This window comes from Rhodovibrio salinarum DSM 9154, assembly GCF_000515255.1.
Lineage (GTDB): Bacteria > Pseudomonadota > Alphaproteobacteria > Kiloniellales > Rhodovibrionaceae > Rhodovibrio > Rhodovibrio salinarum.
The window spans coordinates 56,123-113,793 of record NZ_KI911559.1; the positions used below are offsets into that span (position 1 = coordinate 56,123).

At 65.1% G+C, this 57,671-nt stretch carries 49 protein-coding genes (2 of these 49 running past the window's edge); 10 read left to right on the top strand and 39 right to left on the bottom strand.

What is annotated here, in order from left to right:
- The 3 genes in view from RHOSA_RS0100265 to fabG are tightly spaced (at most 10 nt apart) and all read left to right on the top strand, a layout consistent with a single transcriptional unit that may run on beyond the window.
- Nucleotides 1-685, top strand: the 3' portion of a protein-coding gene (locus RHOSA_RS0100265; RefSeq protein WP_027287104.1) for a beta-ketoacyl synthase chain length factor. The gene continues 113 nt to the left of window position 1, outside the view; the window shows 685 of its 798 coding nt (coding positions 114-798); its start codon lies off the left edge, out of view; the stop codon is at nucleotides 683-685.
- A complete protein-coding gene (locus RHOSA_RS0100270; protein WP_200372098.1) occupies nucleotides 679-1,116 on the top strand; it encodes a hotdog family protein in 438 nt (145 codons plus the stop codon). The genes RHOSA_RS0100265 and RHOSA_RS0100270 overlap by 7 nt, the downstream gene beginning before the upstream one ends.
- Nucleotides 1,117-1,126: 10 nt before the next feature.
- Nucleotides 1,127-1,861 carry a 3-oxoacyl-ACP reductase FabG gene (gene fabG, locus RHOSA_RS0100275; RefSeq protein WP_027287106.1) on the top strand — a complete coding sequence of 245 codons (735 nt, stop codon included), beginning with the start codon at nucleotides 1,127-1,129 and terminating at the stop codon, nucleotides 1,859-1,861.
- Between the two features lie 40 nt (nucleotides 1,862-1,901).
- Here the strand turns inward: fabG and RHOSA_RS0100280 are convergent, their stop codons facing one another.
- From RHOSA_RS0100280 to RHOSA_RS0100345, 14 genes are all read right to left on the bottom strand, one after another.
- The gene (locus RHOSA_RS0100280; RefSeq protein ID WP_051431648.1) at nucleotides 1,902-2,369 is read right to left on the bottom strand and encodes a hypothetical protein; all 468 of its coding nucleotides are present in this window, start codon (nucleotides 2,367-2,369) and stop codon (nucleotides 1,902-1,904) included.
- A 43-nt stretch (nucleotides 2,370-2,412) separates the two neighbouring features.
- A complete protein-coding gene (locus tag RHOSA_RS0100285) occupies nucleotides 2,413-3,273 on the bottom strand; it encodes a glycosyltransferase family 2 protein (RefSeq protein WP_200372099.1) in 861 nt (286 codons plus the stop codon).
- Nucleotides 3,270-4,574 (bottom strand): NAD(P)/FAD-dependent oxidoreductase, encoded by a 1,305-nt coding sequence (locus RHOSA_RS19445; protein WP_051431649.1) that lies wholly within the window; start codon nucleotides 4,572-4,574, stop codon nucleotides 3,270-3,272. Before RHOSA_RS19445 ends, RHOSA_RS0100285 begins: the two co-directional genes overlap by 4 nt.
- A gap of 126 nt (nucleotides 4,575-4,700) precedes the next feature.
- Nucleotides 4,701-4,859, bottom strand: a complete 159-nt coding sequence (locus RHOSA_RS24550; RefSeq protein ID WP_027287109.1) for a DUF1328 domain-containing protein — start codon at nucleotides 4,857-4,859, stop codon at nucleotides 4,701-4,703.
- Between the two features lie 284 nt (nucleotides 4,860-5,143).
- Nucleotides 5,144-6,751 (bottom strand): cyclic peptide export ABC transporter, encoded by a 1,608-nt coding sequence (locus RHOSA_RS0100300; RefSeq protein WP_027287110.1) that lies wholly within the window; start codon nucleotides 6,749-6,751, stop codon nucleotides 5,144-5,146.
- Nucleotides 6,748-7,500: a siderophore-iron reductase FhuF gene (fhuF, locus tag RHOSA_RS23880; protein ID WP_027287111.1), complete on the bottom strand. Its 753-nt coding sequence runs from the start codon at nucleotides 7,498-7,500 to the stop codon at nucleotides 6,748-6,750. Before fhuF ends, RHOSA_RS0100300 begins: the two co-directional genes overlap by 4 nt.
- Complete coding sequence (fhuB, locus tag RHOSA_RS0100310; RefSeq protein ID WP_027287112.1) at nucleotides 7,497-9,449, bottom strand: Fe(3+)-hydroxamate ABC transporter permease FhuB; 1,953 nt, start codon at nucleotides 9,447-9,449, stop codon at nucleotides 7,497-7,499. The genes fhuF and fhuB overlap by 4 nt, the downstream gene beginning before the upstream one ends.
- Nucleotides 9,446-10,294 carry an ABC transporter substrate-binding protein gene (locus RHOSA_RS19455; protein WP_200372100.1) on the bottom strand — a complete coding sequence of 283 codons (849 nt, stop codon included), beginning with the start codon at nucleotides 10,292-10,294 and terminating at the stop codon, nucleotides 9,446-9,448. Before RHOSA_RS19455 ends, fhuB begins: the two co-directional genes overlap by 4 nt.
- Before the next feature lie 98 nt (nucleotides 10,295-10,392).
- Nucleotides 10,393-12,834, bottom strand: a complete 2,442-nt coding sequence (locus RHOSA_RS0100320) for a TonB-dependent siderophore receptor (protein WP_027287113.1) — start codon at nucleotides 12,832-12,834, stop codon at nucleotides 10,393-10,395.
- 291 nt (nucleotides 12,835-13,125) lie between these two features.
- Nucleotides 13,126-14,133, bottom strand: coding sequence for a FecR family protein (locus tag RHOSA_RS19460; protein ID WP_051431650.1), 1,008 nt, complete (start codon nucleotides 14,131-14,133; stop codon nucleotides 13,126-13,128).
- 91 nt (nucleotides 14,134-14,224) lie between these two features.
- A complete protein-coding gene (locus RHOSA_RS0100330; protein ID WP_200372101.1) occupies nucleotides 14,225-14,833 on the bottom strand; it encodes a sigma-70 family RNA polymerase sigma factor in 609 nt (202 codons plus the stop codon).
- Between the two features lie 168 nt (nucleotides 14,834-15,001).
- Nucleotides 15,002-15,844: a fumarylacetoacetate hydrolase family protein gene (locus tag RHOSA_RS0100335; protein WP_027287115.1), complete on the bottom strand. Its 843-nt coding sequence runs from the start codon at nucleotides 15,842-15,844 to the stop codon at nucleotides 15,002-15,004.
- 47 nt (nucleotides 15,845-15,891) lie between these two features.
- A complete protein-coding gene (locus tag RHOSA_RS0100340) occupies nucleotides 15,892-16,638 on the bottom strand; it encodes an SDR family oxidoreductase (protein ID WP_027287116.1) in 747 nt (248 codons plus the stop codon).
- A 65-nt stretch (nucleotides 16,639-16,703) separates the two neighbouring features.
- The gene (locus RHOSA_RS0100345) at nucleotides 16,704-18,284 is read right to left on the bottom strand and encodes a UxaA family hydrolase (RefSeq protein ID WP_051431652.1); all 1,581 of its coding nucleotides are present in this window, start codon (nucleotides 18,282-18,284) and stop codon (nucleotides 16,704-16,706) included.
- Nucleotides 18,285-18,657: 373 nt separating this feature from the next.
- Here RHOSA_RS0100345 and RHOSA_RS0100350 point away from each other — a divergent pair, with 373 nt between their 5' ends.
- The 4 genes from RHOSA_RS0100350 (at nucleotide 18,658) to RHOSA_RS0100365 (ending at nucleotide 22,632) form a co-directional block, all read left to right on the top strand.
- Nucleotides 18,658-19,644, top strand: a complete 987-nt coding sequence (locus RHOSA_RS0100350) for a sialic acid TRAP transporter substrate-binding protein SiaP (RefSeq protein ID WP_027287118.1) — start codon at nucleotides 18,658-18,660, stop codon at nucleotides 19,642-19,644.
- Nucleotides 19,645-19,734: 90 nt separating this feature from the next.
- A complete protein-coding gene (locus tag RHOSA_RS19465) occupies nucleotides 19,735-20,313 on the top strand; it encodes a TRAP transporter small permease (protein ID WP_081728333.1) in 579 nt (192 codons plus the stop codon).
- Entirely contained in the window at nucleotides 20,310-21,689 is a 1,380-nt protein-coding gene (locus tag RHOSA_RS0100360) for a TRAP transporter large permease (protein ID WP_037255404.1), read from the top strand. The genes RHOSA_RS19465 and RHOSA_RS0100360 overlap by 4 nt, the downstream gene beginning before the upstream one ends.
- Nucleotides 21,690-21,900: 211 nt before the next feature.
- Nucleotides 21,901-22,632, top strand: coding sequence for an FCD domain-containing protein (locus RHOSA_RS0100365; protein ID WP_027287120.1), 732 nt, complete (start codon nucleotides 21,901-21,903; stop codon nucleotides 22,630-22,632).
- Between the two features lie 109 nt (nucleotides 22,633-22,741).
- On the opposite strand, the gene RHOSA_RS0100370 is transcribed toward RHOSA_RS0100365, so the two are convergent.
- The 18 genes from RHOSA_RS0100370 to RHOSA_RS0100455 all read right to left on the bottom strand — a co-directional run bounded on the left by RHOSA_RS0100370 (nucleotide 22,742) and on the right by RHOSA_RS0100455 (nucleotide 46,461).
- Nucleotides 22,742-23,695, bottom strand: a complete 954-nt coding sequence (locus RHOSA_RS0100370) for a 2-hydroxyacid dehydrogenase (RefSeq protein WP_037255407.1) — start codon at nucleotides 23,693-23,695, stop codon at nucleotides 22,742-22,744.
- Between the two features lie 27 nt (nucleotides 23,696-23,722).
- Nucleotides 23,723-24,613, bottom strand: a complete 891-nt coding sequence (locus RHOSA_RS0100375; protein WP_027287122.1) for an NAD(P)-dependent oxidoreductase — start codon at nucleotides 24,611-24,613, stop codon at nucleotides 23,723-23,725.
- 116 nt (nucleotides 24,614-24,729) lie between these two features.
- On the bottom strand, nucleotides 24,730-25,638 hold the full coding sequence (locus RHOSA_RS0100380) for an SMP-30/gluconolactonase/LRE family protein (protein ID WP_027287123.1): 909 nt from the start codon (nucleotides 25,636-25,638) through the stop codon (nucleotides 24,730-24,732).
- A gap of 29 nt (nucleotides 25,639-25,667) precedes the next feature.
- Complete coding sequence (locus tag RHOSA_RS0100385) at nucleotides 25,668-26,651, bottom strand: ABC transporter permease (RefSeq protein ID WP_437123659.1); 984 nt, start codon at nucleotides 26,649-26,651, stop codon at nucleotides 25,668-25,670.
- Complete coding sequence (locus RHOSA_RS0100390) at nucleotides 26,648-27,604, bottom strand: ABC transporter permease (protein ID WP_027287125.1); 957 nt, start codon at nucleotides 27,602-27,604, stop codon at nucleotides 26,648-26,650. Before RHOSA_RS0100390 ends, RHOSA_RS0100385 begins: the two co-directional genes overlap by 4 nt.
- 3 nt (nucleotides 27,605-27,607) lie before the next feature.
- Nucleotides 27,608-29,098 (bottom strand): sugar ABC transporter ATP-binding protein, encoded by a 1,491-nt coding sequence (locus RHOSA_RS0100395; protein ID WP_027287126.1) that lies wholly within the window; start codon nucleotides 29,096-29,098, stop codon nucleotides 27,608-27,610.
- Between the two features lie 38 nt (nucleotides 29,099-29,136).
- Nucleotides 29,137-30,168, bottom strand: coding sequence for an ABC transporter substrate-binding protein (locus RHOSA_RS0100400; RefSeq protein ID WP_027287127.1), 1,032 nt, complete (start codon nucleotides 30,166-30,168; stop codon nucleotides 29,137-29,139).
- Nucleotides 30,169-30,795: 627 nt separating this feature from the next.
- On the bottom strand, nucleotides 30,796-31,728 hold the full coding sequence (gene kce, locus RHOSA_RS0100405) for a 3,5-dioxohexanoate:acetyl-CoA acetone transferase (RefSeq protein ID WP_027287128.1): 933 nt from the start codon (nucleotides 31,726-31,728) through the stop codon (nucleotides 30,796-30,798).
- Between the two features lie 19 nt (nucleotides 31,729-31,747).
- Nucleotides 31,748-32,710 carry a 3-hydroxyacyl-CoA dehydrogenase gene (locus RHOSA_RS0100410; protein ID WP_027287129.1) on the bottom strand — a complete coding sequence of 321 codons (963 nt, stop codon included), beginning with the start codon at nucleotides 32,708-32,710 and terminating at the stop codon, nucleotides 31,748-31,750.
- A gap of 2 nt (nucleotides 32,711-32,712) precedes the next feature.
- Nucleotides 32,713-33,501, bottom strand: a complete 789-nt coding sequence (locus RHOSA_RS0100415; protein ID WP_037255410.1) for an SDR family oxidoreductase — start codon at nucleotides 33,499-33,501, stop codon at nucleotides 32,713-32,715.
- Nucleotides 33,502-33,538: 37 nt separating this feature from the next.
- The gene (locus tag RHOSA_RS19470) at nucleotides 33,539-35,599 is read right to left on the bottom strand and encodes an ABC transporter permease (protein WP_051431653.1); all 2,061 of its coding nucleotides are present in this window, start codon (nucleotides 35,597-35,599) and stop codon (nucleotides 33,539-33,541) included.
- Nucleotides 35,599-37,149: a sugar ABC transporter ATP-binding protein gene (locus RHOSA_RS0100425; protein WP_027287131.1), complete on the bottom strand. Its 1,551-nt coding sequence runs from the start codon at nucleotides 37,147-37,149 to the stop codon at nucleotides 35,599-35,601. Before RHOSA_RS0100425 ends, RHOSA_RS19470 begins: the two co-directional genes overlap by 1 nt.
- A gap of 88 nt (nucleotides 37,150-37,237) precedes the next feature.
- Nucleotides 37,238-38,410 (bottom strand): sugar ABC transporter substrate-binding protein, encoded by a 1,173-nt coding sequence (locus tag RHOSA_RS19475; RefSeq protein ID WP_051431654.1) that lies wholly within the window; start codon nucleotides 38,408-38,410, stop codon nucleotides 37,238-37,240.
- A gap of 81 nt (nucleotides 38,411-38,491) precedes the next feature.
- Nucleotides 38,492-39,367 carry an SMP-30/gluconolactonase/LRE family protein gene (locus tag RHOSA_RS0100435; protein ID WP_027287132.1) on the bottom strand — a complete coding sequence of 292 codons (876 nt, stop codon included), beginning with the start codon at nucleotides 39,365-39,367 and terminating at the stop codon, nucleotides 38,492-38,494.
- A gap of 41 nt (nucleotides 39,368-39,408) precedes the next feature.
- A complete protein-coding gene (locus tag RHOSA_RS0100440; protein WP_027287133.1) occupies nucleotides 39,409-40,434 on the bottom strand; it encodes a LacI family DNA-binding transcriptional regulator in 1,026 nt (341 codons plus the stop codon).
- Between the two features lie 299 nt (nucleotides 40,435-40,733).
- A complete protein-coding gene (locus RHOSA_RS0100445) occupies nucleotides 40,734-43,622 on the bottom strand; it encodes a WG repeat-containing protein (protein WP_027287134.1) in 2,889 nt (962 codons plus the stop codon).
- The gene (locus RHOSA_RS0100450) at nucleotides 43,619-45,121 is read right to left on the bottom strand and encodes a WG repeat-containing protein (RefSeq protein WP_027287135.1); all 1,503 of its coding nucleotides are present in this window, start codon (nucleotides 45,119-45,121) and stop codon (nucleotides 43,619-43,621) included. Before RHOSA_RS0100450 ends, RHOSA_RS0100445 begins: the two co-directional genes overlap by 4 nt.
- Complete coding sequence (locus RHOSA_RS0100455) at nucleotides 45,118-46,461, bottom strand: WG repeat-containing protein (protein WP_081728336.1); 1,344 nt, start codon at nucleotides 46,459-46,461, stop codon at nucleotides 45,118-45,120. Before RHOSA_RS0100455 ends, RHOSA_RS0100450 begins: the two co-directional genes overlap by 4 nt.
- A 457-nt stretch (nucleotides 46,462-46,918) precedes the next feature.
- Between RHOSA_RS0100455 and RHOSA_RS0100460 the strand changes: the two genes are divergently transcribed.
- Nucleotides 46,919-47,527, top strand: a complete 609-nt coding sequence (locus RHOSA_RS0100460) for a hypothetical protein (RefSeq protein WP_156092441.1) — start codon at nucleotides 46,919-46,921, stop codon at nucleotides 47,525-47,527.
- 132 nt (nucleotides 47,528-47,659) lie between these two features.
- On the opposite strand, the gene RHOSA_RS0100465 is transcribed toward RHOSA_RS0100460, so the two are convergent.
- The 5 genes from RHOSA_RS0100465 to RHOSA_RS0100485 all read right to left on the bottom strand — a co-directional run bounded on the left by RHOSA_RS0100465 (nucleotide 47,660) and on the right by RHOSA_RS0100485 (nucleotide 52,311).
- Entirely contained in the window at nucleotides 47,660-48,697 is a 1,038-nt protein-coding gene (locus RHOSA_RS0100465; RefSeq protein WP_027287138.1) for an L-idonate 5-dehydrogenase, read from the bottom strand.
- Nucleotides 48,698-48,706: 9 nt separating this feature from the next.
- Nucleotides 48,707-49,984 (bottom strand): TRAP transporter large permease, encoded by a 1,278-nt coding sequence (locus RHOSA_RS0100470; RefSeq protein WP_027287139.1) that lies wholly within the window; start codon nucleotides 49,982-49,984, stop codon nucleotides 48,707-48,709.
- 2 nt (nucleotides 49,985-49,986) lie between these two features.
- Nucleotides 49,987-50,490, bottom strand: a complete 504-nt coding sequence (locus RHOSA_RS0100475) for a TRAP transporter small permease (RefSeq protein WP_051431655.1) — start codon at nucleotides 50,488-50,490, stop codon at nucleotides 49,987-49,989.
- A 112-nt stretch (nucleotides 50,491-50,602) separates the two neighbouring features.
- Nucleotides 50,603-51,577, bottom strand: a complete 975-nt coding sequence (locus RHOSA_RS0100480) for a TRAP transporter substrate-binding protein (protein WP_051432372.1) — start codon at nucleotides 51,575-51,577, stop codon at nucleotides 50,603-50,605.
- 23 nt (nucleotides 51,578-51,600) lie between these two features.
- Nucleotides 51,601-52,311, bottom strand: a complete 711-nt coding sequence (locus RHOSA_RS0100485; RefSeq protein ID WP_051431656.1) for a GntR family transcriptional regulator — start codon at nucleotides 52,309-52,311, stop codon at nucleotides 51,601-51,603.
- Between the two features lie 123 nt (nucleotides 52,312-52,434).
- Here RHOSA_RS0100485 and uxuA point away from each other — a divergent pair, with 123 nt between their 5' ends.
- Entirely contained in the window at nucleotides 52,435-53,649 is a 1,215-nt protein-coding gene (gene uxuA / locus RHOSA_RS0100490) for a mannonate dehydratase (RefSeq protein ID WP_027287143.1), read from the top strand.
- A 1-nt stretch (nucleotide 53,650) separates the two neighbouring features.
- Complete coding sequence (locus RHOSA_RS0100495) at nucleotides 53,651-55,147, top strand: mannitol dehydrogenase family protein (RefSeq protein ID WP_027287144.1); 1,497 nt, start codon at nucleotides 53,651-53,653, stop codon at nucleotides 55,145-55,147.
- A 53-nt stretch (nucleotides 55,148-55,200) separates the two neighbouring features.
- Here the strand turns inward: RHOSA_RS0100495 and RHOSA_RS19480 are convergent, their stop codons facing one another.
- Both RHOSA_RS19480 and RHOSA_RS19485 read right to left on the bottom strand, forming a co-directional pair.
- Complete coding sequence (locus RHOSA_RS19480; RefSeq protein WP_051431657.1) at nucleotides 55,201-56,589, bottom strand: PepSY-associated TM helix domain-containing protein; 1,389 nt, start codon at nucleotides 56,587-56,589, stop codon at nucleotides 55,201-55,203.
- A 43-nt stretch (nucleotides 56,590-56,632) separates the two neighbouring features.
- Nucleotides 56,633-57,671, bottom strand: partial view of a TonB-dependent siderophore receptor gene (locus RHOSA_RS19485; RefSeq protein WP_081728337.1) — the 3' end only. 1,415 nt of this gene lie beyond the right edge of the window; the window shows 1,039 of its 2,454 coding nt (coding positions 1,416-2,454); its start codon lies off the right edge, out of view; it ends in the stop codon at nucleotides 56,633-56,635.

The following is a 57,671-nucleotide window of genomic DNA, read 5'->3' on the forward strand; positions in this document are numbered from 1 at the left end:
GCCGCCGCAACCCGAGAACCTGAGCCCGCGGGAACGTCGGCGGGTGTCCCAGGCGGTGCGCCTGGCACTGGCCGTGGGACAGGAATCCGTGCGCCATGCCCGTGTCGACCCAGGCGAGCTGCCGTCGGTGTTCGGCTGGGCGCATGGCGATGGCGCAACCGTCCAGCGCATCCTGATGGAGCTGTCGACCGACGAGCGCCACGTCTCGCCCAAGGACTTCCACCACTCGGTGCACAACGTCGCGGTCGGCTATTGGGCGATCGCGACCGGCTGCCACCGGGCCTGCACCAGCGTATCGGCCGGCGCCGATACCTTCCCCGCTGCGCTATTGAAGGCGATGGCACAGATCCGGGCCGATGGCGACCCGGTCCTGCTCGTGCTGTGCGATACGCCGTTTCCAGAGCCGCTCAACACCGTCTGCCCGGTCGGGGCGCCACTCGGCCTCGCCTTGGTGCTGGGGCCGCCCAGGCAACCCGGGGCGAAGGCGATCCTGCGCGCTGACTTCACCGCCGGAGGGACGGAGCCAACACCGCCCGAGATCCCGGCGCTGCGCGAACTGTGGCAGTATAACGCCGCTGCGCGTGCCCTGCCCGTCCTCACCGCCCTGGCACGCGGCGAGGCCATGCGGGAGGGCCTCCCCTACGGCGCCCACGCTCACCTAGACCTAGAGCTGACGCCGTGCTGAACGGCGGACTGCTGGACCGCGCGGGCATCGCCGCGCGCATTCCGCACGCCGGGGCGATGGTGCTGCTGGACACGGTGGTCGCCAGCGACGGCACGACGATCCATGCCCGCACCGACAGCCATCGGCGCCCCGATAACCCGCTACGCCGAGACGGTCGGCTGCACGCGATCGCCGGCAGCGAATACGGTGCGCAGGCGGCCGCCGTACATGGCCCCCTGCAAGCCGGCGCGCACGCCGTTGCCCAACCGGGCATGGTCGTCTCGGTACGCGAACTGAACTGGACGCGGGCGCGGCTGGACGATATCGACGGCCCGCTCGACGTGCACGCGACCTGCCTGCTGGCGACCCGGCAGCAGCTCGCCTATGCCTTTACCCTGGCGCACGCGGGCACGACGCTGGTCGAAGGAGAGGTCGGAATCATCCTGTCATGAGCGAGGGCGCATGAGCGAACAACCGCCGCGCCGGGCGCTGGTGACCGGCGGCAGCGGGGCGATCGGCGGGGCCATCTGCCGGACCCTGGCCGCCCAGGGCACTGAGGTCATCGTCCACGCCAACACCAACCTTGCCGGTGCCGAAACGGTTGTAGAGGCGATCCGCGCCGAGGGCGGCCGGGCGCAAGCGGTCGCCTTCGATGTCACCGACGCGGACGCGACGCAGGCCGCGCTCGAACGGCTCGGCGCGGACGGGACGATCCGGATCGCGGTGCACGCCGCCGGCATCCACGCCGACGCCACGATGGCCGGCATGGACCGGGCGAGCTGGAACCGGGTCGTCGACGTCTCGCTGAACGGCTTCTACAACGTCGTGCAGCCGCTCTTGCTGCCGATGACGCGAGGGCGCTGGGGCCGGGTGATCGCGGTTTCCTCGATCTCCGGCATCCTGGGCAACCGTGGGCAGACCAACTACGCCGCCGCCAAGGCCGGCCAGCACGGCGCGATCAAGTCGCTCGCCCAGGAAGTCGCCAGCCGCGGCATCACCGCCAACGCAGTCGCGCCGGGCGTGATCGCCACGCCGGACACCGAAGCCAGTTTCGACCCGGCGCGGATCAAGGAGCTGGTCCCGATGCGCCGCGCCGGCCAGCCGGAAGAGGTCGCCGAGCTGGTCGGCTTCCTCGCCTCCGACAAGGCCTCCTACATCACCGGTCAGGTGATCGCGGTCGCCGGGGGACTGGCTTAGCGCCGGCTGTCGCCGCCCCAGTCATCAGACACCTAAACGCTTAGGTGTCCGTGCCGTTTGCCGGGCGGATGCTCGACGCTTCGCGGACGATCTCCGTACGGAGGTTCTGGACCCAGCCGTTGTAGTTGGAGTGGATCTTCCCTTCCGCCGCATCATACTTGAGGTTCGTGCTGTCCTTATAGGTGATCGAGAAAGTCTGGGTGTTGTGCATGATGTCGACGACAGCGACATGGCTGCGGATCGGCAAGCGGCCGATCAAATGGCCAGGCTGATCCGGGTCGGCGCGCTGGATCTGCCAACCAAGCCTGCCACCCGCGCGCTTAATGGCGTTTTCGACCTCCATCATCTCCGTCGACGGCGGTGCGGAGAGGGAGGCCTCCTGAACGTTGTAGATATCGGAGGTGCGGCAGCCGGCCAGCGCGGCGACGAGCAGCACCGCCGCGACAAGGCGGAGCGCCCAGGCGCGCGGATCCAGGCCGGCAGTGGTCGAAGAGATAGTCCCCGTCATGATCGTCCCCCAGTAACGTACAAGCTTGACGCGCGGCCGGCCTCTATGGCCGGTGCTCCGCATCTACGGTCCCATGCCGGCGGTCGGCGCGCAATACGCGCACCAAGCCCGCAGGATCGAAACCGCGGGCCAAGAGCTTGCCCGTCACCATCGCGGTGATCGCCAGGGTATCGGCAAGCGGCCGGTAATAGCTGTGGCGCGGCGGCCGGGCGGGATAAACGGCGGGCACCGGCACCTCGACGATCCGCCAGCCGCGGCGGGCGGCCTCGATCAGCACCTCGCTCTCGAATACGAAGCCGCTCCGGCGTGCCGGCAAATCCAGCCGGTCGACCAAGCCGCCCGGATAGACGCGCAGGCCGCACTGCGTGTCCCCGATCCGCTGCCCAGCAGCCCAGGAAATAAAAAAGCCCGCGATCCGATTGGCGATCCGACGCGCGCGCGGCATTTCAGCCGTATCGTGCACCCGGCTGCCCAGCACTAGCATGTCCGGCGCCGCCCAGCTCAACAGCCGGGGAATATCGCGGGTACGGTGCTGGCCATCGGCGTCCAGCGTCACGACGGCGTCGAAGCCGGCCGTGCGTGCGGCTGCAAGCCCATCGATCAGGCTCGTCCCCTTGCCGGCGTTCTCGGCATGGCGGATCAGCTGAACGTCGAGCCGACCCGCTTCCGCCGCCGTGGCGTCGTGGGAGCCGTCGTCCACCACGATCACCTCGGCCAGCTGGGCCCGCACCCGCCGGATCAGATCGGCAATCGTGGCCGCTTCGTTGTAAGCCGGGATCAGGGCGACACAGCGACCCACCGACGGGCGCTCACGCACCAACGCGCCGGGCTCCCCAGCCGGGGCCATCCGGTCGGCTTCCTGCGCGTCCTCCCCCGAATCGAGACTGACGTCGCAGGCGCTCATTCCGCCGGCTCCGGCGGCGCGATGGCCGCGGGGCTCTGCTCCGGATCGCGGCGTTGCTCCAGCCAATAGAACAAACGGAAGGCCGCCAACCGCAGGTCCAGGTTGAGACCGTGGCGGGTGTCGCCGGCCAGCACCGACAGGACCGCCCGGCGCACGCCCAGAAGGTTGCGCGGGTTCATGAACATACGCTGCAACGCCGGCGTGTTGAACCGGCGGATGAACCAGGAAATCCGCTTCAGATCGCCTTCCACCAGCTTCTGGTGGCGGCGCAACAGGCGCGCCCCGCGCGCGGGATGATCGAGCAGGCGATCAATCGCCGCGGCAGCCGACTGCGCCCCGATCATCGCCAGGTGCACGCCACTGGAGAACACGGGATCGAGGAAGCAATAGCTATCGCCCAGCAGGAGATATCCGTCGCCGTACATCCGGTCGGCGCAGTAGCTGTAATTGCCGGTCCCGCGCACCGGGCTCACGCGCTCGGCGTGCTGGACCATCTCCCAGACCTCGGCACTGCGTTGCAGGGTCTCGGTATAGAAGTCCTCCAGGCTGCCCCGCCGGCGCTTGAAGTGCTCGGGCCCGCAGACAGCGCCGACCGAAACGCGTCCGTCCGGCAGCGGGATCATCCAGATCCACCCCTGGTCGAACCAGCACACCGCGATGTCGCCGTCGAGCCCCCAGTTGTCCCGTGAGACCCCACGCAAATGGGCGAAGATCGCAGCGGTGTTGTGCATGCGGTCGGGCTGCCGGTTGGTGAGCTTGCGCGCCAGCAGGCCATCACGCCCGGAGGCGTCGATCACGAAGCGCGCGCGGTCGGTGCGCCGGCCGATACCGTCGTCCACCGTCAGGACGCTGTCGCCCAGCCTCGGCGCGGCGCTGACCACCTCGGTGCGCTGATGCACGGTCACCCCGTTGGCTGCGGCATTGTTCAGCAGCAGGGCATCGAACGACGCGCGCTCGACATGGTAGGCATGTCCCGGGTTGGGATCGAGTGCCTGATCGAAGCGGAATACCTGGCGGCGGCCATGCTTGGGTGCGACGAACTCCGCCCCCGGCTTGAAGGTGCCCATCGCGCGCACCTGATCGTGCACGCCCAGATCCTCCAGCAACGGCACCGTCTTGGGCAGCAGCGATTCACCGACGTGGAATCGGGGATGCTGCGCCTTCTCGTACAGCACAACGGAACGCCCGCGCCGCGCCAGCAAGGTGGCCACGGTGGCCCCGCCCGGCCCCCCGCCGATGACGGCAACGTCGGCGGGTCCGCTGGGGTCGGGCGCGCCTGAGTCATCGGGCGGTTGGGTCACGTCGGCATCTCCCCTGCCTCAGACCGGGCGACCGGCCGGTAAGCCGCTCGCCTGACCGGTCCGAGACCGAAGGTGGGCCGAAACACGCCGGACCGCAACCGCCGCCCGCCCCGTAGCCGCCGCGGATCAGCGCAACAGGCCGCGGATCAACGACACCGCGAACAACACCAGGAAGATAACAAACAGGACCTTCGCGATCCCGGCAGCCGTACCGGCAACACCGCCGAAGCCCAGCCCGGCGGCGATCAGTGCGATCACGAGAAACGTCAGAGACCAACCCAACATGTAAACCTCACCTTTGTCATGAAACGTATTGGCGGCGCCACGTGACGCCGTCATGCATAGACCTGATGGCCAATACCCCGCGGCAAAACACCGGTCATCGGCAAATCACGCTGGGCTCACAAGCCGCGAACCTATACTACCGCAACTGTTCAAGCTAATCGCCTCATAATCCTACCTAATGCGCGACCGGTTTGTTGACGACACCGGCTGCGGAACGACACAAGCTCGGGTGTTCAAAACCACCGGGATATGCGTCCCGCAACTACGCGATCAAATCAGGTTTCTCACACCACCCGGCCGTCGCGCAGCCGCACCACGCGGTCGGCGACATCGAAATAGCGCTCGTCGTGCGAGATCACGATCAGCGTTTTGCCCTGCCGTTGCAGGTCCGGCAGCAGTTCCCGGTAGAAGATCTGACGGAACGCGGGGTCCTGGTCGGCCGCCCATTCGTCGAACACCATGATCGGCCGGCGTTCCAGATATCCCTGAACCAACGCCAGCCGCCGGCGCTGTCCGCTCGACAGGTCGAGCGTCGAGAAACGACCTTCGTTCAGGCGGACCTTGTGCGCCAGCTCCAGACGTTCGAGGTAGGCCTGCGCGTCGGCCGCCAGCTCCGGGTCGTTCTCCGGCAGCTGTTCGAACAGGTGATGGTCGCTGAAGACCGTCGTAAACAGTTGACGGTAATGGTCCCGGTCGGAAGCGGACACGGGCGCGCCGTCCCACAGCACCTGCCCTTCCGAAGGGGGGTAGAGGGCCATCAGCAGCTTCAGGAGCGTGGTCTTGCCCGACCCGTTCTCCCCCACCACGAACAATATCTCGCCGGCCCGCACCGTAAGATCAATCGGTCCCAGAACGAACGGGTCCGTGCCTTCGGTTTTGGGAAAACGATAGCTGACGCCCACCAGGCGAATCACCTCGGGCACGGCAGGCTCGGCGTCCGCTGCGCGCGCGGCCAGATGCGGCTCGGGCGAGGCGAAGCGCGCCGAGAGATCGGCGATCTTCTCGAACGCGACCTTGGCCCGCGTGACGTTCGCGAGCGACTGCAGCACCTGGTCGACCGGCCCCTTCATATAAAGCAGGACCAGCACGTAACCGCTGAGCACTTCCGCCGGGATCGGCTCGATCCAGGCGGCCCAGCCGAACAGCGCGCCGATGACCAGGAAGAACAGGGCCGAGCCGACCGCGTTGCCGATCACGAAGGTGTTGATCGCGCGCTGATTGACGTCACGGATCCGGGCGATCGTCGGCTCAATCTGCCCGTCCAATAGCTGCGCCCGACGGGTCAGGTTGAGCCGCAGCTCCTTCGCGCCGTCGCTCAACACCCGGTAGGCCTTGTGCAGTTCGTCCTCGTGCTGTCGCGCCGTCCAGAAGCCGCGGATGCCGCGACGGGTGATCCGGTATTGGACCGCCGTTCCCATCGCGAGCAGACACAGCGTCAGAACGAACAGCGGCACCGAGAGAACCGCCATGTAGACGAGACAGCCGAGCACCACCGCGAGCGAGATCACGAAACCGGCAAACACGAAGGCCACGTCGCTGATCATATCGACATCGTGCGTCAGTACCGGCATCAGCCGATGGCTCCGGAAACGCTCCAAGGCGTCGATCGGCGCGGACAGGATCTGGCGGGCCAACTGCCCGCGCACCCGCGCTACCAGCCGCTGCCCGACGATGTTGATGCAGATGTCGGAAGCCACCCGCCCCGCCAGCGTCACCAGGCACAACCCGGCGAATCCCAGGGCCAATTGGCGCGGCCACGCGCCCGCGGTGTGGAGCGTCTGGTTGATCACCGACAGCAGGGCGACCGTCCCGATGCTAGCGCACGCACCGCAGACGACCGCCAGCAGCAAGATGCCCGCAAAGGGCCGCAGCAGGCCGACAATCCCTTTCATCGCCCCGCCTGCCGGACCTTGGGGAGCGGACACAGGCTGCCGCAGGTGTCCACCCCGGCCAGCCGGTAGCGCAGGCAACAGACCTTGCGCCGGCGCACCGGCGTACCGGCGTCGTCGAGATAGCGGATGTGGCCGGCGAACGGGCTGGCATCCGCGGCCTCCGGCGCCTGCGGATCGATCCAGCGCCTGGCCGCCGCCAGCGCGGCGCGGTCGGCCTCCGGCCGGGCGGCGGCGACGCGGACCGCCCATTCGTAATAGTGCGCGGCGTTCCCCCAGAGCAGCCGCGGCGACACACGGCTCCAGCCCGCGAGCGCGGCCACCAGGGGACCGAGGTGCCCCGCCATCAGACCTTCCGACAGCAGGTCGTCGGGGGTGCCGGGCGCGGTCGCGCCGGCGTACCGGATCGCCTCGGGTTCGCCGTCCGCGGACAGCAGAATCTCCGTCTCCGCGAGGCGCATCGGAAGATGCTGGCCCGCGAGCACGACGAGGGCCACTGTGGGCGGGATCACCGTGCCGAAGTATTTGAGCGTCCAGAACGAGACCGCAGCCACGCGCGCGTCCGTCGGCCAGCGCGCGGCGAACGGTGTCACTACCCGGTCCAACATGGTGGGGGTCATCAGGTCCGCCGACTGCACGGCCGGGCGCGGATCGTCCGGGCCAGCCACCTTGCCTTGCAGGACCGCAAGGTCGCCGGTCAGCAGGGCCCCCAGATCCAGGCCCGGCGCGCGGGCTGTGCGTCCCACGCTCATCCCCGGCGCGCCAAAAGCCACAGAAAATACGGCGCGCCGACGAAGGTCGCCAGAATCCCGGCAGGGATCTCGTAGGGGAAGTGCAGCGACCGGCCGAGCCAATCCGCCGCCACCATGATCGCCGCCCCGATCAGCATCGCGGCCAGAAGTTGGTGGCGGGCCCGCACGAACCCGGCCATGCGCGCCATGTGCGGCGCCATCAGACCGACGAAGGTCAAGGGACCGGTCAGCAGGGTGGCACCAGCGGTCAGCACGGCCGAGATCGACAGCAGCAGCAGCCGGCTCCGGCCGACGCGTACGCCCAGGGCTTGGCTCGTCGTCGCGCCGAGCGGCAAGAGACCCAGCCACCGCACAGTCAACAGGCTCAGCCCCAGGCCGAGCGCGAGCAGCAGCGCCCCGGCCAGCGCCGGCAGCGCGCCGGCCCGGAAGGTCGGACCGGTGATCCAGACCAGGACGTAGCTGGCACGCGGATCGCCGCTGGCGACCACCAACGAGACCACGCTGGTGAACAGCGTTCCGAGCGCGACACCGCACAGCAGCACGTGATTCGGCGCGAAGCGCACCGACCGGGCCAACAGCAGCAACAGCGGAAACACCAGCAGCGCCCCCAAGGTGGCCGCGACGAGCTGCGTGACGGGCGACATCCCGGCCCCCAGGAACAGCGCGGCGATCACCCCGAGCGCGGCGCCGGAACTGACCCCCAACACCTCCGGGCTGGCCAGCGCATTGCCGGTCGTGCGCTGCACGATCGTCCCGGCGAGCGCCAGCATGCCGCCCGCCGTCAGGGAGGCCAGCACCCGCGGCCAGCGGCCGCCGATCAATTCCATGAGTGGAAGCTGCCCCACCTGAACGTGTTCGCTCAACGACAGGGCGACGACGATGGTCAGTCCGACAGCTGTCAGCCCAAGCGCCAGACGGGGAATCCGGAGCCGTCGCGCCGCCGTGCCGACGAGCTGGTCGGCCGTGTCGGCGAGCGGCATCGACTTGATCAAGACGAGCAGCAACGGCGCCCCCAACATCGCGGTCGCGATTCCGGTCGGTACCTGGGCGATCCAGCGGGCCGCGAGTTGCACGACCCCGTCGGCCAGCAGCAGCAGCGCCGCACCGAGCAGCGGGGCCCAGACGAGCCGCGCGCGGAACGTCCGCGCCCCCGCGACGCGCGCCAGATGCGGCGCGGCCAAGCCGATGAACCCGACCACGCCCACGGCGCTGGCAACCGCCGCAGCCAGAGCCGTCGCGACCGCGAGCGCCAACAGACGCACCCGCCGCAAGGGCACACCCAGGCTGGTGGCGCTAGTGTCGTCGAGCCCGGCGACCGTCAGCGGCCGGAGCAGCGGCACCAGCAGCAGTATTCCCAACGCCAGACGCCAGGCCAGCGCCTGCGCCTGTCCCCAGTCGTTCTGCAGCAGCGAACCGCTGGACCAGATGAACACGCTCCGCAGGAACTCGTACTGGAAGATTCCGAGCAGCGCCGTCGCCGAACCGGCAACCAGGCTGATGATCAAGCCGGCCAGGATCAGCGTGATCGGCGACAGGCTGCGCCGCCAGGCGATCGCGAAAACCAGCGCCATCGCGCCCGCGGCCCCGCAGAACGCGGCCAGATCGCGGGTCACGCCCAGGAACAGGCCCGGGGTCACGAGCGCCCCGATCGTCACGCCAAGCTGCGCGCCGGAGAGGATGCCAAGCGTCGAGGGCTCGGCCAGGGGATTGCGGAGCACCTGCTGGAACACCGTCCCCGACAGGCCGAGCGCCACGCCGACCAGCACCGCCACCACCGCGCGCGGCAGCAGGGCGTGATGCACGAAAACGTCCGCGAAGCGCGTCGGATCGGGGGCGACCGCCACGTCGGCCAGGCGGTCCAGCGCAACGTGCTGTGCCAATCCCGCCAGCAGCAGGCCCAGCGCGGGCACGACGAGGGCGAGCAGCAGTTGTGCCGGCGACAGCCTCACGACGACGCCCCGGGCTGTAAAACGCGCGAGATCTGCTCGGCGAACCGCATCGCCGACGGCAATGCTCCGAACACCCAGGTCGGCGGAATCTGCACGACCCGCCCTTCGCGCACCGGCGGCAGGCTGCGCCACAGGGCGCTGGTCTTCAGACTGTCGGGCGGCCCGGGCGCGATCACCACCAGACGGGCGTCGGGCACGCGCGCAACCGCATCCAGGCCGGCCATGCCGAAGCCCCAGATGTTGGTCTCTTCCGTCCACGCGTTGGCAAGGCCCAGGTGCTGCAGAACGGCGTCGAACAGGCTGCCATCGCCGTAAACATCGACGTGGCGGGCATCGCTGAACTTGAAGATCAGCACCGGCCGCCCGTCATAGCCGGCCAGACGCTGACGGGCGCGTTCCAACGTCTCCGACAGGCGCTGGCGGAAGGCGGCCGCCTGCGCTTGCCGCCCGGTGCGGTCGGCGATCGCTTGCAGCGCCGCGTCCGCGAGACGATAGGGCGCCCGCTGCTGGCTGTAGATCTCGAGCGGCAAGGTCGGCGCGATCGACTTGAGACGTGCGGTCGGCACACCGTAGCCCGCCAGCGAAACGATCAGGTCGGGCGACAGGGCCCGCAAGCGCTCCAGATTCGGCCAGGTGCGCAGACCGAGATCGACCACCTCCGGCGGCAACTCGGGCGTGACCACCCGCCGCCGATAGAGCGGCGCTTCCGCAACGGCCAGCGGGGTCAATTGAAGGGCCAGCACGGTTTCGGCCAGCCCCCAATCCAGCACCGCCAACCGGGGCCCGGCGGCAGCGGCCGACACCGGAAGGACGGGCAAAAACGCGGCGAGCGGCAGTCCGGTCACGAACTGCCGCCGCGTCATCGAGGGTAAAGGGGAGACCGGGGAGCCTACGCCCCCCGGCCTCCCGCCCGGCGTCGAGCGATCGAACGTCACGCGCGGCGCTACCAGTTGTATTTCAGCGTCGCGTAGACCGTGCGTCCGACACCGTAGTAGCAGCCGGTCGCCGACAGGCAGGTGGCGACGTACTTCTCGTCCAACACGTTGTTGACATCGAGCGAGACCTGCAGTCCCGCAAAGTCATTGCTGAGCGCGCCCAGGTCATAACGCACACCGGCATCGAACAGGGTGTAGGAATCGATGTCGTAGGTATTCCCGGTATCGCCGTAAGTCTGGCCGACGTAGCGGGCACCGCCACCGAGCCCCAGCCCCCGCAACGGGCCGTCCTGGAACTCGTAGTCGACCCAGCCGGATGCCTGGTGCTTCGGCACGAACTGCAGGCGATTACCTTCGTCGCTGTTGCCCGAGCTATCCGGGTTGTCTTTCGTAATCTCGCTTTCGGTATAGGCATAGGAACCGACAAGCGACAGCCCTTCGGTCAACTGGGCCTTGCCTTCGAGTTCCAGCCCCCGGACCTCCACTTCGCCGGTCTGCACGTTGAAGCTGGTGTTCACCGGGTCCGGCGTCAGCACGTTGGTGCGCGTGAGCTGGTAGGCCGAGACCGTCACGAAGCTGTTCCAGTTGGCCGGCTGGAACTTGACGCCGGCCTCGATCTGCTCACCCTCCGTCGGATCGAACGGCTCGCCGTTGCGGTTCGTACCGCCCTCCGGATCGAACGAGGTCGAGTAGCTGGCGTAAGGCGCCAGACCGTTATCGAACAGATAGGTCAAGCCGACGCGGCCGGTGAACGCGCCGTCGTCCTGATCGCTGCTCGACGTGCCACTGCCCAGCCGCCAGGTGTCGGTTTCCGTCTCCGCCCAGTCATAGCGGCCGCCGAGCGTCAGGGTGAAGCCGTGGAAGCCGATCTGGTCCTGCGCATAAAGGCCGAGCTGCGACTGCGTCTGGTCGATCTGCAACCCCGGATCGGGCCGTGTCACCGACGCGCCGTACTGCGGATCGTAAGCGTTGAACGTCCCCGGCAGGATCGTCAGCTGGGTTTCGGTGAACGAGCTGTCCTCGAAGGAATAGTCGACCCCGACCAACGTCGTGTGATCCAGCGGCCCGGTCGCATAGTCGGCGATCACCTGATTGTCGACCGTGAAGAGCTGCGAGGTTTCCGGGAACCCCCAGGCATACCGCATCAGCGCAGACGGGTCGCAGGTGCCATTACAGAACGCCTGAACGCGCTGCGTATCGACGTCGACGTCGGCATAGCGCAGGTTCTGACGCAGCGTGAAGGTCTCGTCCAACTCGTGCTCGGCCTCGTAGCCGACGAACCACTGCTGATTCTCGAACAGATCGTAGTCTGGCTCGCCGACGAAGGTCTCGCGCGGCAGTTCGCCGTAGCCATCGGTGTAGAGGGTGCCATTGGCCGGCAGCGCCGGAGCGCCGCCACCGCCTTCCGAGCGCACCTCTTGATACTCGGCGAACAGTGTCAAGCTGGTCCCGTCGCTCGGCACCCACTTGAGCGAGGGCGCGACGTAGGCCTTCTGCTCGTCAACGTGGTCGAACTCCGTGTCGCTGTCGCGGCCGAGCAGGACCAGCCGCCCCTGCAACTCGCCGCTGTCGATCAGGCTGCCGCTCAGGTCGGCGGCGGCCTGCTTGCGGGCGTGGCTGCCGGTCTGCAGCAGCACCTCCCGGATCGGCTCCTCCGTCGGCCGTTTCTTGACCATGTTGACGGTGCCGCCCGGCGCCCCCTGCCCGTAGAGGATCGATGCAGGCCCCTTCAGAACCTCGACACGCTCCAGGCCATAGGTCTCGATCCGCGGCTGGGAATAGCCCCGCGCGCCATAGGGCAGGCGAAGGCCGTCCAGATAACGGCCCGGCGTGAAGCCCCGTACCGTTAGCCAGTCGTGGCGCAGGTCGTTGTCGCCGTACTGCGCGACGACACCGGGGGTATAGCCCAGGCTCTGCGCGACACTCTGCACCCCCTGATCTTCCATCTGATCGCGGGTGACCACGTTCACCGCCTGCGGCGTCTCGATCAGCGGCGTGTCGGTCTTGGTCCCCGTGGCGCTGCGGGAAGCGACATAGCCATCGACCGGGCCGCGCGCTTCCTCGCCGTCGCCTTCCACGACGATCGGCCCGAGCGCGGCTTCATCGTCCCCGCCAGAAGACTCCAACACGACCGTGCCATCCTCGCTGAAGCTCCAGACGATCCCGGTGCCGGTCAGCATGATGTCCAACGCCTCGGCCAGCGTGTAGCGGCCCGAGAGTTCCGGCGCGCTCTGGCGCGCGACCAGCTCCGACGGGAAGAGGATTCGAGCATTCGCCGCATCCGCCAAGCGGGTCAGCGCCTGCCCCAAGTCCATCGCCGGCATGTCGAGCTGCACCGTGCTGGCCGCAAGCTGCGTGGCAGCCGCGCGGTCTGCGGTCGTGGGTGCGTTGCCTGTGGCATCAGCTGCAACGGCATCCGTGAGCGGCAGCGACAGCGCGGCCAGTGTCATGGCCCCAAACATGCCCGCAGAGCACAACAACTCCGTGCGCCCGCGACGCGGCGCGCCGAGCGGCCGTAAAGTCCGTGTCATTCCCCATCCCCCTTAAGCGAAGCCGAGACAACGGCCCAAATGCAAATGCGACCAATTCGCATTCCCAGGGATGACGAAACGGCGGACAGAAGTTTGCAGCAGTCGTGCGAAAAAATTTTCCGCGGCCGCGTGCGACACGCCACGCGCGGGCACGCCAGACCTCAGCTGGCCCGCCAATTCTGCAGGGATATCAGGCAGATAATGCGCGCCCTAGCGGATCACCGTCAGGAACGGCAGCCGGTGAACCTGGACCGGAAGGGTCCGGTCGATCGCGTTCAGAAGGCTCTCGGTGTCGGCGAGCTCGAAGACGCCCGTGACCCGCAAATCCGCCGCGGCGCTGTCGAGAATGACGATCGGCGCACGCCGGTAACGCGCGGCAATCGCCACGACATCGCCCAACCGCTCGCGGTCAACGATCAGCTTGCCGCGATGCCACGCCGCCAATACCGCCGGATCGCCAACATGCCGAACATCGAAATGCCCGGCATCGTCGTAGTGCGCCCGGTCCCCGGCCAGCAGGCGGCGCGGCGCGGTGGCCTGCGCACTGTGCCGGGGCGGCCGAACGTCGACCTGCCCTTCCAGGACCGTTACGCGAGCACCGTGCGCGGCCCGGGTGACCTGGAAAATCGTTCCGACAGCCCGCGCCCGTCCATCGGCCGCCACGACGTCGAACGGGCGGTTAGGCTCCTTCTGAACATCGAAAATCGCGCGACCCGTGTGCAGGTGCACGGTCCGGGACTCGGCCGTGAAATCGATCGAGGCGCTGCTGGCCGCATCCAGTTGCAGTATGGACCCATCGGGCAAGGTGATATCCCGGCGCTCGCCAACGCCAGTGACATAGTCGCTATACAACCCGCTGAGCGGACCTAAAGCCCCGCTTCCTCCCAGCACGGTCAACGCCACCCCCGCCGCCAACGCGCCGCCAAGCAGCTTACGGCGTGTGAGACTGCCGGAACTTCCAGTCGCAGGCTCCGGAGCCGCCGGCCGCACCGGAACCTCCGGAACGCTCGCCGGCCGTGGCAACGCGTCGAAATCGTCCCACAAGCGTTCTGCTTCCAACGCCGCGGCCTGGTGCGCCGGGCTCTTCGCCTTCCAGGCGCGATACGCGGCCGCCTCGAAGTCGCTCGCCTCGCCGGACGTCAGCCGCACGCGCCAATCCAAAGCTTGATCGAGCAGATCCCGTCGGACGCTATCGTTGCGATAGGAGGGCAGCGTCATCTCCGTCTACAGCGCTTTCCAGTAGAGCTGGGATCGCCTGAACACGAGCCCTTACTGTTAAGGACGATCTGGCGATGGGATTCTTGCAGTGTCACCGGTTATTTTCATGCGTGTCGTAGGCGTCGAGCCGCTGGCGGCAATGCCGCAACGCCTGCGAAATGTATTTTGCCACCATGCTGTTGGATACACCAAGGTGGTGTGCAATCTGCGTATGGGTCAGACCGTCGTACCGATTCAACACGAACGCCGTGCGCGCATTCGGTGACAGTTCGTCGAGGGCCCGCTCGAGAACCGTCAGGCGCCGCCGATCGCTGACGATCCGGTCCGGCGTTGGCGCCGGGTCGGCCACATGCCGCCCGGCTTCTTCCGACGCAAGACGCGTGTGACGGGCGCCTTCCCGCCGCCCACTATCGGTGGCGAGATTGGCGGCGGTGCGGAAGATGTAAGCACGCAGGTTCGCGATCTCGGTCTCAGCAGAAACCGCCGCCAGCCGGATATAGGTCTCCTGTGCCAGATCTTCCGCGCGGTCCGGCGTATCGGTCCGGCGCCGCAGGAAGCTCAGCAACTCATCCCGACATGCTTCAAAACAGGAAATAAGATCCTGGCGCCGCCGCATAGGAAGGTCATACGTGAAATGAAACGCTGCGCGGCAGACTAATTGCAAATGGTTCGCATTTGCAAGCTCGGCCAGACACTTCACCAACCTGATTCCGGTGATCAGCCCCCGCGACGTCAGGGTAGCCGGTCAGCGGTGCGCCCCATCCTCTTCAATCCGCGACCCACCGGTCGAGGACGCGGCTTGCGATCTCTCGGGGGACGGCCTGCCGCTGGACATCATACGGGCGTCCAGCGGCAGGCCTGCTGTTGTTTAGGCCGACACCGTCCGTTGAGTCTGCGTGCCCAGCCCTTCAATCCCGAGTTCGATTTTCTGGCCCGGGCGCAAGAACACCTGCGGCTTCTGACCTGCGCCCACCCCTGGCGGCGTGCCGGTCGAGATAACGTCGCCGGGCTCAAGCGTCATGAAACGCGAGAGATAGCTGATCAGATGGCTAACCCCATAGACCATCGTCTTCGACGACCCGTCCTGGTACCGGTGACCATCCACGCTCAACCACATCGAGAGGTTCTGCGGATCGGCGACCTCGTCGGCGGTTGCGAGCCAAGGACCGAGCGGGCCAAAGGTATCGTGGCTCTTTCCCTTCACCCACTGACCGGAATGCTGGAGCTGGAAGTCGCGCTCGGAGAGGTCGTTCACGACGCAGTAGCCCGCAACGTGGTCCAGCGCGTTGGCTTGGTCGACGTATTTCGCCCGTGAGCCGATCACCACGCCGAGTTCGACCTCCCAGTCCGTCTTGCTGGATCCACGCGGAATCTCGACATCGTCGTAGGGGCCGCAGATCGCGGTGGTCGCCTTGAAGAAGATCACCGGCTCAGGCGGCAGATCCATGCCGGATTCCTCGGCATGATCGGCATAATTCAGGCCGATGCAGATCATCTTGCCGACGCCGCCGACGCACGGCGCCCAGCGGGCATCCTCCGGCACAGTCGGAAGCGCCGACACGTCAACCTCCGCCAAACGGCGCAATCCCGCCGGCGAGAGAACATCACCAGCGATGTCCGCAGCCGTGCCGGAAAGGTCGCGGCGCGTCCCGTCCGCAGCGATGATGGCGGGTTTTTCCGATCCTGGGTTTCCGAACCGCGTGAGCTTCACCTAATCCCCCTTGAGATCATTGACTTGTTGTAAAGCGGCGGGCGCGTCTAAAGCGACCAGCCGCCGTCGATCACGAACGTCTGGCCGGTCACGAACCCGCTCTCGTCGGAGGCGAGATAGACGGCCAGTGCCGCAATCTCCTCCGGCGTGCCGAGACGCCCCATCGGCTGGCGCGAGACGAACGTCCGACGCACTTCCTCGACGTCGCCGCCCTGCTGCGCGATGCGCTCGTCGAGCGAGGGGGTTTGTACGGTCCCGGGGCAAATCGCGTTGGCACGCACACCTTGACCCACGAAATCCGCGGCGATCGACTTCACCAGACCGATCAGCGCCGCCTTCGTCGTGCCGTAGACGCACCGGTTTGGCACGCCCTTGATGCTCGACGCGGCGGACGAGATGGCCACGATGCTCCCGTGCCCCCGCTCCAGCATCGCTGGCAAAAACGCCTGGCTGAGCCGGAACGCCCCGCGCACGTTCAGATCGAAGGAGAAATCGTACGCCTGCTCGTCGACATCCAGAATGGTGCCGTGATGCACGAAACCGGCGCAGTTGAAGAGCACATCGACATCCGAATGCCGCTGGGCTGCTGCTTTGACATCGGCGCCGTTGCGAACATCCAGCACCTCGGTCTGGATCTCCGGCCGTTCGGCGGCCAGCTGCTCCAGCGCTGCTTCGTTGATATCGGTCGCGATCACCCGCGCGCCTTCGTCAGCGAAAGCCAGTGCCGTCGCCCGTCCGATCCCTTGGCCTGCTGCGGTTACGAAACAGGTTTTTCCGGTAAGGCGCTCGCCCATTGATACACTCCCCTTTTGATTCGATATGGCCTCGGCCGTTGGCCGACCGGAACGACCTCTGCGTGTTACATAACCGCGCCGATCTGCCAGGGCACGAATTCATTGTCCCCGAAGTCGAGCGCTTCGCTGCAGGTCTGCTCGCCGGAGGCCGCGCGCAGGACCAGATCGAAAATCCGGTCTCCCATCTCCTCCACGGCGACCCCCTCGTCCAACACAGCCCCGCAGTTGATATCCATGTCCCCGGACATCCGTTGATAGGTGGCGGTATTGGTCGAGAGCTTGAGCGATGGCGCAGGCTTGAAGCCTGAAACCGACCCGCGTCCCGTGGTAAAGCAGACGAGATTGGCGCCGCTGGCGATCTGCCCCGTCACCGAACAGGGATCGTAACCCGGCGAGTCCATGAACACGAAGCCCTGGCTGTCGATCGGCTCGGCATAGCCGTACACGTTTTCCAGTCGGGTCGTTCCTCCCTTGGCAGCAGCGCCCAGCGACTTCTCCAGAATCGTCGTCAGGCCGCCTTCCTTGTTTCCCGGGGAGGGATTGTTGTCCATGTTGCCGGAATGGCGCGCGGTGTAGTCCTCCCACCAGCGTATCCGCTCGACCAGCTTCTCCCCGACCTCGCGGCTGGCGGCCCGCCGGGTCAACAGGTGCTCGGCACCGTAAATCTCCGGCGTTTCGCTGAGGATCGCGGTGCCGCCGTGGCGCACCAATTTGTCGGCCGCCGCACCCAGCGCCGGGTTGGCCGTGATCCCGGAATAGCCATCCGATCCGCCGCACTGCAACGCCAGCTTCAAATGGGCGGCCGAAACCTGCTCGCGGCGGATCGCGTTGGCATCGGGCAGCATAGCCTGGACGCGCTCCACACCATGGCTAACCGCAGCGCGCGTGCCGCCAGCTTCCTGGATCGTCATGTAGTCGAAGCGACTGCCCTGCTGGAGCCCGTAACGCTCCATCAGGCGGTGGATCTGATTCATTTCGCAGCCGAGGCCGATCAGCAGAACGCCGGCAAAATTCGGATGCATCAGATAGCCGTGCAGCGTGCGCTGCAGCAGCTCGAACCCTTCGCCCGATCCGGCCATGCCGCAACCGGTCCCGTGCACGAACGCGGCCACGCCGTCGACATTGGGATAGGCATCCAGCGCCGGCCCCCGGAAGGCATCCGCCACCGCCCGCGCGACCGTCGCAGAGCAGTTCACCGTGGTCAGGACACCGATGTAATTGCGCGTCGCCACCTGTCCGTCCGGACGGACGATGCCTTGGAAGGTCGCCCGTTGCGCTTCAGGAACATAATCGGTTGGCCGGGCTTCGCTGCCGTAGGCATAGTCGCGTTCGAAATCGCCCATACCGCAGTTATGCGTATGCACCTGCTGCCCTTCGGCAATATCCTGCGTGGCGAACCCAATGATCTGGCCATATTTCCGCACGGCCGCACCGGACTCGATCGCACGGGCGGCGACCTTGTGGCCGGCCGGGATGTCGTCGCGACAGACGATCCCGAGCCCAGGGAGGTCGGACCCTGCCGCAACCCGGCGACGGGCCACCACGACGTTATCGTCCGGATGCAAGCGAACGACAGCCGCAGCCGCAGTCTCTTGCGACTGGCCATCTGCATGGGCCTCCACGGCCGAAGCCTCAGAGCGGGTCATCTCAATCTCCCCATATTGGCGGCGGTTGTCTTGCGGATCTGTGCGCCTGCCGCCGAAGACATCGCCAGATCATGAATGTATACTAGTATGAAAGGTTGTGCCATGGGAATGCCGGTAGCGGACATTTCCGACAGCAGCCAACTCCCAGTAAGATCAACGCACTGCGCGGCCAGCGCATCCTGATACCGATAGCGGGGGCGACGGTGTTTTACCGATCTTGCCTGCTGGGCCAAAGTGGGGGCATCCGGTCCAAAATATCTTGGTATACTGGTATGAACGGTATAATATCATCGACCTAAAAGAATAACAAACAAGCCATCCCGCGGACCAAGCCGCGGGAACGAAAAGACCAATACACGGAGGTAAGGCGTTCATGAACAAGCTTAAGCTGCTGGGTAAATGCGGTCTGATGGCCCTCGCGCTCAGCGCGGTCACAACCGCCCCGCCCGCATCCGCCAAGGATATGAAGTTCGCGCACGTCTACGAGACGTCCGAGCCTTTCCATAAGTGGGCGGTTTGGGCCGCCGACGAGTTCGAAAAGCGCACCGATGGCCGGCATACGATGGAGGTCTTCCCGGCCTCCTCGCTTGGCAAGGAATCCGACCTCAATGAAGCCCTTGGTCTGGGCACGGTTGACGTCATTTACACCGGCAATCAGTTCGCTGGCCGGTTCTACGGGCCAATCGGAATCGCCGGCGCCCCTTACATGTTCCGCGATGTGGATCACTGGAAGGCTTATCGCGACAGCGACCTTTTCCGCGAACTGGCGCAGGGTTACCGGGACAAGACCGGTAACAAGGTCATCACCCTGACCTACTATGGCCAACGTCACGTGACGTCGAACAAGGCCATCGATACGCCTTCCGACATGGAGGGCCTGAAAATCCGGACCCCGAACGCACCGCTGTACATGATGATGCCGAAGGCGGTGGACGCGAACCCAACCCCAATCGCCTTCGCCGAGGTCTACCTGGCCCTCCAGCAGGGAACGGTGGACGCGCAGGAGAACCCGCTCAACACGATCCGGGCGAAGAAGTTCTACGAGGTCCAGGACTACATCAACCTGACGGGTCACATCTCGGACTCGCTGCTGACCATTGTCAGTGGAATCACCTGGGAATCCCTGTCCGAAAAGGACCAGAAGATCCTCACGAACGTTCTGGAGGAAGCAGCCCAAGGGGCCACTCAGGATATCTTGAAGTCCGAGGAGGAACTCGTCGCCTGGTTCGAGGACCAGGGCACCACGGTCAATCAGGATGTCGACCGCGCCGCCTTCCGTGAGGCCGTACGCCCCCACCTGACAGGCGACAACGTGGAGTGGTCCAAGAAGACCTTCGAGCGTCTGCAAGCGATCAAATAGCGGCTATCGCCCTGCCGCCCGCCGGACCCGCGCAGGGTTTGGCGGGCGGTTTCGCCGGCATTGCTTTCCTCGCGGACCTGGAGGTTGGAGATGACGACTCCCGACCCTGCAGATAGCACGTCCTCGGACGCCATGGCGCTTGACGTCGAGCCGCCTTTTAGCTTTTCCGAATATGCTATCGAGGACTACATCGTCCTGGTTGTCTTTTGGCTGCTGGCCGCCGATGTCTTCGCCCAGTTCTTCTCGCGCTTCGTCCTCGACGATTCGATCGGCTGGACCGAGGAGATGGCGCGATATCTGTTGATCGCCGTCGGCTTCCTGGGGGGCGCGATGGCGGTGCGCCGAAACAGCCACATCATGATGGAATTTCTGTACCGCTACATGTCAGAGCCCATGGGGCGCTTGCTGGCGGTCTTCGTCGACGTGGTGCGGCTGATCTTCTTTGGCATGTTGGCATGGCTCACCTACGAGCTCGCCGCGCGCACCAACTCCTACATGACCTCCGTCGATATCCCGAAGAGCGTGATCTATTACGTCGCCTGCGCGGGCTTCGTGCTGATGACGTTCAGGATGGTGCACCGCATTCTCCAGCTCTGGCCACAACGGTTTAAGGCGAGCGTGTCAGCGCCCGGCAAGCGGACGGCCGCTAACGAGGAGGCCGCCGGATGAGTGCCGTCTCCCCAAGCTTCCGCCGCCCCCAAGCCGTGGCGCCGATCATCCTGGCGACCGGCACCGCGCTGTGCGTATGGCTGGCCTGGAGCGGCCAGGACATGGGCTTCCTGTTCGCCTGCTTGTTCACGATGCTGCTGACCGGGATTCCGGTGGCGGTCGCGCTTGGCGGCTCCAGCCTGCTGTTCGTCTATATAACCGGCCAGGTGCCCGACTTCGTCGTCGCGCACCGCATGATCAACGGCGTCGACAGCTTTCCACTCTTGGCGATTCCCTTCTTCATCCTGGCTGGCGCGTTGATGAACGGCGCGGGCATCACCTACCGCCTGTTCAATTTCGCCAACGCCCTGATGGGCTGGATGCGCGGCGGCCTGGGACACGTCAACATCGGCGCCAGCATCATCTTCTCAGGCATGTCCGGCGCGGCGGTCGCCGACGCCGGCGGTTTGGGCATGATCGAGATCAAGGCGATGCGCGAGCGCGGCTACGATTCCGACTTCGCCATTGGCATCACGGCCGCCTCCTCCACCATCGGTCCGATCATTCCGCCCAGCCTGCCCATGGTGATCTATGGCGTGATGGCCTCCGCATCGATCGGGCAGCTGTTCATCGCGGGTTTGATCCCGGGTCTGCTGATGGCGGCGACCCTGATGATCATGGTTGCCTGGATCGCGCGTCGTCGTGGCTATCCGCGCGACACACAGTTCGCGCTCGGCCGCTTGGGGTCGACCTTCAGCCGGGCGTTCCTGTCGTTGCTCACGCCCCTCATCATTATCGGCGGGATCATCTCCGGCGCCTTCACGCCGACCGAAGCGGCGATCGCGGCCGTCGTCTACGCGCTGTTTCTGGGCAGCGTGATCTACCGCACGCTGCCGCCGCGGCGCCTGCTCCGCATCAGCATGGAGACGATCGAGACCACGGCCATCATCCTGCTGGTGGTCGCCTCGGCGTCGATCTTCTCGTGGATCCTGATCAGCAATCAGTTCACGGACTACTTCGCCACGATCCTGACGAGCTACACCGACAACCAGGCCGTCATCCTGCTGCTGATGACCCTGATCATGCTCGTGGTGGGCTGCTTCATGGAAACGGTGGCCGCGATCACGATCCTGGTTCCGGTACTGCTGCCGGTCGCGACCCAAGTGGGCGTGGACCCGGTGCATTTCGGCGTCATCATGGTGCTGAACCTGATGATCGGCCTGCTGACGCCGCCGGTCGGGATGGTACTTTACGTGCTCTCCCGCGTCTCCGACGTCTCGTTCGAGCAGTGCATGCGGGGAACGTTGCCCTTCCTCGTACCGCTGTTGATCTCGCTTCTGCTGATCACCTTCATTCCGGAAATCTCGATGTGGTTGCCGAGCCTCCTATACCGCTGATCCGGTCTCAACGACGCCATCCAGGGTCGACAGCCGCTGTGTTCTGCGCATCGGCTTCGCAGAACACAGCTGTTCCCTTCGGGGCGACAAAGCACTATGCCTGCTCACGGAAAACGAGAAACAGGCAGACGAAAATTCCGGTAGGCACCAGTATGCGGCGTGAGAGACCCCCCGCTGCAAGACGGCCTACTCAGACGGCGCGACGAAGGCCATGAAGAAGTACAAGATCGAACGTAAGACCTTGTCGGAGCAGGTCGCCGAACGCCTTGAGCAGGAGATCCGCGAAGGCACCTACAAGGCCGGCGATCAACTCCCCTCGGAACGCGAGATGATGGAACAGTTCGGCGTCGGACGCCCTGCCGTCCGCGAGGCGCTGTTCTATCTCCAGAAACTGGGCTTCGTCGCGATCAACAGCGGCACGCGGCCCCGCGTGATCAAGCCCACATCCGACGCGGTACTTCCCCGTCTCTCAGGCGTGGTGCAGCAGCTGTTGGAAGACCCCAACGGGCAAACGTCCCTGCAGGATGCCCGTGTGCTCTTCGAGGTGGCGGTCGCCCGGCATGCCGCCCAACAGGGCACCTCGGCCGATCATGCTGCTTTACGCGACGCGCTGGAGACCAATCTGCACAACATCGGGGACGATCCGGCCTTCAAACGCTCGGACGTTGCTTTCCATGCCGCCTTGGCAAAAGTGACCGACAACCCGATCGTCGTCGCCGTTCACGACGCGCTCTCCACTTTGCTCGACGACCAACGGGCGCACGCCCTGCAACGTCCGGGAGAAGACAGGATCGCCTCCGAAGCGCACCGGGAAATCGTCGAAGCCATCGAACGCGGCGACCCCGACGCGGCCGAGGATGCGATGCGCCGACACCTGCAGCACCATTACGGAACCTACAGAACGCTCAAAGAAGGCGGCCCGCAAACCGACAGTCCAGGCTAGGGCAAGATCGTGGAGGGTTGAATCACCTTCCACGTGAATCTTGCCCTCTCTTCAAGACGTTAGAGCGAAATTCACGCTGGAGGCTGAACCAGCCTCCAGCGATTTCGCTCTAGCCCTGGGGAACCGGCGTCACCAACGAGCGGCCATCGCGACGGGCGCGCAGGTTCTCAAGTACCAATTCCCCCATCGCGCGGCGCGTTTCCAAGGTTGCGCTGCCGATGTGCGGCGCCAGCACCACGTTGTCCAATCCAAACAGCGAGTCCGGCACGTCCGGTTCGTTCTCAAAGACGTCAAGCGCCGCCCCCGCGATCCCCCCGGCGTGCAAGGCCGCCACGAGCGCGGCTTCATCCACGACACTGCCGCGCGCGATGTTCACGAGACTCCCCTGCGGCCCCAGCGCCTGCAGGACATGCGCGTCGACGAGATGGCGCGTGGCGTCTCCCCCGCGACAGCAGACGATCAGGTCGTCGCTGTGCTCCGCCAGCGCAGCCGGGCTCTCGCAATAGGTCCATTCCGAGGCGGGCCGCGGATGGCGGCTGTAGTAGAGGATTTCGGCGCCAAACGCCGTCAGACGCCGCGCCGTCGCCTCCCCGATCCGACCCAATCCAAGGATGCCCGCACGCCGGCCGCGCAGGCTGCGCCCGAGCGGGATGCCGCCAGAGCGCGCCCACTCGCCAGCCCGGACCCAGGCATCGCCTTGCACCAACCGGCGATGCAACGCGCCCAGCAGGAAGACCGCCAGGTCCGCAACATCGTCCGTCAGGACATCCGGCGTATTGGTTACCTCGACGCCGTGCTTGCCGGCTGCCGCGAAGTCGATGGCATCGACCCCAACACCGTAACAGGCGATCAGGCGCAACTGCGGAAGCGCCGCGATCACTTCCGCTTCCGCGCCGCGACCGCCGGTCGTCACCAGCGCGCTCACCCGATCCCCGATCTGAGCGATCAGGTGATCGAGCGCACCGTCCCGGCCAACGAGATGGCACTCAAACTCGGAATCGAGCTGTTCCTGCACCTCTGGTGGGCCGAGCGGCGCCAGGGCAAGCACGGTACATTTAGACATATCGTCTCCGATCGGTCGGGATGGCGGTCAGCTTGACTGGCTGTGCCAGCCGTTCAGCATCCGATAAAGGTAAGGCACGTATTCGTCGCCATTGCCCTGCGCGGTCGCGACCTCGAAGAGCTGGTGAACGGCCTGGGTCGTCATCGGGACGCAGCCCGCATCGCGCGCGCATTGCAGATAGTAGCCATAGTCCTTGCGCGCGTTGCCGAGCGTGAACTCCAGACCGTCGACGCGGTCTTCGATCGCCGCGGGCATCACCATGCGGAACATTTTGCTGTCGGCCCCGCCAGCGGTCACGATGTCATACAGCACCTGCGGATCGACACCGGCGGCCTTGCAGGTCACCGCGGCTTCCGCCGCCAGCGCGGCGTGTCCAAGCGACAGCGCGTTGTTGACCAGCTTGGTGGTATGCGCACTCCCCAAGGGGCCTGTACGGAAGCGGTTCTCGGAAAACACCTCAAGCAGCGGCTCAAGCGCGTCGATATCGGCCGCCTCCCCGCCCAGCAACAGATTCAGACGTCCTTCCCGGGCTTCCCGCGGCGTCCGCGTCATCGGCGCATCGATCATGCGCATGCCCCATTCCGCCAAGGTCGCCGCCAAGGCCCGGGTGGACTGCGGATCGGCCGTGGTCATATCGACCAGGACCTGCCCCTCGCGCGCGCCCGCGGCGATGCCGTCGTCCCCGTGGACCAGCTTTTCCATGATCGCCGAGGACGAAACACAGGTGATCACCACGTCCACGTTGCGCGTCAGTTCGGCTGCCGTTTCGGCTTCCTGCGCACCGCGCCCGACCAGATCGTCCACCGGCGCGCGATTGCGGTGACCCAGCAGGGTGAGCGGATAGCCGGCCTCCAACAGCAGGCGGGCGGGGCCGTAGCCCATAAGGCCCACGCCGATGAAACCGATACGCTTTTCCATGAAGACCTCCGATTCTGAACCTTAACCAGCCTTGGCGAGGCGATGCCGGCCGGTCGCGATGGACTCAAACCGCTGCGCAGCGCGCCGGGAAGACCACACCCGCGTGGAATCCGCGCTCATGGCGCCTGCGCCCCACTCACGGACAGAAAAATGGCATAGAGCGAGCTGGTCGCCGTGATGAACAGACGATTCCGCTTCGCCCCGCCAAACGTCACATTGGCAACAACCTCAGGCACCGGGATTTTACCCAACAGCGCGCCGTCCGGGGCGTAGCAGTGGACGCCGTCACCGGCACTGGTCCAAAGGTTACCATCGGTATCCAGCCGGAAACCGTCCGGCACGCCAGGCGATACCTCGGCGAAGACGCGAGCGCCGGTCAGGCGACGCCCGTCCTCGACGTCGAAGGCACGGATGTGGTGCGGCCCATCCGGATCGTGCGACGCGCCGGTATCGGAGATGTAGAGCACGCGCTCGTCCGGGGAGAACGCGAGGCCGTTGGGCTTAACGAAGTCCTCGGCGACCGCGTCAATCCGGCCGCTTTCCGGCTCCAGGCGATAGACCCGGCAACGCGTCTGCTCCTGCGCGGCCTTGTGACCTTCGTAGTCGCTGATGATGCCGTAGGGCGGATCGGTGAACCAGACAGTGCCGTCGGATTTCACCACAAGGTCGTTGGGCGAATTCAGCGGCTTGCCCTCGAACCGGTCGGCCAGGACCGTGACCGTGCCGTCCGGTTCCGTACGTGTGATCCGGCGGCCGCCATGTTCCGCCGTCACCAGCCGAGCTTGCCGATCCCGGGTGTTGCCGTTGGCGTAGTTGGAATCACAACGAAAGACGCCCGCGCCCATCCCGTCGACCCAGCGCATCATCCGATTGTTCGGGATGTCGCTGAAGACCAGCACGTCGGTATCGGCAAAATAAACTGGCCCCTCGGTCCAGCGCGCGCCGGTCCACAGCCGTTCCAGCCAGGCGTTGGGCTGCACCAACGCCCGAAAACGGGAATCGTAGACCTGGTAGCTGTCGTTCATCGGCCCACTCCGGTGCTGCCAGGTACCAGTCAGGTGTCGGTTTCGCCGCCGGCCAGCGTGATCACGCCAACGATGATTAGGCCGGTCATCAAAGAGCGCATGCCGGGGCCCGCACCCATGGCGTTCAGCATCGTCACCATCAGGTAGAGGAACAGCGCCGCCCCCACGATGCCGGGCACGTTGGAGCGTCCGCCAGCGATCGAGGTGCCGCCGATCACGACAACCGCGATCGAGGAAAGCAGGTATTCCTCACCCATGTTCAGCGAGGCGCCGCCGGAGAAAGCGGCGAGCAAAGCCCCCGTCAGGCCAGCGAAGACGGCGCAAAGCGTGTAGGCGAGATAGCGGGTCACCTCCACGTTGATGCCGGCCAGCCAAGCGGCGCGGGTGTTCTGGCCGATGGCGATAAGACCGCGGCCATAGGGTGTACGTCCCAGCACCACCGCCATGATCGCCGCCAACCCGACGGTCAGAACCGCAATCGCCGGGACACCGCCGAGTTGCACCGACATGAACTCGCCCAACCCTTCCGGGGGCTTGATACGCAGGCCCCGGCCATAGCTGATCGCCACCGACTGGATCAGGAAGCTGGCCGACAGGGTGGCGATGATCGGCGGGATGCGGAGGATCCGGATCAGCCCATAGTTGAAGGTACCCACCGCGACCCCGGAGCCCAGCGCCGCCAGCAGCCCGACCAGGATCATGGCATCGCTGCCGCCCATGACCTTCATCGCAAGCGCGCCCGACAGCGCCATGTTGGCCGGGATCGACAAGTCGATGTTGCCGGGTCCCAGCGTGATCACGAACATCTGCCCGATGCCCACGATCACGAAGTAGACCGAGAAGGACATCGCCGCGCTCAACATGTCGCCGGCGCCCTTGCCGTCGGCGACATAGACCGCGATCACCCACATCACGGCCGCGCCGAGGAACGACCAGACCCACGGGACCTCGCCCAACTTCTGGCGAAGCTGGTCCATCACGGGGGTGGTGCGGGTCTCGCTTTCCTGCGTCATGCCGTTTTCCAACTGGCTGTGCCTTCACGACGGGTGATGATCGCGCGCGCCGCCAGCACCAGGATCAGCATCGCGCCCTGCGAGCCGACCTGCCATTCGGAAGGAATCCGCACGAAGGAGAGGAACGACACCGCGAGCGTCAGCGTGATCGCGCCAAGCACGGCCCCGATCGGCGACACCCGGCCGCCAACGAATTCCCCGCCGCCAAGGATCACGCCGGCGATCGACAGCAACGTATAGCGCAGCGCGATGTTGGCATCCGCCGAAGTGGTGATGCCGACCAGCGACAGGCCGGCCAGCAGGCCGAACAGACCCGCCAGCGTGTACATCGTTGCTTTCGTGCGCAGCAACGACCAGCCCGCGCGCTGTACCGCGCGCGCGTTGCCGCCGGTACCGCGCAGGATCGTTCCGGTCGCCGAGCGCAACAGGCCGAAATGGACCACCAGGCCCATAACCACCGCCGCCACGATCGGGAACGGCACCCCGGGCGGCTTGAAGCTCATGATCCCCTGCAGCCAGGCTGGCGCCTCCCCACCCGGCTGCGGCAACAGCATGATCGCCACGCCCGACCAGACGAAGGACATGCCGAGCGTGACCACAATCGCCGGCAGGTTCCGCAGCTGGATCAGCACGCCCATCGCCGTATAGGCAGCGACACACCCGAGCAGGGCCAAGACGCCCAACAACGGCGCGGAGTTCAGCAGGGTGGCCCCGATGCAGGCCACCAGACTGACGTACGCGCCGATCCCGAGATCGAGATCGTTGACCGTCAGGATGAACATCTGCGCCAGCGTGGCGAAGGCAATCGGGATCGCCAGGTTCAGCAGCAGATCAAGGCCGAAATAGCTCATCGTCCGCGGCTGGATCGCGAAGATCGGCAGCAAGACAGCGGCGAGCGCGATCGCCGGCAGCGCCGCGCGCAGAAAACGGGGGCTAAGCAGCCGCTCCAGCATCGCCTAGCCCTCCCCTTCAAATGATGAGTGAATCACTTTTTCTTCCGTGAGCTCGCTGTGCGACAAGCCGGCGACCACCCGGTTATTACGGAACACATAGACGTAGTCGCAGTTTTCCAGCTCTTCCATTTCCGTGGTGTACCAGATGAAGGTACGGCCGTTGCCGGCTTCCGAACGGATCAGATCGTAGACCTCCAGCTTGGTGCCAAAGTCGACGCCGCGCATGGGATCGTCCATCAAGACGATCTCGGCGTCAGACCCGAAGGCGCGGGCGAACAGCGCTTTCTGCTGGTTGCCCCCGGACAACGAAAGGATGCCGTTGTCCACGCTCGGCGTGCGGATGCCCATGCGCGTGCGCCAAGACTCCGCCAGTTCGCGTTCCTTAGCGGTGCGGATCAGTGGACCGCGGCGCAATTGCCCCAGCGAGCGGATCGAGATGTTCTTCAGGATCGACCAGCGCGGGAAAATGCCGTCGCTCTGGCGGTCGCCGGCCACCAGCGCACAGCTCTGCATCACGCGCGTGTGCTTGGTCTTACCCCGCGCACGCTTGCCGGCCTGAAACACTTGCAACAGCAGGTCGGTTTGCCCGTGCCCGGCCAGCCCGGCCAAGCCAATGATCTCGCCCCGATGCGCCGTCACCGCCTGGTCGTCCTGTTGCGTGGGCGGGCGGGCTTCCACAGCCACCGGCGTATCCGCGCGGACATGCTCACTGCTTTGGCGCACGGCAGCACCTTGTTGGGCCTCCGCCACGTTGCCCATAGCGGCGACCAGTCCGTCGCGCGACATCTCGGCGGCAGGACTGTTCGCAACCACCTGGCCGTCCCGCATCACCGCGACACGGTCCGAGTAGCCGAGAATCTCGCCCAGCAAATGGGAAATCAGGACGCAACTCTTGCCGGCGTCGACGAAGGTCCGCACAAAATCCAGCAGTTGCCGTGCCGACACGGCATCGAGCGAGGAGGTCGGCTCGTCCAGGATGATCAGTTCCAGGCGCTCTTCATCCGTTTGTGTGAAGGCGCGGGCGATCTCGACCATCTGACGCTGCCCGATCGACAGGTCGCCGACCACGTCGTCGCCCTTTACGCCATGACCGGGAAAGATCTCGTCGAGCTTGTCGACGATCAGGCGGCTGGCGCGCCGACGCCAGCCCCACCCCTTGATTCCGGCATGCGCCACGCGGGCGTTCTCCGCAACCGTCAGGTTGGGACACAGCGACAGTTCCTGGAAGATGCAGCGCACGCCGCGATCCTGCGCCGACGAAACCGCCCAGGATGCGGTCTCGTCGGCGCCGCGGATCGCGATCGCGCCACGGTCGGGAGCCAGCGTGCCGGCCAGCACGTGCATCAGGGTGGATTTGCCAGCGCCGTTGTGGCCCACCAGCCCGAGACACTCACCTGCCGCCACCGTCAGATCGACTTGTTGCAGCGCCCGTACAGCCCCGAAACTTTTGTCGATTCCACGTAGCTCGACGACATCATTCGTCGGCTCGCGCATGCTTGCCTCCCGACGTGCAGTCCCGACCGACGGCCGGCTCAGTTCGACTTCGCTTGTTGGATGAAGTCGATCACTTCCTGTTTCGAGTAGGTCTTGTTGGTGACGCTGCCTTCCTGCGTCTGCTCCAGCCGCTTCTCCAGGTTATCCTGGTTCACGGTCAGCATCGGCAGGGTCATCTGCTTGGGGACCTCGCGGCCGGCCAGGATTTGCTGCGCGACCCAGAACGCGAAGGTCGACGAGCCGGGCGAGATCGACACCGACATCGTCTCGTACTGGTTGGCGTCCTTTTGCTGCTTCCACCAGGTCAACTCGTCATGGCGGTTGCCCATGATGATGATCGGAAGATCCCGCCCGGCGGACTTGAACGCCTGCGCGGCGCCGTAGCCATCACCGCCCTGGGTGACGACCGCATCGACCTCGGGCAACGTCGGCAGGATGCCCGCAACCTCCTTCTGCGCCACGCTCTGGGTCCAATCGCCGTGGACCGAACCGACGATCTCGAACCGCGGGACCGCCTCGACCCCGGCGGCGATGCCCGCGTGGATGTTCTCATCGACCGACGTCCCCGACAGCCCGCGAATCTCCAGCAGGTTGGCCGAGCCCTCGAGACGGTCGGCCAGATACTCGACCTGCCTCTCGCCCATGCCCTTGAAGTCCACCTCGATCCGGTAGGCGCACGGTTCGGTCACCACGGCATCGAACGACACCACCACGATGCCCTGCTCGCAGGCCTGGCGTACCGTGCCGTTCAGTGCGGTCGGCGATGCGGCGTCGATGACGATCGCGTCGTAGCCCTGCAGGATCAGGTTCTGTAGCTGCTGGGCTTGCTCGGTCGCCTGGTTCTCCGCAGTCGTGAAACTCGGCGCTTCCTGGACAACGCCGGCGCTGACCGCCTCGTCGGCGTTCTCCTCCCAGCTCTTCAGCATCGCCTGACGCCAGGAGTTACCGGCGTAATTGTTGGACAGCGCAATCCGCATGTCCGAGGTATCCTGCAAATCCTCGGCGCTGGCGGGACCGGCGAGCGTGACAAGCCCGACAGCCACGACGGGGACGATCGTCTTCAAATTCATGGTGCCTACCTCCCTTGTTGCGAAACGGGTCTACGACCCATGCCGTCAGTTCGGTCGCCGCGTACCGGCGACACTCTAACGGTCGTTGATCTTTGATATTGAGGGGATCGGTGCGGAACGGCCCTCTCTATCGTCTGGCGCGCCGAGAGCTATGGCCGCCCCAGGAGATCGGCGTACCAAACCTTCGGGCGGTCGCGTTCGGCGTCGCGGTGGAGACAATCATCTGACGAAAGCCGAAGCGCGCCCCAGCGGCGCGCGGCCTCAAAGCAGCGCCCAGAAACCAGCCTTCGATGTCTGGATCACGCATGCTGAAACCGGCCGGAGCCGCGCGTTCCGGCGGATCAGTCATGTGCCCGCGAACACTGCCAAGCGGGTAGTCGCGGAACGCCCCCGTCTGCGTCACGTTTGTCTCCCCGAAAGCGCATCGACAACGCTCTGTTCTCCAGCCCGTTATGGCCCGGGCTTTAGTCGTATTATTATATACCTGTATGGTACCTTGTCCTTAACCACAAGGCCGGTCAACCACTCTTTGAGACTCCGCGCCCCACCATCCGTCGGCGCAGCGTTTTACGCAACGCGCACGTAGGGGCGTGCAAGCGCCCGGCCACGACCGGGCGCTTGCCCCGTTTAGAACCCGACGTTGTCCTTACCTTTCAGTTGCAACATCTCGCGGGCCTCGTCCGGTGTCGCAACCTCGAGCGACATGCCCTCGATGATCTGCCGAACCTTGCGGACCTGCTGCGCATTGCTCTCGGCCAACTGGCCGGGAGCGATGTAGAGCGAGTCCTCAAGACCGACCCGCACGTTACCGCCGGAGGCCAGCGCGATCGACGCAAACGGCATCTGGTTGCGCCCCGCCCCCAAGACCGACCACTGGTAATCCTGCCCGAACAGGCGGTCGGCCGTGCGGCGCATGTGCTGCAGATCCTCCGGGTGGGCGCCGATCCCGCCCAGAATGCCGAACACGCTCTGAACAAAGAGCGGCGTCTTGATCAGGCCCGCGTCAAGGCAGTAGCGCAGGTTGTAGAGGTGCCCGATATCGTAGCATTCGCATTCGAAGCGGGTGTTGTTCTCCGCGCAGGTCGTCAGGATCTGGCGGATGTCGTTGAAGGTGTTCTTGAAGACCAGGTCCCAGCTGTTCTCCAGGTGCTGGCGTTCCCAGTCGTGTTCGAACTGCTGGAACTTTTCCAGCATCGGAAACAGGCCGAAATTGATCGACCCCATGTTGAGCGAGGCGACCTCGGGCTTGAACTCGACCGCCGGGCGCATCCGCTCCTCGACCGGCATATGCGGACTGCCGCCGGTGGTAATGTTGATCACCGCGTCGGTGCCCGCCTTCACCTTCGGCAGGAAGCGGGCGAACATGTCCGGGTCCTGGGTCGGACGACCGGTCTCCGGATCGCGCGCATGCAAGTGCAGGATCGAGGCCCCGGCTTCCGCCGCCCCGAGGGCGGCATCCGCGATCTCCTCTGGCGTGACCGGGAGGTAGGGCGACATGGAAGGCGTATGAATCGCCCCTGTGACCGCGCAGGTGATAATGACTTTGCGAGACCGCGCCATTGTTGAAGCTCCTCTTAAACTAATTGCTGCTGTCGTCGGACTGCGCCTGCTTGTGCGCGGCCAGCGCCATCAGGCGCCGATCACGCCAGGCCTGTCGCGCCGTCAACGCGTCGCCGGCAAGGTGTTGCCGTCGCTCGGCTTCCAGTTGCTGGACTGTGGAGTGCTGCCAGGGACGCGGATCGGCTTGTTCCTGCCCCAGCGTCTCGTAAAGCGGCCCGTAGCGGGCGGCGTAATCGGCTAGCCCGCCAGGCGCATTCAGATCGATCGTCTCGAACGGGCCCATGAACGACCAGCGCAGACCGAGGCCGTATTTCATCGTCCGGTCGATATCCTCGGCCGAGGCGTAGCCATCCTCGAACAGACGCAACGCTTCGTTCAGCACCGCGCCCTGGAGCCGGTTGAGCAGGAAACCGCGTACCTCCCGACGGACCACGACCGGGGCCTGCCCAGCCTGTTCCAGCAACGTGCGGGTCCGCGCCACCGCCTCCGGATCGGTCGTCGGCGCCGGGCAGATCTCGACCAACGGCACCAGATAGGGCGGATTGACCGGGTGCGCGACGAGACAGCGGGCGGCGCCAGCCAAGTCACCCGTGAATGTGCTGGCAACGATGCCGGAGGTTGAACTCGCGAGAATGGCGTCGGCGGGCGCCAGGCGATCCAATGCCGCGAACAGCGTGCGCTTGATGCTCAGCTCTTCCGGCACGCACTCCTGAACGTACACGGCATCGCCCACCGCCGCCGCGAGGTCATCTTGCAGCGTAACCCTCTCGCAGACGGCATCAGGATCAGGGATGAGCGTATAGCGCGCCAACGCACGCGTCGTTTCCGCGATCCAGTCTTTTGCCGCCTTCAACGCCTGCGCGTCGGCGTCAAAAAGCGTGACCTTGAAGCCGGCGCGGGCGAACACGATCGCCCAGGAGCGTCCGATCAGACCCGCGCCGACGACGGCGATCCGAGGCTCAGCCTCGGTCTCCCCGGCCATCGCTAAAGCGTCTCGACGTTGGCGCAGACACTGATCGGCTGTCCGGAGATGTTGCGCCCGTGGCGGGAACAGAGAAACAGCGCCATGTCGGCCACGTCCTGGGCGCTGACCATGCGACGCAGGGACGCCTTGTCGCGGTATTGCTGCTTCATCTCCTCGAAGGACACGCCGACCGTCTGCGCGCGGTCGGCGATGACCCGGTCGATCCGCGGCCCTTCGACGATGCCGGGCAGAAGCGCGTTGACCCTGACGCCATCGGGGCCGAGTTCCTTCGCCAGGCTGGCGGTCATCCCGACGACGCCCCACTTGGTCGCGGCGTAGGGCAGCCGGTAGGCATAGCCGAGACGGCCCGCGACCGACGCGATGTTGATCATCGCCCCGTCGCCGGTCGCCCGGAGCAGCGGCGCGGCCCGGCGGGCGCAGTTGAACTGCCCGCTCATATTGATATCCACCGTCTGGTCCCAGGCGTCCGGATCGATCTGGTCGACGCCGGCCGTCGGTCCGGCAATCCCCGCGTTGTTCACCAACACGTCGAGCCCGCCGAACCGCTCGGCCAGATCGGCGAACAGCGCATCGATCTGCGCGCGATCGGACACATCAGCCTGCGTGGCACTGGCGTTCGGGTGGCTGTCATCGAATTCCGCAACCGCGGCCGCGTCCACGTCGCAGGCATGCACACGTGCACCGTGCGCAAGGAAGGTATCGGCAATCACGCGCCCGATGCCGGCCGCCCCGGCGGTGACCAAGACCCGCAACCCGTCCGGAACGCCTTCGAGAAACTTCTCGGCCATCGTCACTCCCCACTTTTCTGTCGATTTGTTTGAACCGTCATGCGGTGCGCTCACGCAGCGCCAGGATCGCGCCCAGTACGACGAGGCCGTAGATGATGCTGCGCACCGCATCGGGCAGCATCGTGCCGGTCAGCGCCGTAGCCAACGCGGTCAGGACCAATGCACCGCCGAAAATGCCAAGATAATGGCCACGCCCGCCGGTGATCAGCGTGCCGCCGACCACCACCACCGCGATGGAGGGCAATAGATAAGAATCGCCCATACCGTTGAAGGCCTGCCCGTTGAACCCGGTCAGCAGCACGCCGGCCAATCCGGAACAGAAGCCGCTGAGCATGTAGACGCTCAACAGCGTCGCGCCCACGCCAACGCCGGACAGACGCGCCACGCGCTGACTGTTGCCAACGGCGAAGACCCGCCTGCCGAAAGTCGTGCGCGTCAGCAGGAGTGTCGCGACGATCACGAAGGCGACCAGGGCATAGACCACCGGGGCAAAGCCGAACAGGTTGCCGGTCATGAACTCCTGCAGCGCCGGTGGCGCCCACCCTTTCGGGGTGCCGTCGGTGTAGACCAGCGACAGACCCTGAACGATGCCGTTCATCGCGAGCGTCACGACGATCGGGGACAGGCCGAGGAAAACGACGCCAAGCCCGTTGGCGAGGCCGATCAGCGTACCGACCGCCAGCACCAGCGGGATCGCCCAACTCGCCGCCACATCCGATCCCCCGGCCAGCCCGGTCAAGAGCACGCCGCAGAAGGTCAGCGTCCAGGGGATCGACAGGTCGAGGCCGCCGGTCAGCACAACCGTGCCCTGACCCAGACCGAGGATCGCCAGGAAGGTCGTCAGGACCAAAAGCGAGTTGATGTAGTTCAGGCTCCCGATCGGCGCACCGGCCAGGATCGCGGCGGCCGCCAGCACCAGCGCCAGCGCGACATAGGACGGCACGACGAACCGAAGGGTGGCCTTGTGCCGCGCGATCCAATCGTGCAGCGGCCGACCGCTCAGCCCGTCATCCGCCCGCACGGCCGGCAGCTTTCCGAACCCGGCATGGCGTGCCTGTTGCTGCGGCCGCGTGCCCTGCCGCAGCGCCCCGAGGCGCCGCCCGGCAAAGCGCAGGTAGCTGCTGAGCGCCGAACCCCGGCCAAGCGAACTGCCGAGCACGGCCAGGATCAGGATCGCCCCTTCGGCAATCGTGCTGTAGTAGGCCGACACGTTCAGCACCAGCAGGATGTTGACCGTCATCATCAGCGTGTAGGCCCCGAAAACGGTTCCCACACAGCCGCCGCGCCCACCGCCCAGGCGTGTGCCGCCCAGCACCACGGCCGCAAAGATCTGCAGCAGAAGCGGTTGGCCGATCAACGGATCGCCGGCACCGGTCTGGGCCGTGGTGAAAATGCCGGCGGCGGCATAGAAAAGACCGGCGACAAAGAACGCACGAAAGCGGCTGCGGGCGATCGAAATGCCGTTCGCTTGCGCCGCGTCCGGGTCGCTACCGACGGCATACAGGCCCGTGCCCAGCCGGCTGTTACGCAGCAGCAGCCACGCAGCGACCCCCAATGCCACCAGCACCACGGGCATGGGCAGCACACCAGGAATGGCGGAGCCGGACAACGCGGTCACGAACCCGTAGGGCACGCTGCCGCCCGGTTGGTCGAGCACGAGCAGGGTGATGCCCTGCACGATGAACATCGTCGCCAGCGTGACCACGATCGCCGGCAGCCGCATGAAGCCGGCGAAAAAGCCGTTCACCGCGCCAACGGCACCGCCCGCCGCAAGGGCGATCACGCACCACAGCACCTGCGAGCCGAGGCTGTCGCCCATGTGCGTCGCGAGCAGGACGTTGACCAGTGAGATCACCGCCCCGGCCGACAGGTCGAAACCGCCAACCAGGATCACGATCGTCTCACCGATGGCCGCCAACGCCAGGGTGGCGCCGCCAGAGGCGAGGAAGCTGAACTCGAAGTAGGACATCGGTCCAGCCGAGACCGCGCGTAGGACGACGAAGATCGTCAGGAACGCCAGGAAGGCAACGATGGTCGGTTGATTGCGCGCCCACAGGAAGCGCGCGTCATCAACAGGACGGAAGGTGCGCGCGGCCATTATTGGGCCCCCGCCTGCTGACTGCCCGCCTGTTGGCTAACAGCCTCATGCCCGATCACCGAGCGCAGGATGTTCTGTTCGCTCAGATCGTCGCCGGCGATCTCGTCCGTGACCCGCCCGCGGTAGACCGCCAACACACGGTCGCAAAGGTTCACGAGCTCGGGAATTTCGGTCGAATAGAACAGGATGGCGCCGCCGCGCCCGACAAAGTCGTGCATGAGCTGATAGATCTCGTGTTTGGTGCCAACATCGACGCCGCGGGTCGGGTCGAACATGAGCAGGACCCGACATTCGGTCAGCAGCCACTTCGCAAGCGCGATCTTTTGCTGGTTCCCGCCCGAAAAGGAGGTGACAGGGGTGTAAAGCGCACGCGGATGCACGTTCACCTGCGCCAGCACGCTGTCGACCGCACGCGCCTCAAGGTCGGTATCGATCCAACCAAAGCGCGCGAAACGGTCGAGCACCGGAAGCGAAACGTTGGGTTGCCCGGGCAAATGCTGGAACAGCGCCTCGGTCTTGCGGTCCTCCGGCACCAGGCTGACGCCCAGATGGCTCCGGACCGCATCGTTCGGCGAGGCAATCGTGGTTTCCCGGCCACCGATTTCGACATGGCCGCCCGACAGTGTGTCCATGCCGAACAGGGACATGAACAGCTCCTGCTGCCCCATACCCTGCAGCGCACTGACACCGAGAATTTCGCCGGCATGAAGATCAAACGAGATGCCGTCGAGCCGGCCATCGTTCGCAAGCTGCCGCCCCGATAGCAGCACCTCCCCCATGGTCTTGGACTGTCGCTCGGGGAAAGCAGTCGCCAGCGAGCGGCCAATCACCCGCTCAACGACATCCTCGTCGCTGATCTCGCCGGTCTCGAAGGTGCCGACGTGCGAACCGTTGCGCAGGATCGACAGGCTGTCGCAGAACAGCCGAACCTCGGGCATGCGGTGGGAAATGAAAATGATCGTCACGCCATCCGCGCGGAGCTGCTCGATCAAGCCACCGAGCCAGTCGACGTCCGCGCCCGACAGCGCCGAGGTCGGTTCGTCCAGCAGCAGGATCTTCGGCCCGCGCGCAACCGCCTTGGCGATCTCGATCTTCTGGCGTTGCGGCAGGTCCAGGGACCGCACCTCGGCGCGCAGATCGACGTCGCCCAGGCCAAGATGCTCCAAAGTCTCCGCCACCGCACGCATACCGGCCTTCCGGCGGAGCTGCCCATAGCGGGTCGGCTCGTAGGGCAACAGCATGTTCTGGGCAACGCTCAGGTCCGGCACCAGCGTGATCTCCTGGAACGCCGTCTGGATGCCCAAGCGGTGGGCGTCGCGCGGGGACGCAAGGTCCGCGACGCTCCCGTCAATCTCGATCCGACCGGAATCGGGGGTAATCAGCCCGCTGAGAACTTTGACGCAGGTCGACTTGCCGGCCCCGTTCTCGCCCAAAAGGGCATGAACGTGTCCGGAGCGAACGGCAAAGCTGGCTTCGTTAAGGGCCACCGTCGGCCCAAAGCGCTTCGTGACGTCTTGCACAGCCAGGGCATAGGTATCCTGCGAGGTCACGAGCCTCTCCCATCAAGAAGAATGCGCGAAGGAGGTTGCCGCGGCACCGGAGGACGTGCCTCCGGTGTCGCGGCCGAGCACCAGGGGCCTATTCGGCCTTGATCTGGTCGAACTCTTCTTCGAAAGGCGCGGTCCCGCCATCTTCCGGCTCGCCGTTCAAAGCGGCGCGGAAACCGACCTCGGGGGTCCAGGGACCGTAGATGTCGGCGAACCAGCCTGGCGGCACGAGACTGGGATCGAAGACGTTGCACCCGTTCCGCATCTCCTCCCAGGTGCCCTCTTCGCAGAACTCCATCTCACCGGTCTTGGCGATCGGCAGCGGCAGCGTCACCTGCTTGGGGACCGTCTTGCCTTCGAGGGAGGCCACCGCGATCTTCAACGCCAGCGCGCCGGAATAGGGCGGCGAGCCATAGGAAATGCTGCGGTAGCCGATCGGACGGTAATGACCATCGGCGCCCTCGATCGCCCCCTTCGGCAGCATCTGCACCCGGTGACCGTTGGCCGATTCACCGGCGCAGGGGATTACGTCCGCGTCGGCAACGCCCGCTTCCAGCTGCATCTTAGCCGCGGTGTAGCAGCCAACCTGCATCCACAAGCCGTCGATCGTGTCCCAGTGGTGGGTCGCGGTGATCTGCGACAGCTTCTCGCGCGCCACCGCCTGCGACCACATGCCGGGGGCTTCCGCGATCACGTTGATGCCCTCGTGCCGGTCGAAGACCTCCTTCGCAGCAGCGGTGCGCTTCTTGTCGACGGACGTTCCGGGCACCCCGGTCACCAGCACGACGTCGCCCTCGCCGCCCAGTTCCTCGGCCAGCCATTCCGCGGTTACGCGGCCGGCTTCGGTCTGGTCGATCGTGACGTTGTGGGCGCAATCCGCAGTGATCTCGGCATCGTAGGCGATGATGAAGACACCCCGGTTGCAGGCGTGTCGCACCACCTGTTTCAAGGCCGTGGGCGAAATCGGATAGACGACGATCGCGTCCGCGCCGGCCTGCACCATGGCGTTGATCTGCTGGATCTGCTTCTGCGCATTCGCGCCGGAAACCTGGACCTCCAGATCGACCCGATCCTTGTAATCGGGATGTGCGGCCATCGCCTTGACCATGCGCTGAGCCTCGGCCTGCCAGTCATTGCCGATATAGCTCATGCTCAGATAGATCTTGTAGGGCTCCTTGGCCTGCGCCGGAGATGGTCCGAAAACAGCGCCGGCCAACGCCAGCAGACCGGTCGCCAGACATACTGCACACGTTATCCGCTTCATTGAGCGCCCTCCCATAGGGGTATGGATCATTTTCTTATTGTTGGCCTGCCGGAAACCGGCTGGCGGCATTTGCCGGACGGTTCACGCCGCGAAGCGCGGTTCCGGCAATCCGGTGACGCCGAGCCCGCGAATGGCGAACAGACTTCCGCCTAGCGGACCATCCTCGGGCAGATGCGGCAGCGGCGGTTTCGCCATCGAGGTTGCGAACAGGATGTCGAGGTCCGGGCCGCCGAACATGACGCTCGTGACCTTCTTGACCGGCATCTCGATCCGGCGGTCGACACGGCCGTCCGGCGCGTAGCGCACGATTTCGCCGCCATAGACCTGGGCGTTCCACAGACAGCCTTCGGCATCGACGGTCGATCCGTCGGGTACGCCATCCTGGCCTTTGGTCGAACAGAAGGTACGGCGGTTCGAGATGGTGCCCTGGTCGAGGTCGTAGTCGTACGCCCAGATATCCTCGCTCCAGGTATCCGTGAAATAGAACGTCCGGCCGTCCGGGCTCCAACAAGGGCCGTTCGAGACCATGATCCCGCTTTCCAGCTTGCTCCAGCTGAAGTCGGGATCGAGACGATAGAGCGCCCCGTTCGGCGCCGACTCTTGCATGTCCATCGAACCGACAAGGAAGCGCCCGTGGCGGTCGACCTTGCCGTCGTTCATTCGCGTCGTCTCGATATCCGCCTCGGGGTCGCCGATCGCCTCAAGTTCGCCGGTGGCGAAGTCCAGTAGGAAAAAGCCGGTGCGCAGCGCAACCACGGCGCCGGATCCGTCCTTGCGCAGCGCCATCGAGCCGATCTTCTCGGGGACGTCCCACGTCTCGACTTCCCGGCCCTCAACGGTTGCGCGGTAGACCTTGTTACCGAAGCTATCGATCCAGTAGATGCGTTGCTGCTGGACGTCCCAAAGCGGCCCTTCCCCAAGGATCGTTTGGCAGTCCACGAGTTGTTCGATTTTCATGATTTAAGTCCTCCCGAAGCTTTTTTCTTTGTCGGCAGACGTCAGGCGGATGCGCGCACCTCCAGGTGGAAAGGCAGCAGGATTTGCCGCTCCATCCGCTCGCCACGATGGTTGGCAAGCTCGACGATGACCTCCGCGGCGGCGCGCCCGAACTGGCTGTGCGGGACGTGCACCGTGCTGAGCCACGTTGCGAGCCAGGCGTTGAGGGGATTGTCGTCGAAGCCGAACAGCGCGACGTCGGCGACCGACAAGCCCTGGTCGGCCAGACGGCGATGGGCGCCGTAGGCCATCAGATCGTTGCCGCAGAAAACGGCGTCCGGACGGTGTCCACCCGCGAGCAGGCGGGCCATCGCGGCATCGCCCGACTCGATCGTCAGCGCCCCCTGCTCGACCAGATCCGGGTCAAGCGGCTTACCCGCAGCCGCCAGGGCAGACTGGAAGCCTTCGAACCGCTCGCGGCTGGCAGGCGATGTCTGCGGTCCGCGAATGCATCCGATCCGCGCCCAACCGCGCTCCGCGAAATGTTCCCCGACCGCCTCGCCCGCAGCGGCGTTGTCGATGCCGATGAAGGGCCCAGGCACGCCCTGCGGTGCCCGCCGGTTGAGGAACACGATCGGCGTGTCGGAGTTGGCGGCCGTGCGCAGCTCAGCGGTCTCGACCGCGCCGAGCAGGACGATCGCCGCGACGTTGTGCGCCTGCATCTCCCGCAAATACTCGTCCTGGATCGCGGGATCCTCGCTGGTGTTGCAGAGGATCATCGCGTAGCCGCGTTCGCGCAGCGCGGTCTCGGTCGCATGCGCGATGGCGGCGTAGAAGGCGTTCGTCGCGTCCGGGATCAGCAGCGCAACCACATGCGCGACCTGGGTACGCAAGGTCCGTCCAACCTGACTGGGACGGTAACCAAGCGTCTGCATTGCCTGCCGCACCCGTTGGCAGGTTTCCTCGGCCACCGGATTGCGGTCGCCGGCTTTCGCGTTCAGCACGCGGCTGACCGTGGCCACCGAGACCCCCGCCTGGCGGGCGACATCGGCAACGGTCGCGCGGCGCTTGTTCGCAGACTTCTGCATGGCCTGTCCGGGTCGCTCTGGCATTATGTAATCGTTTACATTCGCGAACAGTCTGTAATCGATTACATGATCGTTTCCGCGATACCGCCTGGTTGTCAAGCTGTTTTCGGAATGATTGACGAAGACCGCCACCGACAGGCGGACACACACCGCGCTCTCGAGATCAGGATTCAAGGCGCCTCACGGCGCCTCAAAGCGTTTTGGGCAGCCGCGCAACACGCCCGCGCCCCAAATCTGGCCCAACAGCGGCACACCGCCGGCTGGGCCAGACCTGCCCAGCCAGCGGCGCACGCAAACCGTCAGCGGCAGTTGCTCGGCATCGCCTCCGGCCAAACACGGCGGTTATCCGGGCCATACAGCACCCGCACGCCGCACCGCTGCGTGACCCGTGCGACCGGGCGCCCCGTGCGGTCGATCATCATGGCGTTGTAGCCCGTCGTGACGACGGCCCGCCCGTCGCTGAACGCAGTGGCATTGCTATAGACCGGCGGGATCAGATACCGCCCCTTCCGGTCGATATATCCGTAGACGCCCTCGGCGCCGGCGGCGAACGCCAGCCCATCGTCGCTGAGCATCCCCAGATCGCGATAGCGGCCGATATCCAGCGGCGTGCCGGAGTTGTCGATCCAAACGGCCGGCTCGTCCCGATCCGCGCGCGACAACGCCACACCGTTGCGGAACGCGCCCGCCTGGCTCTCCAGGCGCAAGGCCGGCTCGCCTTGCGCGTCGGCATAGACCGTCTTGCCCGCCACATGATCCGAACCGATGAGCCAGTCCGAGTCCGCCGGCCAGGACCACCATGCGGTCTCCAGGTCGGCGACCCGTTCACCCTGTTGGTCGATAATGTGCGGTCCTGTGTGATCGCGGAAGAGCGCGTGGCCGGAGTCTTCGTGGAAGGACGAGCCAACGCCCACGCGAAGGGGGAGCGCCCAGTCCCCGTCGGCAGTGAGATAGCCCGTGGCAGGACGCCGGGCGGTCCGCACCCAATTGCCGACACGCGCGAATTTCGTCTTCCGACCGTCAAGTTCGATCTCGCCACTCGGCGATAGCAGACGGTCCAGATGGTCATCATTGCAACCGCAATAGACCAGGATCCGCCCGTCCGGCCAGGGCGCGATCTGAAGCTGGGAGGTATAGGGCACGATCATCTCACCCGAGGCATCCACGATCGCGCGCGGTTCCCGGTTAAAGAACGTCTCCGACGGCTTGTGTTGGACCGCCCACAGCTGACCGTTCAGGCGCTCGACGTAACCGTAGCGCGGTGACAGCGTCCAATCGCCGTTCGTATCGATGACGCCGACCTTGCCGTCGGCCGCGGTGGCAATCGCCTGCCCGTCGACGAAGTCCTCGATCGCCTGGAACTTGGCCTCGCCCCTGGGCTCACCGGCTTGGATATCGTACAGACGCAGGAGCGCATCGGCCGCCGCCGTTTTCTGGTAGGCCAGGAAGCCCGGCGCGACCACGTCCATGCCAAAAGCGGGGGGCAGATCGTAAAGCTTGCCCTCCCGGTCGAGAGCTTGAACCGCACCGTCCGCGTAGGTCATCGCATAGCCGTGCTGGAACTTGGCGATACTGTTCCGCGTCGCGGCCAGCACGACCTTGCCGTGCCCGTCGATCATGCCGACCCCATCGGCCGTCTCCACGGCAAAGCGGGAGTCCCGCGTCTGGGTGGGATCTTCATCCAGCGGCGTCACCTTCTGCCACGCCTGATCGACCACGATACGGCCATCGGACAGCAAGAGGCCGGCGCCCTCACCGGCGCAATTACAATGGCCACGGGTCAGGATGGCGATCGGCACCGGACCCTCGTCTTCCGGGACTCGCTGGACGACCTCCAGGCCATACTCCCCCACCTTGTCGCGGACCTCCGGCGTCAGCGTGGGCTGGAGGTCCGGTCCCAGCACATTAAGAAAATTGCGCTGCGCGTTCTTCATCCAATAGGAACCGCCCCGGACCTCGATCGAGTCGATCTGCCCGACCCACTTGTGGGTTTTGCGCAAGAGCTTGTGACCGGCGCGCGATACGAGCCCGCCGATGCCCCCTTCGCCATCCCCGAGCACCAGCAGGCTGTTATCGAGGACCATCTCTGCGGTGAAGCCGTCTTCGAGGACCAGCGGTTCCTGTGCGCCAGGGGCCAAGACGCGGGGGCCATCCTCTGCCTGATACACGACGAAGGGACCGACCCGGTCGAGGTTGTAATAGGCATCCCGATCAACCTTGGTGAGCACCGTGCCATTGCGATCCAGGATCGCGAGCTGGCTGTCCCGGTCGACCACCAGCCAGAAATCGTCGGAAAGCCGCCGGACGTTACGGTAATCGTCCCCGACGACCGTGCCGTCGGGCTTCAACAGCGTCTGCCCGGCGGAACCGCGATTGGCGATCCACAAGCCACCTTCTTCGTTCGGCGCATCGATCGAGTCATAGAACGGCGGCACGACCAAGATAGAGTCACCGTTGAGGACGCCGACCCCGTCATCGAAGCTGACGCGGAACAGGTTTTCCTCGGGATCGCCGAACCGGCCGAGCACTTCCATGTCGCCCGAAACGACCAGTTGCCGGCCGTCCGGGGCGGTATGGACCGCATGGTAGGTCGTCCGGACCGGCGCCGGATCGCCCGCGCCAACCTCAATCGAGGCGACATTCTCGCCAAGATCGATGTCGAGGTCATGGTCATCGCGCCCGATCAACGTCCAGTGATAGTCGCGTTTGACCGGGGCGATGCCGATCTCGGCGAACGGCTTCGCATCCTGGAATGCCGCGTCGACGACCCAGTTCCCCGAAGCGTCGATGAAGCCCCAGTCCGACCCGTCCTTGGCTGCGGCAAGCCCCTGCGCGAACGGCTTCACGGCATCGAACTGCGGCGCCGCGACAAGCTTCCCATCACGGTCGATCAGGCCCCATCGATGATCCTTCAACCCCCGGGCCGCCGCGACGTCATCGATGTGCACGCCCAAAGCGGGCAAGCGCACCGCGGCCATGCCATTGCCAAGCGCTGCCATACAGTCGGTGCCGCGAGGGGTCGGCGTCTCCGAGGGATAAAGCGCTTCAAACGCGTGGGCGCGTCCAGAGGCCTTGCACGTCTGCGCCTGTGCCTGGGCAGACGGCACCGGCCAAAGCAGCGCACACGCCATGAGCGCGCCGCCGAGTTGTGCCACGAAGAGAGCGCGCATCGGGAAACCATCGCTCATTGTTCACCCCCTTCCTGGGCCGGGCTGTCTTGAGATGCACCGTCCTCTGCCGCGTCCTCGCAAGCGGGCTGCTCGTCCGGCCAGGTGCGCTCTCCCTGCGCGTTCTCGACAACGATCTGCCCACAGTGCGTGCCGAAGTGGATCGTCATTTCACCCTGCTTGTTGATGAAGAACAGTTCACCGTCCTGATCGACCACCAAGGAGTGGCCTTCGCTAAAGGAGTTCACCGCGGAATAGTTGGCCGGAATGGCGAGCGCGCCCTCCCGGTCGATAAACCCGAACAACCGGCCAGAAACATCCGATCGCAGGAAAAAGGCCCGTCCTTCGGTCATGGGACCAAGAACGTCGAAGAACGGCCCGATGACTTTCTTCCCTTGGGCATCGAGGAAGCCCTCTTTGTGCGCCTCCGCGTCGCGGTACGGGACCAGTCCTTCGCTTCCCGTTTCATAGGTCAGCTTGTAGAGACCTTCGATACGCGCCAGTTCCTGCCCCTTAGGATCGATCAGTGCAGTTGCCCTCTCGTCCTCCAAGATCCGGGCATAGCGGTTCATTCCGGAAATCGGGAACGTCCTCTCGGCGTCCAGGTCCAGGATGCTGCCGTCGGCCTTGACGAAGATCGTCTCGTTGCCGTCATAAGCACGCGCCACCTGCTGCGGCAGGGTAAATTTTATTTGATCGAAGCGCGGCTGAAGGCGCCAGTTCCCCTGCGCATCGACCGCCCCCCTCCGCGAGCCGAAGGTCAGGACCGCCAAATCCCCCATAGGCGTGATATCCTCTAGCGGACTGGTGGTCTCAAAGAGCGTCTCCCCCGCGCGGTTGATGAGGCGCGCCCCGCCGCTGGCGGGTTGCACGAGGATACGCCCGTGCTTCATCTCCTGCGGTCGCGCGCTCAAGCCGGTCGCGATCACCTCGCCCGTTTCCGGCGCGGCCAGCGTGTAAGAGCTTTCGCTGTCTTCCCGCTCGGTCAGCAGATAGAGGCCCGAGGCGAGGCGCTCGGGTTCTCGGTAGCTGGCATACGCGGGATCGATCACCCAATTGCCCGCGCGGTCGATGATGCCCCACACCTGCTCACTCGGCTTTGATCCTGGCATCTCGGCTGCTGCGAAACCGCCGGAGAATTCCGTCACATCGGTGAAGACAGGCTCGCTGATCGTCTTGCTGGCATCGACATCCCACAGGCCATAACGCGGTCCCCGGCGATCGGAAACACGCTGGCGGTAGGTTAGAATGCCGTCGGTTATCTCGCCGCGATTGCGGAAGACCGCACGCCGTACCGCATGCTCCGTGCCGTCATCGGCCACGATCAACCCGTCGTCGCTCCCCGGCTTCCGGGCAAGCGCGTAGCCGTCAGTAAAAGAGGATAAATCGGCATACTTCGGGTCGATGACCCAGTCGCCGTTAGCCCCGATCGCGCCATAAAGGCGCGCGTCGTTGCGCACGCGCACCGGCCCCTGTTTGACGTAGGACGCATAGACCTCGGCCCAGTCCTCCTGGGTCACGATCGCGCCTCCCGGGATAAAATCGCCGGGGCGGCGTTCACGTCTTTCGGGCGCAACTCCGCGAGCGGTAGTGTGGCCTCATTGGCTGCGGTGGCAGGCAAAGGCGTGACGTAATAATCCTCAAGGCGCGCCGTCGTCTCGTCGTCGAGCACCGCAGTTCCATCCGGACTAAAAGGCTCGACCGGCTGAGATTCTTTATCGTATATCCAGAGATAGTCGCCTTTTACGCGGCCAGAGTCGAAATCGGCGAAGGTTTTGGTCACGACCTCGCCTGCCGCGTTGATGATCACGACCCCCTCGTCGATCTGGAAGTAAGTGGGGAGCTCATCGCGGTTGATCTGGCGCGGTCTCTTACCAAGCGACACGAGCGTATTGCCGTCATTGCCCAGCAACAGCTTGGTGCGATCTTGTTGCCGGACATACCAGATGCCGGGTGCGACCAGCGAGATGGTCCGGAACACAGGTTGCGTCAGCGCCTGCCCCTGGCGATCCACGAGCTGCCAACCGTCGTCGCGCTTAAGTGCAAAGGCCTCGCCATCGGTTTTCGGCAAGTACCGCGTGTGCAACGTTTCCGGGGCAACGATCCATGCGCCATCCGCGTCCAGCAGGCCCCACTGCCCGCGATAGCGGCTGTCCCGTATCAGGACGAACAAACCGCCCTCGACAGACGGCGCCGGCTCCACCCGCATCGTCTTGTCGGGCAGGGTGAGCACCGTCTCGGACGCCGCGTTCCAGACTTTGGGGACGACCGGCACTTCAATCGGCGTCAGCGAGAGTTCGCTCTGATTCCCCGGCTCAAGGTAACGCGCGCCAAGCGGAAAGCGCTTCACAACGGCCCCGGTCCGGTCGATCAGGCTGAATTCCTCCCCCTCTTCGACGACGGCAACACCGGCGGCATTGAAAGAATTGGCCGAATCGTAATGCGGTGAAATCACAAATGCGCCAGACGTATCGATGTAGCCCCACTTGCCGTCGAGCTTTACCTGAGCAAGCCCATTGGCAAAGGGGGCCGCCTTCTCGAAACGCGGCGCGATCGCCATCTGACCGTCATAGTCGATATAGCCATAGACCGGCGCCTTATCTAACGACTCGACCGATCCAGTCGGCACAAGAGCCCGCCCGTCGTGAAACGTGCCGAAGCAACTGACAGGGTCCCGCCAATCGCAACTCCGCGGCCAATTCTGAGCTGCCAAGGCAGGCGAGGCGGCAAGAACCAACGCAAGACAAATGGCCATACGCAGCCGGAGGCAAGTCATAAACTCTCCTTTACACACCGCCCCTAAAGGCGACGGACAGACGGTCGAATAGCCGAAAGACAAACGCGCCAGAATGTCGCGCATTCGTGGTAGTTCGGCTCTTAGCAGCGGGGGTGGACCCCGTCAAATCGCCCTGATCGGCCCGCCAAATCGTCAATGGACCGATTCTTCGATCTTCCAAGACGTTCAGATTCGAGCCTTGCGCCACGTATTTGTGAGATTTGGCTAAACCGGAATGTCTCACCAAAAAGCCCGGTTTTCCGCCAGAACGAGCGGAACGAGGCGGCCGAACGGCCTAATACCGAGGCACTCAGCAGTATAACTCAGGCCGCCGCTACTATAGGCAAACGCCCACACCAAAAACAATCCCCACCCCTATTAACCATATGTGATGTGATGACTTATAGGAAAATATATATTCTTTTTTCACTGCGATGACACAGGACTTTCACTGTGAAGGCAGTGCTATTTTGGGGAACAAAGGGGTCAGTTTTCCAAAAATTCGCTGCTCGATACCCAGCACCTCTACCGAGGAAGTAAAATGAACCTGCGTACGGCTGTTGCCGCTGTGGCTATCCTCTGCATCTCACCCATGGCTGTATCGGCTGACCAGCAACCTGACTGGGCGGACCCCAATCACACCGAAATCGACTACTCCGGATTTCGCTGGAGAATTGCGTCCGGCGGAGGCGAACACCCCATCACCGGGTGGTGGGTCTACCGGGATAATACCGATGAGTACGATGGATTGATCCAGGTGATCACCGTCGAAAACGCCTCCTATTACGTCAACCATGGCGCCTATCACACCCTTATGGCGAACTGCTTCAACGGCACGATGATGCTCGCGCTGAACCCTGAAGAGACCAATTGGCAGGTCAACGAGAGTGGGCAGGTCGATGTGCGCTTTTCGATCGACGGCGGCGAGAGGCATGCCGAAGCATGGCGAGCCACCTCGAATGGCAGCAAAGCGGTTCTGGAGAATGCAGAAGCCGATGAGCTGATGACGCGCTTCGAGGATGCCGATCAGGTGCATTTCGCGCTGAGCAATGCCGAGGGGAAAAATCTCGAGATCACCTTCGACATGGCGGGCGCCGCCAAAGCATTCGCCTATGTGCGCGAAAACTGCACCTCCGATTCCAGCCAATAAAATGCGCACGGCAGGCAGCAGGCCGGCGTTGTCACCCTGCCGCCACGCCGCACGTTCGCATCGGCGATCCCTGATCCTGACGTATGCGCCCCTGCCGGCGGGCCAGGCCCTAATGCCTCACATGGACAGGCGCTAGAACAGGAGTTGCGCCTTGACCGCCTGCGTGCGGTCGCCGGCGAGCTGGAACGCTTCGGAAAAGCTGTCGAGCGGCAGTTGGTGGGTGATCATCGGCGCCACATCGATCGCCTGCGTATCGATCAACTTCGCCGCGTCCGCGAACTCCGCATGGAAGCGGTGGGTACCGACGAGGTCGATTTCCTTGCCGACGACCGCGTTGATCGGAACCGACATGTCGCCGGTCACCCCGACCTGAACGATGCGGCCGAGCGGCCGTACCGTGGCGATCGCCGAGGCGAGCGCCGGCGCCGCGGCCGAACACTCGAAGGCCACGTCGAAGGTGCCCTTGTCCTTGCCGTAGGCATCGAGCACATCGCTTTGCTCAGCGGTATTGATGGTCTGGCTGGCCCCCATCGCCCGCGCAACCGACAGCGGCGTGTCATGCAGGTCCGTAACAACGACTTCGGCCGCGCCGCGATGTCTGGCGACGGCCGCGCAGAGCGCGCCGATCGGGCCCGCTCCGGTCACCAGAACGCGCCTGCCGGACAGGTCGCCAGCCCGGTTTGCCGCATGCAGACAGACGGCAAGCGGCTCCGCGCAGGCGCCGCGCGTCAGACTGGTCTCCTGCGACAGCAGTTCGCATTGGCTGGCTGACACCACCATGTGCTCGCGAAACCCGCCCTGCTCGTGGGGAAGCCGCATCGCGGAGCCGAGGAACCGCATGTTGAGGCAATGGTTGAAGTGCCCCTCCGCGCAATAGCGGCACTCCCCACATGGGCGGCTTGGGTTGAGCGCCACCTTGTCGCCAATGGCGAGGCCCGTGACCCCCTCGCCCAGCACCTCGACCGTCCCAGCGACCTCGTGCCCGAGGATGATCGGTTCCTTCACGCGGATCGGGCCGAAGCCGCCGTCGTGGAAGTAGTGCAGGTCCGAGCCACAAATCCCGCCGGCGCCCATGCGCACGCGGACCTCGCCGCGCTCCGGTTCGGCAAGGGGAAGCGTCTCGAGGCGGAGATCGTGCTCGCTATGCAAGCGGCAAACGCGGGTTTCCATGAAGGCCTCTCAATCGAAGATCGCGGTTGGCAACCAGGTGGCCAGCGCCGGGATGTACGACACCAACAGCAAGATAATGATGTTGGTCACCAGGAACGGCAGCACGGCGCGCACCACCGGCGCCAAGGGTAAACGGGCGATGTTAGCGCAGACGAACAGGCACACCCCGACCGGGGGCGTGGTCAGCCCGATCATCAGGTTCAAGACGGCGAAGACCGCGAAGTGCAAGGGATCGACGCCAACGCCCTCGGCCAGCGTCAGCAGGGGCACGAAGAGAACGATCAGGGCTGCGATCGTCTCCATGAACATCCCGATGCACAACAGGAAGACGTTGATCAGCAGGATCACGACGTACTTGTTGTCGGTGACCGACAGCACCGCGTCCGCGATCATCTGCGGAATCCGTTCGGAAACCAGGATCCAGCCGAAGACGTTGGCGAAGCCCACCAGTACCAGGATCGCGGCGGACGCGATCGCGGAATCGACGACGATTTTCGGCACCTTCTTGAGCGGCAGTTCGCCGTAGACGAAGGCGCCGACCAGGAAGGCGTAGAAGCTGGCGACGACGGCGGTCTCGGTCGGCGTCATCATGCCGGACAGCAGGCCGCCCACGATCAGCGCCGTCATGAAAAGTGCCCAAAAGGCACCGAAGAACGAGCGGCCAAGCTCGCCCATGCCTTGCCATGGCTGGCGCGGGAACTGCTTGCGAACCGCGATCACGTAGGTCGTCACCATCATGGCGAGACCCAGCAGGATCCCGGGCACCGCGCCGGCCATGAACATCCGCCCGACGGAAACGCCCGACAGCGAACCCACGATAATCATCGGCACGGACGGCGGGATCATCGGCCCCACCGTCGAGGAGGCGGCTGTGACGGCGGCGGAGAAGTTCGCCGGATAGCCCGCCTTCTTCATCCCCGGGATCATGACACCGCCAATCGATGCGGAATCGGCCACGGCTGTGCCGGAAATGCCGCCAAACAGCATCGAGGCGGCCACGTTCGAAAGCCCGAGCCCGCCACGCAACCAGCCGACGATCGCGTTGGCGAACCGCACGATGCGCTCGGTGATGCCGCCATGGTTCATCAGATTGCCGGCCAGGATGAAGCCGGGGATCGACAGCAGAACGAAGACGTCCATGCCCGCGTACATCTTCTGCGGGATCACGACGAGCGGCAAACCCGCGGAAACGATGTAGGCAAGCGACGCCAGCCCGAGGGTGACCGCCACGGGAATCCCGACGATCAGTCCGCCGAGAAACACACCAACTAACAGCGCCAGACTCATGACTATGGCTCGCTATCGACGGCGGGATGGCCGTCGGATTTTCCGGAAAGCATCGCAATCGCCCGCGACAATGCGAAGATCATGAGGATCACCAGCAGCGCCAGGATGCTGCCGTGCACCAGGTCCATCCTGAGCGTCAAAACCGGCGAGGTTTGACGCACGCCGATCGAGACGAAACGCCAGGTCGGGATCAGCAGGACCGCGCAGAGGCCGGCGGTCGCAAGCGCTGCGAACAGGCGCAGACGCCAGGGCCAGCGGCCTGGCAGCGCCTCGCAAACGACGTCGACATTCACCAGATCGCCCGTCCGCAGCGACAGACCGGCGCCGAAGGCCACGAGCCAGAGCAGCGAATAGCGCGTCAGCTCCTCGGTCCAGGGCGGGGAGTCATTGAGAATCGACCGGCCCACAACCTGGACAAGGACCGCCACAATGAGAGCGGCAAAGGCCAAACCGACCCCAAGCCGACATAGCGCGATGATCGCAGCGTGCAGTTTCCGGAACGCCAAGCGCGCCCCCGTCCTGTGTGGATAATCGAACACAAGAGGCGGCCGGGAAGCCCAAAGGGCCAACCCGGCCGCGCAGGTCGCTCAAACGCGGTCGTGTCTGACCGCGTCCGACTTACTTGTCGAAGAGCTTCTTGACCGTGGGTCGGATTTCGTCGCTGACGTTGGAGAGCACGGCATCGCGGGCCTTGTCGGCGAAGGCCTGCTTGTCGACCTCGACAAACTCCATGCCCTTTTCCTTCAGCGTCTGCTTCAGCTCTTTCTCATCCTCGAGGAAGAGCTTGCGCTCGTAGGCCTGCGCACGCTTGGCCGCTTCCATCACGGCGTCCTGCTGCGCGTCCGTCATCTCCTGCCAAGTCATTTCCGAGATCGTGAGATAGATCCAGGAACGGACGTGCTCGGTGAGGTTCACATAGTCCTGAACTTCGGCGAAGTTGGCGGAGTTGATCAGCGCGAGCGGGTTCTCCTGCCCATCGATCGTGCCGTTCTGCAGCGAGGTGAAGACCTCGGAGAAGGCCATCGGGGTCGGATTGGCGCCAAGCGTCTTCCAGACATCGACGAACAGCGGGACATTCGGCACCCGCAGCTTGAGACCGTTCAGATCCTCCGGCGTCTTGATCGGACGGTTCGACGTCAGATTGCGCGGCCCCCGCGCGAAATAGGCGATCGGGCGGATCTGCGCCTTTTCGATGATCTGCTGTTCGATCTCTTCGCCGATCTCGCCGCTTGCGACCTGGTCCATCTCGTCAAGAGAGGTGTAGGCGTAAGGGATGGCGAGCAGCGCCGCCTTCGGGGCCCAGTTCTGCAGACTCTCACCGGTGATCGTCATATCGGCCGTGCCGAGCTGCATCCCGTTGATGAGATCCATCTCGGAACCGAGCGATTCGTTGGGGTAAACCTCAACCTTGATCTCACCATCGGTGAGATCGGAGAGTTCCTCGCCGAACTTCACGGCCGCCTTGTGCCAGGTGTTCTCTTCATTGGCGAGGTGGCCCAGCTTGAGCGTCATCTCCTGCGACAGGGCCGGGCCCGACAGGAGCGTGGTGGCGACGGTGGCGCCAAGCAGGCATTTGCAGACTCGTTTCAGCATATTGTCCTCCCCATGCTGATTGTTCATTCGATCGGCTGTTGGCCGGGTTCGAAGAAGTCCGGATAGGCCCCGATGATGGTGGGCAGATCAGACAGCACCTTGCGCAGGTGCTCGCGCATCGCGGCTTCCGCGATCTCTCCTTCACCGCGTTCCACGGCATCGACGATGGCCAGGTGCTGCTCGATGAGCAGTTGCTTCGGGAACTCGCTCGCCGTCAGATAGCGCACCCGGTCCATTTGCGCCTTGATGTTTTCAAGAATTTTCCAGGCGCGGCCCTTACCGGCCGCATCCGCCAACGTGCGGTGGAAGGTTTCGTCCAGCTGCAAGAACTGGGCGGGGTCGCCATCAGGAACCTCGACCTGGCGCGCGACGAGATCTCTGAGGTCGGCGGCGACGTGCGCGTCCGCTGTCTCGGCGACCAGCCGGACGATGTCCGCCTCGATGGCTTCGCGCACGAAACGCGCATCCATAACGTCGGCTTCGGAGATCTTCCGCACGAAGGTGCCGCGCTGCGGCCGGATCTCCACCAACCCCTCTTCGGCAAGGCGGATAAAGGCTTCGCGCACCGGCTGTCGCGACAGCGTGTAGGTTTCGGCAATCTCCTGTTCGGAGAGCCGCATCCCAGGCACCAGCTCCGTCCGGATAATGCGTTCACGCAGGCTGCGCAGCAATTGCGGGCCGATCGGCGCCGCGACCTCCAGGGTGTGCTGCTGGGCTGGTGCCGTCTGCCGCATCTTCGCGACCGTCTCCGTTTCTACCGGTGCGAAGTAAAATGTATACTACCATACTAGTCAACCGTTGCTGTCTTCGGTATGGATGATGGGGCCAATTCAAGCGACCGTGAAGGGAGATGCCGAATGCGCCAGACGTGGCGATGGTTCGGTCCGCGCGACCTGGTAAGCGTCGACGACATGCTCCAAGCAGGTGTCGAAGGCGCCGTCTCAGCCCTCCATCACATCCCCCCGGGTCAGGTCTGGGCGACCGAGGAAATCCGCCAGCGCCAACGGGAAATCGCCACGCGCCGCGACGGCAGTCCTTCCGGCTTGGCCTGGGATGTGGTGGAAAGCCTGCCGGTGTCTGAAGACATCAAGAAGCAGACGGGTGATTGGCGCACGCATCTCGAGAACTACAAGATCAGTTTGACGAACCTCGCGAACGCGGGGATCAAGACCATCTGCTACAACTTCATGCCGGTGTTGGACTGGACGCGCACGGACCTTGCCTACAGGCTCGCGCACGGTGGCACCTGTATGCGCTTCGATGTCTTCGACTTCGCGGCATTCGACATCTTCATCCTGAACCGACCGGGCGCCGCAACGGCCTTTCCGGAGGGTGTCTACGAGGAAGCGGAACGCCGCTTCCGCGGGATGAACGAGACGGAACGTCAGGCGCTCTCCGGCAACGTGGTCTTTGGCCTTCCCGGCGCGGCGGAGCATTTCACGCTCGAGGATGTCCGCCGTCATCTTGCCGAATACGAAGCCATCGACGCCGACCAGTTGCGCACACATCTGGTCACCTTCCTGGAGGAGGTTGTGCCGCTCGCCGAACGTCTTGGCGTGCGGCTCTGCTGCCACCCGGATGATCCGCCGTTCCCGCTCTTGGGACTGCCACGGATCATGTCGACCGAGGGGGATTACGAACGGGTCATGCGCGCCGTCGACAGTCCCGCCAACGGCATCACGCTCTGCTCGGGGTCGCTGGGCGCCCGGGCGGACAACGACATTCCGGGCATGATGGAACGGCTCGGGGATCGGGTGCACTTCCTGCACATGCGCAATGTGAAGCGGGAAGACGACCAGATGCCCGGCTCCTTCTACGAGGCCGAACATCTTGGCGGTGACACCGACATGGTCGCTTTCGTCGCCGCCGTCTTGAAGGAGGAGACACGGCGACGCGCGCAGGGTCGCGCCGACTGCTCGATCCCGTTCCGGCCCGATCACGGACAGGACATTCTGGACGACCTCAACCGCAAGGCCCAACCCGGCTATCCAGCGATCGGGCGCCTCAAGGGGCTCGCCGAACTGCGCGGTATCATGACCGCGCTCAGCACCGCATCGTCCGGGAGCGCCTGAAATGAGCCCCCAGCTTGGCGAGACGACAATGGGCCATGCGCAGGCGACGGCCGTGCGTCCCGGCTACGATCCAGCGGCGCATGGCGTTGGGATCGTCCACATTGGGTGTGGGGCGTTCCACCGTGCCCACCAGGCCGTTTACACCGATGACGCGCTGGCGCGTTCCGGGGGCGACTGGCGGATCATCGGTGTCAGCCTGCGCAGCACCGAGATCGTCGACGCGTTGAACGCCCAGTCCGGGCTGTACACGCTGATCACACGAGGCGCCGGGGGCACCCACAGCCGGATCGTGGCCAGCCTTGCCGAAGCGCGCGCGGCCTCGCGGGACGTGGCGCACGTGCTGGCGGCGTTGGTCGACCCTAACATCCATCTCGTCACGCTGACGGTGACGGAAAAGGCGTACGGCATCGACCGCACCGCCGGCGACATCGACGAGACGCATGCCGCCGTTGCTGCCGACCTGGCGCGTCCGGACGCACCGACCGGCGTGCTCGGCCTCCTGACCGAAGGGCTGCGGCGGCGCAGGCAGGCAGGCATCCCCCCCTTCACCGTGCTGTGTTGCGACAACCTGCCGGACAATGGCCACCTTCTGCGGACCGGCGTGACGGCCTTCGCCCGGCGGATCGACCCTGAGCTCGCCGATTTCATCGCGCAGGAGGTGGCTTTCCCCTGCTCGATGGTCGACCGGATCACACCGGCCCCGACCGCACAGACCCGCGCGGAGGCGGAACGGCAAACCGGCCTGGAGGACCTAGCGGCGGTCGAGACGGAGCCCTTCACGCAGTGGGTGATCGAGGATCGCTTCCCCGCCGGTCGCCCCGACTGGGAAGCGGGCGGCGCGCTGTTCGTCGACGACGTTGCCCCTTATGAGCGCATGAAGCTGCGGATGCTGAACGGCACCCATTCGATGCTCGCCTATGCCGGATTTCTGGCGGGCTGCGTCTATGTACGCGACGTGATGGCCGATGCGTCCCTGGCGGCGCTGGTTAAGCGGCATCTCGCGGCCGCCGCCGCAACCCTCGAACCGCTTGATGGGATCGACCGGGCGCGGTACGCCGAGCAATTGGCCGAGCGCTTCGCCAACCCGGCAATCGCACACGCGACCTACCAGATCGCGATGGACGGCACCGAGAAGCTGGCTCAGCGCATCGCAGCACCGGCGGTGGCGGCACTGGAGCAGGGCACGCCCACCCGCCCCTTCGCGTTCGCGCTTGCCATGTGGATGCGCTATTGCCTCGGGCGGAGCGAAGCGGGGGAGACCTACGACCTCCGCGACCCTCGGGAGGCGAGCATAGCCGCGGCTGTCGCGCAGGCTGGCGACGATGGGCACGCGCTGGCCGCCGCACTGTTCGCGCTTCGGGACGTATCCCCCCAACGTCTGGCCGCCGACGCGGGTTTCCAGGCGCAGGTCGGGGAGATCCTGAACGCCACGATGGCGAACGGCGTGCGCGCGGTAATCGACGCCGAGGCGCAGGACCGAGCAGCGACGCCATCCTGACATCGGGTGATCTTGGCCGTTCTATACAGCGTTCACCCCCGAGCCGAGCTCTCTTAGGACGAAGACCGGGAGGCCGATCTTGACCCGCCACGGCAGCGGCGCGAGCCCCGTGCCACGTCCCGCACCAGCATCTGTGGCCGCCACAGCGCAAAGATCCAGCCGCCGATCATGGCCATTGTGAGAACGATCCAGCCGAGGATCACGGCCCGGACACCCGGCGCGAGTGTCGGCAACTGCCGCGTCCCATCGACCAGGGGGCCGTAGAGGTCGCGTGTCTGGAAGAAACCCAAAGGGACGGACGCGGCTAGCACGCCGAGCGAAATCGCGCACGCGGCCATCGTCCCCGGCCATCGGGCACGGGCTTTCCCGCCCGCCTCGCGGGCGAGCCGATGCACGTGCAACCACGTGCCGGTCAGGATCAAACCGCTGAGCGCCAAACCGAAGACGCACCAGACAAGCTTGCTGGCGAGGCCGCCGAAGTCACCGTAGTGCAAGGGATCGGCGGTATTCGCCCAGCGCCAGTACAGCGGCAGGTCCGAGGCGCGCTGGTCGTACAGCACCTCTCCCGTGTGCCTGTCCACGTACAGGCGGTTGGCGCGATCGCGCACCAGCAGATGGTCGGCTTGACCGTCAAGGTAGAGGGCACACTCCCCGGGACGCAGGTGTCGCAAATCCATGTCCGGCCGCACCGAGCGCGCCCGTGCCACGACCGCGTCCAGCGGCAGATCCGGGCGCGTGGACTCGCAGGTCGGTTGCGGCGCCGGATGAACGGAGGAGCTTTCGGCGCCGACATAGGCCATGATCCCGTCGGCGAATTCGTACCGGGCCCGTTCGATGCCGTACCACGCCCCGGTCACGCTGATCAGCAGCACGAACCACAGGCTCCAGAGACCGCCCGTCTTGTGCAATTCGGACCAAAGCGTCCGGCCTTTGCCCGCCTTGAACCGGAAAAAGCGGGTCCACCAGCGTTTGTAGAAACAGAGGGCGCCCACAAGTGACACCAACATCGTCACAGCGAACGCGGAGACGAACAAAACGCCCCATTGCGTCGGGAAAAACAGATTCCGGTGAAGACTGCGGAAGAACCGCCAGACGTTCATATAGCTGTAGGCGCCGCGCACCTCGGCGGTATAGGGGTCGACATAGACACGCACGCGCGCCTGTTCCGGCCGGTTGATCAGCACTTCGGCCGCCGAGCGGGGATAGAGCGGGGCCTGGAGCGATGTCACCTGAGCTTCAGGAAAGGCCGCTTCGACCGCAGCCAAGATATCGCCCCAGCTCGCCCGCTCCGCACCGACGGCAACCCGCGCTTCCGGCGTCACCAACCAGTCGATCTCGTGCGAGAGCGTCGCGACGGTCCCGCTCCAACAGATCACGAACAGCAGCAGGCCGGTAATCACCCCCGTGAAGCTGTGCACACGAAACCAGGCACGTGTCTTCATGACACCGCCGTCGCTATGGTCGCATCGACCCCACTTCCCAACGTCAGAACGTAAGCGAAAGCGTCCCCATCACCGTCAAAGGCGCACCGGGGTGGATCTCTCTTCGGCCGCGGGAAGCCTCGATGTATTCCACGTCGAACAGATTCTGGATATTGAGGGATGTCTGGATGTTCTCGCTATAGTTATAGAACACCGTGGCATCGGTGCGCACATAGCCATCCACATCGAAGGTATTTTCCAGGTCACCCTTGCGGGCACCGACCGCAAACAGGCCGCCGCCAAATCCAAAACCTTTGAGCGAGCCCCGCTGAAACTCGTAGGTCGACCAAAGACTGCCGCTGATCTCGGGAACGTTGGCCAGCCGGTTGCCGACCTCGATCGTATTATCTTCCGTGACCTCGGCGTCTATGTAAGCGCCGGAGGCGATCACCTTCCAACCGGGCAGGATCTCACCCGTGATATCCAGTTCGACCCCTCGGCTCCGCTGTTCGCCCGTTTGCACCGAAAAGCCCGGATTGTCCGGATCGGCGGTCAGCACGTTTTCGCGCGTTAGCTGGAACGCGGCCAAGGTGGTCGAGACCCGTCGGTCGAAGAACTCCGTCTTGACGCCGACCTCGTATTGCTCGCCGGTTTCAGGCTCGAAGGGCGAGCCTGCGTAGGTGGACCCGATCTCGGGTTGGAACGACTGGCTGTAGCTGGCGTACAGCGACACCCGGTCGACGGGTTTGTAGACAAGACCGAGTCTGGGCGAGAATTCGCGCTCGGTCTGATCGGACGTCACCGCCCCGTTGCGCTTGCTGCGAATGTCCGCGTAGTCGAAACGCCCCCCGGCGAGGACCTGCCAGTGATCGCCGATCGACACCTGATCCTGCAGGTACAGCCCGACATTGTTGATGCGGTTATCGGTCGTGGTCGACGACCCGAACGTCCCGGGCTGCGCGCCATAGACCGGATCAAAAATATCGATGGGGGCTAGGCTTGCGATGGCATACTCGACCTCGCGTTCGGCCCGGGCCGCTTCAACACCGATCAGCACCTCGTGCTCGAGGAGCCCGGTCTCGAACGCGCCGATTACATCGTTC

Coding starts and splice junctions, on each gene's coding strand:
- fabG (WP_027287106.1), top strand. CDS start 1,127: ATGAGCGAACAACCGCCGCGCCGGGCGCTGGTGACCGGCGGCAGCGGG.
- RHOSA_RS0100280 (WP_051431648.1), bottom strand. CDS start 2,369: ATGACGGGGACTATCTCTTCGACCACTGCCGGCCTGGATCCGCGCGCC.
- RHOSA_RS0100285 (WP_200372099.1), bottom strand. CDS start 3,273: ATGAGCGCCTGCGACGTCAGTCTCGATTCGGGGGAGGACGCGCAGGAA.
- RHOSA_RS24550 (WP_027287109.1), bottom strand. CDS start 4,859: ATGTTGGGTTGGTCTCTGACGTTTCTCGTGATCGCACTGATCGCCGCC.
- RHOSA_RS0100300 (WP_027287110.1), bottom strand. CDS start 6,751: ATGAAAGGGATTGTCGGCCTGCTGCGGCCCTTTGCGGGCATCTTGCTG.
- fhuF (WP_027287111.1), bottom strand. CDS start 7,500: ATGAGCGTGGGACGCACAGCCCGCGCGCCGGGCCTGGATCTGGGGGCC.
- RHOSA_RS0100320 (WP_027287113.1), bottom strand. CDS start 12,834: ATGACACTGGCCGCGCTGTCGCTGCCGCTCACGGATGCCGTTGCAGCT.
- RHOSA_RS19460 (WP_051431650.1), bottom strand. CDS start 14,133: ATGACGCTGCCCTCCTATCGCAACGATAGCGTCCGACGGGATCTGCTC.
- RHOSA_RS0100340 (WP_027287116.1), bottom strand. CDS start 16,638: ATGGGCGAGCGCCTTACCGGAAAAACCTGTTTCGTAACCGCAGCAGGC.
- RHOSA_RS0100345 (WP_051431652.1), bottom strand. CDS start 18,284: ATGACCCGCTCTGAGGCTTCGGCCGTGGAGGCCCATGCAGATGGCCAG.
- RHOSA_RS0100350 (WP_027287118.1), top strand. CDS start 18,658: ATGAACAAGCTTAAGCTGCTGGGTAAATGCGGTCTGATGGCCCTCGCG.
- RHOSA_RS19465 (WP_081728333.1), top strand. CDS start 19,735: ATGACGACTCCCGACCCTGCAGATAGCACGTCCTCGGACGCCATGGCG.
- RHOSA_RS0100360 (WP_037255404.1), top strand. CDS start 20,310: ATGAGTGCCGTCTCCCCAAGCTTCCGCCGCCCCCAAGCCGTGGCGCCG.
- RHOSA_RS0100365 (WP_027287120.1), top strand. CDS start 21,901: ATGAAGAAGTACAAGATCGAACGTAAGACCTTGTCGGAGCAGGTCGCC.
- RHOSA_RS0100370 (WP_037255407.1), bottom strand. CDS start 23,695: ATGTCTAAATGTACCGTGCTTGCCCTGGCGCCGCTCGGCCCACCAGAG.
- RHOSA_RS0100375 (WP_027287122.1), bottom strand. CDS start 24,613: ATGGAAAAGCGTATCGGTTTCATCGGCGTGGGCCTTATGGGCTACGGC.
- RHOSA_RS0100380 (WP_027287123.1), bottom strand. CDS start 25,638: ATGAACGACAGCTACCAGGTCTACGATTCCCGTTTTCGGGCGTTGGTG.
- RHOSA_RS0100385 (WP_437123659.1), bottom strand. CDS start 26,651: ATGACGCAGGAAAGCGAGACCCGCACCACCCCCGTGATGGACCAGCTT.
- RHOSA_RS0100390 (WP_027287125.1), bottom strand. CDS start 27,604: ATGCTGGAGCGGCTGCTTAGCCCCCGTTTTCTGCGCGCGGCGCTGCCG.
- RHOSA_RS0100395 (WP_027287126.1), bottom strand. CDS start 29,098: ATGCGCGAGCCGACGAATGATGTCGTCGAGCTACGTGGAATCGACAAA.
- RHOSA_RS0100400 (WP_027287127.1), bottom strand. CDS start 30,168: ATGAATTTGAAGACGATCGTCCCCGTCGTGGCTGTCGGGCTTGTCACG.
- kce (WP_027287128.1), bottom strand. CDS start 31,728: ATGGCGCGGTCTCGCAAAGTCATTATCACCTGCGCGGTCACAGGGGCG.
- RHOSA_RS0100410 (WP_027287129.1), bottom strand. CDS start 32,710: ATGGCCGGGGAGACCGAGGCTGAGCCTCGGATCGCCGTCGTCGGCGCG.
- RHOSA_RS0100415 (WP_037255410.1), bottom strand. CDS start 33,501: ATGGCCGAGAAGTTTCTCGAAGGCGTTCCGGACGGGTTGCGGGTCTTG.
- RHOSA_RS19470 (WP_051431653.1), bottom strand. CDS start 35,599: ATGGCCGCGCGCACCTTCCGTCCTGTTGATGACGCGCGCTTCCTGTGG.
- RHOSA_RS19475 (WP_051431654.1), bottom strand. CDS start 38,410: ATGAAGCGGATAACGTGTGCAGTATGTCTGGCGACCGGTCTGCTGGCG.
- RHOSA_RS0100435 (WP_027287132.1), bottom strand. CDS start 39,367: ATGAAAATCGAACAACTCGTGGACTGCCAAACGATCCTTGGGGAAGGG.
- RHOSA_RS0100440 (WP_027287133.1), bottom strand. CDS start 40,434: ATGCAGAAGTCTGCGAACAAGCGCCGCGCGACCGTTGCCGATGTCGCC.
- RHOSA_RS0100445 (WP_027287134.1), bottom strand. CDS start 43,622: ATGAGCGATGGTTTCCCGATGCGCGCTCTCTTCGTGGCACAACTCGGC.
- RHOSA_RS0100455 (WP_081728336.1), bottom strand. CDS start 46,461: ATGCGCGACATTCTGGCGCGTTTGTCTTTCGGCTATTCGACCGTCTGT.
- RHOSA_RS0100460 (WP_156092441.1), top strand. CDS start 46,919: ATGAACCTGCGTACGGCTGTTGCCGCTGTGGCTATCCTCTGCATCTCA.
- RHOSA_RS0100465 (WP_027287138.1), bottom strand. CDS start 48,697: ATGGAAACCCGCGTTTGCCGCTTGCATAGCGAGCACGATCTCCGCCTC.
- RHOSA_RS0100470 (WP_027287139.1), bottom strand. CDS start 49,984: ATGAGTCTGGCGCTGTTAGTTGGTGTGTTTCTCGGCGGACTGATCGTC.
- RHOSA_RS0100480 (WP_051432372.1), bottom strand. CDS start 51,577: ATGCTGAAACGAGTCTGCAAATGCCTGCTTGGCGCCACCGTCGCCACC.
- RHOSA_RS0100485 (WP_051431656.1), bottom strand. CDS start 52,311: ATGCGGCAGACGGCACCAGCCCAGCAGCACACCCTGGAGGTCGCGGCG.
- uxuA (WP_027287143.1), top strand. CDS start 52,435: ATGCGCCAGACGTGGCGATGGTTCGGTCCGCGCGACCTGGTAAGCGTC.
- RHOSA_RS0100495 (WP_027287144.1), top strand. CDS start 53,651: ATGAGCCCCCAGCTTGGCGAGACGACAATGGGCCATGCGCAGGCGACG.
- RHOSA_RS19480 (WP_051431657.1), bottom strand. CDS start 56,589: ATGAAGACACGTGCCTGGTTTCGTGTGCACAGCTTCACGGGGGTGATT.